Source organism: Paenibacillus sp. P22 (assembly GCF_000469945.2).
In the GTDB taxonomy this organism is placed as follows: Bacteria; Bacillota; Bacilli; order Paenibacillales; family Paenibacillaceae; genus Paenibacillus_O; species Paenibacillus_O humicus.
In genome coordinates this window covers 1-47,784 of the sequence record NZ_CBRA020000049.1, presented here as the reverse complement: position 1 = coordinate 47,784, position 47,784 = coordinate 1, and the positions used below count along the sequence as shown (strand labels likewise).

The 47,784-nt window shown below is 58.2% G+C and carries 46 protein-coding genes and 1 tRNA gene; 10 read left to right on the top strand and 37 right to left on the bottom strand.

Annotated elements, in window-relative coordinates:
- Positions 1-26: 26 nt before the first annotated feature.
- The 9 genes from BN871_RS08920 to BN871_RS08880 form a co-directional block, all read right to left on the bottom strand.
- Positions 27-1,115, bottom strand: a complete 1,089-nt coding sequence (locus BN871_RS08920) for a carbohydrate ABC transporter permease (protein ID WP_083436336.1) — start codon at positions 1,113-1,115, stop codon at positions 27-29.
- A 13-nt stretch (positions 1,116-1,128) separates the two neighbouring features.
- Positions 1,129-2,040 carry a carbohydrate ABC transporter permease gene (locus BN871_RS08915; protein ID WP_048745454.1) on the bottom strand — a complete coding sequence of 304 codons (912 nt, stop codon included), beginning with the start codon at positions 2,038-2,040 and terminating at the stop codon, positions 1,129-1,131.
- Positions 2,037-4,622: a DUF5696 domain-containing protein gene (locus tag BN871_RS08910; RefSeq protein ID WP_048745452.1), complete on the bottom strand. Its 2,586-nt coding sequence runs from the start codon at positions 4,620-4,622 to the stop codon at positions 2,037-2,039. Before BN871_RS08910 ends, BN871_RS08915 begins: the two co-directional genes overlap by 4 nt.
- Before the next feature lie 14 nt (positions 4,623-4,636).
- A complete protein-coding gene (locus BN871_RS08905) occupies positions 4,637-5,257 on the bottom strand; it encodes a Yip1 family protein (protein ID WP_048745451.1) in 621 nt (206 codons plus the stop codon).
- Positions 5,238-6,695, bottom strand: a complete 1,458-nt coding sequence (locus BN871_RS08900) for a gluconolactonase (protein ID WP_048745449.1) — start codon at positions 6,693-6,695, stop codon at positions 5,238-5,240. The genes BN871_RS08905 and BN871_RS08900 overlap by 20 nt, the downstream gene beginning before the upstream one ends.
- Before the next feature lie 13 nt (positions 6,696-6,708).
- On the bottom strand, positions 6,709-7,572 hold the full coding sequence (locus BN871_RS08895; protein ID WP_021880281.1) for a carbohydrate ABC transporter permease: 864 nt from the start codon (positions 7,570-7,572) through the stop codon (positions 6,709-6,711).
- Position 7,573: 1 nt separating this feature from the next.
- Positions 7,574-8,542 carry a carbohydrate ABC transporter permease gene (locus BN871_RS08890; RefSeq protein WP_048745447.1) on the bottom strand — a complete coding sequence of 323 codons (969 nt, stop codon included), beginning with the start codon at positions 8,540-8,542 and terminating at the stop codon, positions 7,574-7,576.
- 21 nt (positions 8,543-8,563) lie between these two features.
- Entirely contained in the window at positions 8,564-11,488 is a 2,925-nt protein-coding gene (locus BN871_RS08885; protein ID WP_048745445.1) for an extracellular solute-binding protein, read from the bottom strand.
- 96 nt (positions 11,489-11,584) lie between these two features.
- Positions 11,585-12,892 (bottom strand): ABC transporter substrate-binding protein, encoded by a 1,308-nt coding sequence (locus BN871_RS08880; protein WP_232312923.1) that lies wholly within the window; start codon positions 12,890-12,892, stop codon positions 11,585-11,587.
- A gap of 493 nt (positions 12,893-13,385) precedes the next feature.
- On the opposite strand from BN871_RS08880, the gene BN871_RS08875 reads away from it, so the two are divergent.
- The 4 genes from BN871_RS08875 (at position 13,386) to BN871_RS08860 (ending at position 16,388) form a co-directional block, all read left to right on the top strand.
- Positions 13,386-14,426, top strand: coding sequence for a LacI family DNA-binding transcriptional regulator (locus BN871_RS08875; protein WP_048745443.1), 1,041 nt, complete (start codon positions 13,386-13,388; stop codon positions 14,424-14,426).
- A 406-nt stretch (positions 14,427-14,832) separates the two neighbouring features.
- The gene (locus tag BN871_RS08870) at positions 14,833-15,456 is read left to right on the top strand and encodes a TetR/AcrR family transcriptional regulator (protein ID WP_048745442.1); all 624 of its coding nucleotides are present in this window, start codon (positions 14,833-14,835) and stop codon (positions 15,454-15,456) included.
- Complete coding sequence (locus BN871_RS08865; RefSeq protein WP_048745464.1) at positions 15,456-15,794, top strand: DUF1801 domain-containing protein; 339 nt, start codon at positions 15,456-15,458, stop codon at positions 15,792-15,794. The genes BN871_RS08870 and BN871_RS08865 overlap by 1 nt, the downstream gene beginning before the upstream one ends.
- Positions 15,795-15,869: 75 nt before the next feature.
- Positions 15,870-16,388: an SRPBCC domain-containing protein gene (locus BN871_RS08860; protein WP_048745441.1), complete on the top strand. Its 519-nt coding sequence runs from the start codon at positions 15,870-15,872 to the stop codon at positions 16,386-16,388.
- Here the strand turns inward: BN871_RS08860 and BN871_RS08855 are convergent.
- Positions 16,374-17,084 carry a hypothetical protein gene (locus tag BN871_RS08855; RefSeq protein WP_021877746.1) on the bottom strand — a complete coding sequence of 237 codons (711 nt, stop codon included), beginning with the start codon at positions 17,082-17,084 and terminating at the stop codon, positions 16,374-16,376. The genes BN871_RS08860 and BN871_RS08855 overlap by 15 nt on opposite strands.
- Before the next feature lie 538 nt (positions 17,085-17,622).
- Positions 17,623-17,695 (bottom strand) — tRNA-Ala (locus BN871_RS08850).
- A gap of 234 nt (positions 17,696-17,929) precedes the next feature.
- Between BN871_RS08850 and BN871_RS08845 the strand changes: the two genes are divergently transcribed.
- Both BN871_RS08845 and BN871_RS08840 read left to right on the top strand, forming a co-directional pair.
- Entirely contained in the window at positions 17,930-18,337 is a 408-nt protein-coding gene (locus tag BN871_RS08845) for a MarR family winged helix-turn-helix transcriptional regulator (RefSeq protein WP_048745440.1), read from the top strand.
- A 24-nt stretch (positions 18,338-18,361) separates the two neighbouring features.
- Positions 18,362-19,114: an SDR family NAD(P)-dependent oxidoreductase gene (locus BN871_RS08840; RefSeq protein WP_021877748.1), complete on the top strand. Its 753-nt coding sequence runs from the start codon at positions 18,362-18,364 to the stop codon at positions 19,112-19,114.
- Positions 19,115-19,250: 136 nt separating this feature from the next.
- On the opposite strand, the gene nrdR is transcribed toward BN871_RS08840, so the two are convergent.
- Positions 19,251-19,718: a transcriptional regulator NrdR gene (gene nrdR, locus BN871_RS08835; RefSeq protein WP_048745439.1), complete on the bottom strand. Its 468-nt coding sequence runs from the start codon at positions 19,716-19,718 to the stop codon at positions 19,251-19,253.
- Positions 19,719-19,882: 164 nt separating this feature from the next.
- Between nrdR and BN871_RS08830 the strand changes: the two genes are divergently transcribed.
- Positions 19,883-20,104 carry an alpha/beta-type small acid-soluble spore protein gene (locus BN871_RS08830; protein ID WP_021877750.1) on the top strand — a complete coding sequence of 74 codons (222 nt, stop codon included), beginning with the start codon at positions 19,883-19,885 and terminating at the stop codon, positions 20,102-20,104.
- A 68-nt stretch (positions 20,105-20,172) separates the two neighbouring features.
- Here BN871_RS08830 and BN871_RS08825 read toward each other — a convergent pair whose 3' ends face one another.
- The 8 genes from BN871_RS08825 to BN871_RS08790 all read right to left on the bottom strand — a co-directional run bounded on the left by BN871_RS08825 (position 20,173) and on the right by BN871_RS08790 (position 29,432).
- Positions 20,173-20,772 carry a lytic transglycosylase domain-containing protein gene (locus BN871_RS08825; RefSeq protein ID WP_048745438.1) on the bottom strand — a complete coding sequence of 200 codons (600 nt, stop codon included), beginning with the start codon at positions 20,770-20,772 and terminating at the stop codon, positions 20,173-20,175.
- Positions 20,769-21,365 (bottom strand): dephospho-CoA kinase, encoded by a 597-nt coding sequence (gene coaE / locus BN871_RS08820; RefSeq protein WP_048745437.1) that lies wholly within the window; start codon positions 21,363-21,365, stop codon positions 20,769-20,771. Before coaE ends, BN871_RS08825 begins: the two co-directional genes overlap by 4 nt.
- An 82-nt stretch (positions 21,366-21,447) precedes the next feature.
- Positions 21,448-22,161 carry an MntP/YtaF family protein gene (locus BN871_RS08815; protein WP_021877752.1) on the bottom strand — a complete coding sequence of 238 codons (714 nt, stop codon included), beginning with the start codon at positions 22,159-22,161 and terminating at the stop codon, positions 21,448-21,450.
- A gap of 119 nt (positions 22,162-22,280) precedes the next feature.
- The gene (gene mutM, locus BN871_RS08810) at positions 22,281-23,135 is read right to left on the bottom strand and encodes a DNA-formamidopyrimidine glycosylase (protein WP_048745436.1); all 855 of its coding nucleotides are present in this window, start codon (positions 23,133-23,135) and stop codon (positions 22,281-22,283) included.
- 78 nt (positions 23,136-23,213) lie between these two features.
- The gene (gene polA / locus BN871_RS08805) at positions 23,214-25,874 is read right to left on the bottom strand and encodes a DNA polymerase I (protein ID WP_048745435.1); all 2,661 of its coding nucleotides are present in this window, start codon (positions 25,872-25,874) and stop codon (positions 23,214-23,216) included.
- 266 nt (positions 25,875-26,140) lie between these two features.
- On the bottom strand, positions 26,141-27,556 hold the full coding sequence (locus BN871_RS08800) for an ABC transporter substrate-binding protein (protein ID WP_048745434.1): 1,416 nt from the start codon (positions 27,554-27,556) through the stop codon (positions 26,141-26,143).
- An 80-nt stretch (positions 27,557-27,636) separates the two neighbouring features.
- Positions 27,637-28,476 (bottom strand): carbohydrate ABC transporter permease, encoded by an 840-nt coding sequence (locus tag BN871_RS08795; protein ID WP_048745433.1) that lies wholly within the window; start codon positions 28,474-28,476, stop codon positions 27,637-27,639.
- Positions 28,473-29,432 (bottom strand): carbohydrate ABC transporter permease, encoded by a 960-nt coding sequence (locus BN871_RS08790; RefSeq protein WP_083436335.1) that lies wholly within the window; start codon positions 29,430-29,432, stop codon positions 28,473-28,475. Before BN871_RS08790 ends, BN871_RS08795 begins: the two co-directional genes overlap by 4 nt.
- 274 nt (positions 29,433-29,706) lie before the next feature.
- Here BN871_RS08790 and BN871_RS08785 point away from each other — a divergent pair, with 274 nt between their 5' ends.
- On the top strand, positions 29,707-30,465 hold the full coding sequence (locus BN871_RS08785; protein ID WP_048745460.1) for a glycerophosphodiester phosphodiesterase family protein: 759 nt from the start codon (positions 29,707-29,709) through the stop codon (positions 30,463-30,465).
- A 148-nt stretch (positions 30,466-30,613) separates the two neighbouring features.
- Here the strand turns inward: BN871_RS08785 and phoU are convergent, their stop codons facing one another.
- The 6 genes from phoU to BN871_RS08755 all read right to left on the bottom strand — a co-directional run bounded on the left by phoU (position 30,614) and on the right by BN871_RS08755 (position 35,849).
- Positions 30,614-31,273: a phosphate signaling complex protein PhoU gene (gene phoU / locus BN871_RS08780; protein WP_021877758.1), complete on the bottom strand. Its 660-nt coding sequence runs from the start codon at positions 31,271-31,273 to the stop codon at positions 30,614-30,616.
- Positions 31,274-31,303: 30 nt separating this feature from the next.
- The gene (pstB, locus tag BN871_RS08775; protein ID WP_048745432.1) at positions 31,304-32,059 is read right to left on the bottom strand and encodes a phosphate ABC transporter ATP-binding protein PstB; all 756 of its coding nucleotides are present in this window, start codon (positions 32,057-32,059) and stop codon (positions 31,304-31,306) included.
- A gap of 31 nt (positions 32,060-32,090) precedes the next feature.
- The gene (pstB, locus tag BN871_RS08770; protein WP_083436334.1) at positions 32,091-32,897 is read right to left on the bottom strand and encodes a phosphate ABC transporter ATP-binding protein PstB; all 807 of its coding nucleotides are present in this window, start codon (positions 32,895-32,897) and stop codon (positions 32,091-32,093) included.
- A gap of 24 nt (positions 32,898-32,921) precedes the next feature.
- On the bottom strand, positions 32,922-33,809 hold the full coding sequence (pstA, locus tag BN871_RS08765; protein WP_048745457.1) for a phosphate ABC transporter permease PstA: 888 nt from the start codon (positions 33,807-33,809) through the stop codon (positions 32,922-32,924).
- A gap of 2 nt (positions 33,810-33,811) precedes the next feature.
- Entirely contained in the window at positions 33,812-34,819 is a 1,008-nt protein-coding gene (gene pstC / locus BN871_RS08760; protein WP_083436337.1) for a phosphate ABC transporter permease subunit PstC, read from the bottom strand.
- 115 nt (positions 34,820-34,934) lie between these two features.
- A complete protein-coding gene (locus BN871_RS08755) occupies positions 34,935-35,849 on the bottom strand; it encodes a phosphate ABC transporter substrate-binding protein PstS family protein (RefSeq protein ID WP_021877762.1) in 915 nt (304 codons plus the stop codon).
- Between the two features lie 186 nt (positions 35,850-36,035).
- Between BN871_RS08755 and BN871_RS08750 the strand changes: the two genes are divergently transcribed.
- Positions 36,036-36,911, top strand: a complete 876-nt coding sequence (locus BN871_RS08750; RefSeq protein ID WP_048745431.1) for a LysR family transcriptional regulator — start codon at positions 36,036-36,038, stop codon at positions 36,909-36,911.
- A 40-nt stretch (positions 36,912-36,951) separates the two neighbouring features.
- Here BN871_RS08750 and BN871_RS08745 read toward each other — a convergent pair whose 3' ends face one another.
- The 5 genes from BN871_RS08745 to BN871_RS08725 all read right to left on the bottom strand — a co-directional run bounded on the left by BN871_RS08745 (position 36,952) and on the right by BN871_RS08725 (position 40,777).
- Positions 36,952-37,638 carry a TerC family protein gene (locus BN871_RS08745; RefSeq protein WP_048745429.1) on the bottom strand — a complete coding sequence of 229 codons (687 nt, stop codon included), beginning with the start codon at positions 37,636-37,638 and terminating at the stop codon, positions 36,952-36,954.
- A gap of 194 nt (positions 37,639-37,832) precedes the next feature.
- Positions 37,833-38,192 carry a DUF3243 domain-containing protein gene (locus BN871_RS08740; RefSeq protein ID WP_048745427.1) on the bottom strand — a complete coding sequence of 120 codons (360 nt, stop codon included), beginning with the start codon at positions 38,190-38,192 and terminating at the stop codon, positions 37,833-37,835.
- A 150-nt stretch (positions 38,193-38,342) separates the two neighbouring features.
- The gene (locus BN871_RS08735; protein ID WP_048745425.1) at positions 38,343-39,008 is read right to left on the bottom strand and encodes a nitroreductase family protein; all 666 of its coding nucleotides are present in this window, start codon (positions 39,006-39,008) and stop codon (positions 38,343-38,345) included.
- A 175-nt stretch (positions 39,009-39,183) separates the two neighbouring features.
- A complete protein-coding gene (locus BN871_RS08730) occupies positions 39,184-39,843 on the bottom strand; it encodes a hypothetical protein (RefSeq protein ID WP_021877768.1) in 660 nt (219 codons plus the stop codon).
- Between the two features lie 94 nt (positions 39,844-39,937).
- Positions 39,938-40,777 (bottom strand): transglutaminase domain-containing protein, encoded by an 840-nt coding sequence (locus tag BN871_RS08725; RefSeq protein WP_048745423.1) that lies wholly within the window; start codon positions 40,775-40,777, stop codon positions 39,938-39,940.
- Between the two features lie 340 nt (positions 40,778-41,117).
- Here BN871_RS08725 and BN871_RS08720 point away from each other — a divergent pair, with 340 nt between their 5' ends.
- Entirely contained in the window at positions 41,118-41,372 is a 255-nt protein-coding gene (locus tag BN871_RS08720) for a GlsB/YeaQ/YmgE family stress response membrane protein (RefSeq protein WP_048745422.1), read from the top strand.
- A 303-nt stretch (positions 41,373-41,675) separates the two neighbouring features.
- Here BN871_RS08720 and BN871_RS08715 read toward each other — a convergent pair whose 3' ends face one another.
- The 6 genes from BN871_RS08715 to BN871_RS08690 all read right to left on the bottom strand — a co-directional run bounded on the left by BN871_RS08715 (position 41,676) and on the right by BN871_RS08690 (position 47,641).
- Positions 41,676-42,155, bottom strand: coding sequence for a hypothetical protein (locus BN871_RS08715; protein ID WP_157053882.1), 480 nt, complete (start codon positions 42,153-42,155; stop codon positions 41,676-41,678).
- Between the two features lie 430 nt (positions 42,156-42,585).
- A complete protein-coding gene (locus BN871_RS08710; RefSeq protein ID WP_021877772.1) occupies positions 42,586-42,849 on the bottom strand; it encodes an HPr family phosphocarrier protein in 264 nt (87 codons plus the stop codon).
- A 2-nt stretch (positions 42,850-42,851) separates the two neighbouring features.
- The gene (gene ptsP, locus BN871_RS08705; RefSeq protein WP_021877773.1) at positions 42,852-44,576 is read right to left on the bottom strand and encodes a phosphoenolpyruvate--protein phosphotransferase; all 1,725 of its coding nucleotides are present in this window, start codon (positions 44,574-44,576) and stop codon (positions 42,852-42,854) included.
- Between the two features lie 46 nt (positions 44,577-44,622).
- Positions 44,623-45,762 (bottom strand): mannitol-1-phosphate 5-dehydrogenase, encoded by a 1,140-nt coding sequence (locus BN871_RS08700; RefSeq protein WP_048745420.1) that lies wholly within the window; start codon positions 45,760-45,762, stop codon positions 44,623-44,625.
- The gene (locus BN871_RS08695; protein ID WP_048745419.1) at positions 45,759-46,196 is read right to left on the bottom strand and encodes a PTS sugar transporter subunit IIA; all 438 of its coding nucleotides are present in this window, start codon (positions 46,194-46,196) and stop codon (positions 45,759-45,761) included. The genes BN871_RS08700 and BN871_RS08695 overlap by 4 nt, the downstream gene beginning before the upstream one ends.
- A gap of 5 nt (positions 46,197-46,201) precedes the next feature.
- Positions 46,202-47,641: a BglG family transcription antiterminator gene (locus BN871_RS08690; protein ID WP_048745417.1), complete on the bottom strand. Its 1,440-nt coding sequence runs from the start codon at positions 47,639-47,641 to the stop codon at positions 46,202-46,204.
- Positions 47,642-47,784 lie beyond the last annotated feature (143 nt).

Here is a 47,784-nt window from a genome sequence, read left to right as displayed (position 1 = left end):
TCGGGCGTTGCGTTTTGTTGACCATGCTAGCGTCCAATTCCAGGCCGCTTCCACCGGCTTCGTCTCCTYSYMGGTCWRMKRATCGATCCAATGATGCCTGAGCGCTCGATGCTTTCCACAAAGTAGCGCTGCACGGCCAGATACAGCAGGATGAGCGGCGCGATAGCCAGCAGAATGCCCGTGTCGACGATCATGGCGACATGGTTCGGATCCGATTTGATGCCGGAGTTGGACGCATAGCCCATCAGCTGAGGTATGAGCTGATTGGCCTGTGCCGGCAGCGAAGCCACCTTCAGCGGCATCAGCGCGCTTTCGCTCATGAAGAGGGACGTATAGAGCGTGTCGTTGTACTGCCAGACAAACGAGAACAAGATGACCGTAATGAGCGGGGAGATCGCATTTGGCAGCATGATGCCCGTAAACGTGCGGATTCCGCCCGCGCCGTCGATCAGGGCCGCTTCCTCGATTTCCTTGGGCATGCCTTTGAAAAATTGACGGAAAATGTAGATGAACAGTCCCGCCTTCAGTCCCATAGCCGTCGCCGCCGTAATGATGGATGGCCAGTACGTATTAAGCAGATTGACGCCGGGGCGGCCGCTCATGCGCTCATAGAGGCCGAACAGGTCGAAGCTCCGGAAATGCAGGTACATCGGCACCATCAATGTGCTTGTCGGCACCAGAATGGTCAGGATGACGAGCGCGAACAGCAGATTGCTGCCCGGAAACGAGAAGCGGGCGAAGCCGTAGCCGGCCAGCGCGCAGGCTGCCGTCGTCAGCGCTGTCGTCACAGCGACGAACAGCAGCGTGTTGGCCAGCAGCGGGCCGTAGTCCATGATCTGCATCGCCATCCGGATATTGTCCAGCGTGTAATGCTTCGGAACGACAAAGATCGTCGGATCGTACAGATCGATTTTGTCCTTGAAGGCGACGGAAATCTTGAGCAGGATCGGATAAAGAATGATGAACGAAATGCCGACGACAAGCGCGTACCTGAAAACCGCGTATAAGATGTCGGCTGCCTTGCCGCCTGCTTTCTTGAGCCGGATAGAGCGCTCCTCGCCTGACCGCAGCTTGCCGATGCCGGAAGGAATCGAACGGGACGGATCGACTGCCATGCCCCTGCACCCCCTATGAGTTCATTAATTGTAGTGAATGCGGCGCGACAGCACCCCAGCCGATGACGATCAGCAGGATGCCCACGACGAGCGTGTACAGCCAGGCCATTGCCGAGCTGAGGCCGAAGTTCTGCGTCTTGAATGCAGTCTCGTAGATGATTTTGGTCACGGGGCTGCCGGCAAAGGAATCAATGATCGTATAGATCACGTTCGTCAGAATCAGCGGGCTGACCATCGGGAACGTAATCTTCCAGAAGGACTCGTAGGCGGTGGCTCCTTCGATCCTGGCTACCTCATACATGGAGCCCGGCACCGACTGCAGCGCGGCGAGGAAGATCAGAATCTGCACGCCGGAGCTGCTGATGATATCATAGATCCGCAAAATCGCTTCCACGATATAATCGGTGAATGCGGCCGGAATGCCGACATCCGAAAGCATGCGCACCATGGACAAAATATTGTAGGATACCCCCGCTCCGCTCGAGGCCTCGATGGCGTTCGCGTCTCCCATCAGGTTGATGAGTCCGGCGGACTCCGCCGCGGCTACCGCGCTTGATGCCAGGATGACAGGCAAGAAGAAGACCGACCGGGCAAGAGCCCGTCCGCGGAACTTCTGGTTCAGCAGCGTCGCCGTGAACAGGCTGAAGAACAGGATCATCGGCACGTTGAGAGCCATCTGGGCGATGGAATCCACCAGCACCCGGTTGAAGCTCGCGTGGACGAACAGCGACTCCTTGAAGTTGGCCCAGCCGACCGGTTCAAGTCCATAGCCGCCCGGCGCGATGCTCAGCTTGCTGAAGCTGAAGCGCAAGGACTGGATCAACGGCGCCGCGAACAGAAGCAGGAAGCCGATCAGCCAAGGCGAGATGAAGGCAAGACCAAGCAGCGTCCGGCGCGTGCGGAAAGACATTCCGACCGTCTTCATGTCGCCGTCCCTCCCGTCGCGTAGCTTTCCGGCTCTATCGACACGCCGTTCACCTCGGCGGATTGCTTCGTGTAATTGACGGCAACCCAAGCCCCGTTCTCATAGCTGACCAGAACGAGCCCTTCCTGGATGATTTCATGACTGCTCATTCTCACTCCTCGGAGAGGACCGAGAACTTTGTCCGCCTCTCTGTACAGTTCCGCCGCATCAGCCAGCCAAGCCTCGTATCCGGTTGAGTAAAGCTGCTCGAAGTCGGTCGACTTGAGCTCCGAGGAGGGCAGCCAGCTCCATTCGAAGCGCGGAGCCGCTCCGAGCTCGAGGCTTTTCAGGAGCTGCAGCCGCAGATCGGAGTCGCCGGAGCGGTTCATCGGCTCGCCCGCGTAATCGGCGTAGCCGTGAAGCACCATTTGATAGAAGGGGATGGCTTCATCCGTCAGCGTAAAGCCGCTGGAGCCGGACGGAACGCCGATCAGCCGGCTGCTGAATGGAAGCGCGTATGCATTCGGAGACTGGATCAGCAGCTGATGATAAGCCATTTTCAGCTTGCCGAGCTGCTCCTTGGCGATGGCTTTGGCCGTCTCGCGGAACACGGGCCGGCTGTCCCTGTAGTCGGCTGCCAGCTCGCCGCCAAGATCGCGCAGCGACAGCGATCCGAGCCCTAGCTTGCCGTAATCGGAGCTGAACTCGCCGACATAATAAGGAAGCTTGGCCGGGGACAGCAGGTAATAGGCCGGCTTCATGCTGTCCATGCGGCTCAGCGCCGGATTGTACGGATTCAGCTTCGCCTGCTCCTTGGTGACGAATCTGGCCGCATCGGAGGTCGGGGTGAAGCCCCGGTCATTGTTGTAAATCGTCTGGAAAGCGACATCAGGGAACAGCATGCCTCCGCCGTCATCGAGCTGTGCCGCCAGCGACTTCAACCCGGCAGCGCTGCCCGCCTCGGAGTCGATCTTGACCGAAGAAGGCGAATGATGGCTGATGCCGCCGCCGAACCAGCCGAGGTAGCGCATCTGCACGGCCTGGACGCCGTTGTCCCGCAGCAAGCTGCCGATCTTGCCGGCTTGCTTGAAGGTCGTGAGCGCCACCGTCTCGCGGTAAGGGACGCCGGCCAGCGACGCCCGCTTGTCTACCGTTCCGATCACGTCCAGGAAAAATGGAAGAGGCCCGTCGGCATCCAGCCGCCTCAGCGCGCCCCGCTCCTCCAGCTGCCGCCGGTATAGACGGGCCATGCCGGAATAGCTGGCTTCCGCTCCGCCGAGGAAGCTGTAGCGGATCTCGACGTCTCCCCGGTACCGCTCCTCGGTGAGCAGCTGTATCTCCTGCATCTTCTGGCCGGTGTACATCTCCAGCTCATCCTCGCCGCGAATCGCGAAGCTGCCGTACACATGGTTGTAGCTGCTCTGCTTGCCGCCGATGTCGGCGGCGATGCTTGCAATCGCATCGCCCTTCTCGATGACGGCGAACCAGCCCCCGTCTCCGCTCTTCATGCCGAAAACAGGCAGCTTGGCATCCTCGCTCACCTGCCCGCGGGTCCGGCTGTTGTCGTTGCGGTCGGAGCCGTATACCCGCTGGACATACTGCTCCTGGGTTATTTTTCCATTGTTCAGGTTGATCAGGCTGCCCGAGCCGTCGGGAACGAGCATGTATCCTTCCGCCTTGCCGTCCGCCGCCCCGAAGTAGGACAGCAGATCGAGGCTGCGGAGCCGGAAAGGTCCGCTTTCCTGCAGCTGGCCGAGCGGCACGGTGACGAGCAGGCTGCCGCGGTCGAGCCGGTATTCCACCGGAATCGTGAAGCTCGGCTTGTCGCTGCCCCCCGCCTCCCCGATTCCGTTCTCGGCATTATCCGCCGCGAGATCGTCGGCGGTATACCCCGCCTTCTCGAAGGCATCGACCATTTTGTCGAGGACGAGCTTCTTGGAAATCTGGCCGTCAAGCCGCTCCAGCACGTCCGGGTTCGACTTGGAAGCATAATAGCGCGCCGATACGTACTTGGCGAGCGCAGGCTCCAGCCTGGAGACGACCTTCTCCTCCAGCCGCTTCTTGGAGATGAGCCTGGGGAGAGCGTTGATGCCGAGAGAAGTGTCTCCGATCGTATACTCGATGCGGATGCCGCCTTCGATTGAAGCCGCCTTGAACTGGCCGCCGCTGATGCTGCGGGCAAAGTTGGTATAGATTTGGTTCGTGCCGACCGAATCGCGGAACTGGACGCTCAGCTGCGAGGCGAGCGATTCCTTCTCGTAGCCGGAGGCCAGGCCGTCCTGCTCGCGCTGCGGCGGGTTGCTGTACCAGAGCCGGCCGCTGCCGTCCCGGACGGCGATTTCTGTCGTCTTCTCGTTGTAGTACAAGGACATGCCGCCGTCCTTGGCGACCAGACCCATTCCTTCCACAGTATCCGCATCCCCGTCCAGATACGCCAGCGTGCCCGCCTCGGCCGTCGCAGAGGCGGCTGCACGGGACGGCTCCGCATAAGCGGACAAGTCCGCAGCCGGGACTCCCCGGCTGCCGAGCAGCAGCGCCGCCAGGGCGATGGCTGCAACGCCTGTGCAGGCAAGCGCCGTGCAGGTTTTTTGCCGTTTGTTCACGGCTGCCGCCTCCTTTACGTGCGATAGATAAGCTCACGGTACATATTGACGAAAAAGTCGGCCAGCTGCTGCAGCATGCTGAGTACGAGCGCGCCGAGAAAGACGATGATTCCCATGACGACGACCGACAGGGCCATGGTCGCCACGGTTTTGACGACCGAGTACTGATGGACCGTCATATTTCCGATGAACAGCAGCAGCAGGAACCAGGCGACGGCAATGGAGTTGAAGAGGTAATAAAAGGACGTCTCTTCCTGAACCATGAACCGGCTTGCGGCAATCATGGGCAGGTAGATGAGGAAGATCGGAACGAGCGAGTAGCCGCTCGCCAGGATGATCTCCTTGAACTTGCCCTCCCCTTCCATCAGCGTCGTGACGGCCCAGTTGGCGACGCACCAGAGGAAGAAAGGAGCGACGACGGCAAGGATGTCCATCAGGCTGTTCATATACCTCGGATCGAAATTGTTGACCAGAAAACCAGCGTACTGCTTCTGCAGCACCATCGCCAGCGCCGTCAGCGCCAGCGCCGAGAAAGCGACGCCAAGCCGTCCCCTGTTGTCGGCTTTGAGATCCCAGAAGGCGTCGAACGGATGGAAGATCAGATGCAGCGGGAATTTAATGTAGGTTTGCTTCACGATCCCGTCCTCTCCTTCCTCTCCAGGTTGCCGCGAGCTTCAGCGCTGCCAGCAGCGCCGCGGCGGATGCGGCTGCCGTAAGCACGGTGCCGAAATGCTCCTTCATCATTTCCCTTCGGTAGCGCTTGTACGCCACCGAATAGCTCTTTTTGTCCGAGCCCAGCTTGAAATAGTCCAGAGCCGCCTTGTTGTTCTTTTCCATCAGATAAGCCTTGCCGATCCCGATGTAGGCGAGGTCGAAGTTCGAGTTGAGCTGCAGCACCTTGCGCCACAAGCCCAGCGCCTCGGCATCCTCCCCCCGGTAATGGAGCGCCGCGGCTTCGTTGATCGCCGCCCCGTAGAAAGTCGGCTTGTAGACGACCAGACTCGCTCTGCCCCGGTCGAGCACGAGGCGGTCGCCTCCCAGCTTCTCGACCGCCACCGGCGTCTTCAGCGTGCCGAGCTGATTGCCCTTGCCGCCGAACACGTACAGCAGATGGCCTTCGTCGTCATAGGTGAACACCCGGTTCTGGGTCGCATCCAGCGCGCTGTACATGCCGTCGCCGATGAATTTGATGTCGATCATTTTGGAAGGTCCGACGGAGGTCCGATAGATCAGGTCGCCTCTTACGTCGTTGTAGCCGAAGCGCTTCAGCACATCCTCGCCGGACGGATTCAGCCGCTTGATCGGAACCGTAGAGTTCGGATCGATATTGGTGGCATACAGGAAGCCCTTGTAATCGGCATCCGCATTGGAGAACTCGGTCGGCACGAACAGCACGCCCTGAGCCCGCTGGGCATCCGTGGAGAACAGCCGCCAGATGTACTCGCGGTAATCCCGCCTGACCTTGTTCGTACCGATATAGCCGATGAAGCGGCCCTGCTCGTCGAACTGCATCAAGCCCTCGAATACGCCTTGGGCGACCGTATAGATGCGGCCCGCGCGGTCGGCCGTCACTTTGAGCGGGAGAAACTGGAAGCCCGAGGCCAGAATATCCGACTGCGGGTTGTCGACGATCCGCTGCAGCCGCCCCTCTGCGTTCAGGACGACGATCCGCTTGCCTGCCGTATCCGCGACATAGACGAGTCCTTCCCCGTCGACGTATATTCCGGACGGCCCCTGGAAGCCGTCCTTTGTCCCGTTGTTGTCGAAGCTCTCCAGCACACGCCTGAGCCGGTACTCCCTATCCAGCACGACGATGCGCTTGTTGCCGCTGTCAAGGATGTATACCTCTCCGGCCGGAGAGACGGCGGCATCGGACGGCTCGGCGAAGCTGCCGATGCCCAAATCGCCGCCCGTGACGGCCTTGTCCGGCAAGTACGCATCCGGCGCTGGCACCGCATCGCCCCAATAGTTGTACAGATAGCTCTCATACGGGGCGCCTGCGGCGGCGGGCAGCGCTCCGCCCAGCAGCAGCGCGGCGCCAAGGAGCAGAAGCAAGCTTTTTTTGACGGCCATGTCTTCTCTCCCCCTAATCCTTCATGCCCGAGCTCGCCATCGTTTCGATGATGCGGCTCTGCGAGAATACGAACAGCGTGATCGGCACGCTCATCAGAATGAGAGCGACGGCGGCCCCGGCTCCGGCGCGGGCGATGCCGCCCTGGACGATCTGCCCGGCGGCGTAGTGCAGCGTCTTGAGCTGCTCGCTGTAGATATAGCCGTTGCCGTCGCTGCCCCACAGCATCTGGAAGAGCAGGATGATCAGCGTCAGCCAGGCCGGCTTGACGTTGGGCATGACGATCGTCCACCAGATGCGGTACTCGCTGGCGCCGTCGATCTTGGCCGCCTCCAGCAGCGCGTCGGGAATCTGCTCCATGAACTGCTTCATGAGATAGAGCCCCAGCGAATAGGCGAAAGCAGGAATGATTACGGCCCAGTAGGTGTCGATCCATCCGAGCCAGGACAGGATCATATAGTTCGGAATCGCCGTCACGGCTGGCGTGAACATGAGCGACAGGACGACGATCTGGAACAGGAAGCCCTTGCCCGGAAAGACATGCTTCGCCAGCGGATAGGCTGCCGCCGAAGCGAGCAGCACATGGCCGACGATGCCGAGGCCGGTAATGAAGATCGTATTGAACGCATACCGGGTGAACGGCACCCAGGTGTTGCCGAGCAGATTCATCAGATCGGTGAAGTTGCTGAACGTCGGATTTTTGACGAACAGCGTAGGCGGAAACGTAAAGATTTCATCCAGCGGCTTGAACGCGTTGTTGACGGCATAGATGAGAGGCAGCACCATGAACGCTCCGAACAGCAGCAGCAGGAGGAAGAGAGAAACGCTGCCGGAGAGCGATCGATTGACACGCTTGCGCGGCGCAAGGATGGCAGCCATGTCATTCCCCTACCCTTCTCAGCAGTTTTTGGACGAGCAGATTGGTGCCGACCATCAGGAGGAAAAGCACGGTCGCGATCGCCGAAGCGTATCCCATCTCGAACCGGTTCGTGCCGAAGTCGATCAGATGCGTGACGACGGTCTCTGCGGCGTAGTTGACGCTTGGGAAGCCGGCCAGGGCGATCGAGACGTCCGCCACCGCAAACGAGGCTGTCAGCTGGATGACCGCGCCGAACATCAGCTGCGGACGCATCGAGGGCAGCGTAATATACCAGAGCTCCTGCCAGCGGTTGCGGATGCCGTCGACGGCGCCGGCCTCGTACAGCGTGCGGTCTACCGTCTGCAGGCCCGCGATGAAGGCCAGGAAGCCGGTGCCGAGGCTGAGCCACAGCTGGACGAGAATGATGATCGGCATGACGTAGGCTTCCGTCTTGAGCCAGAGGATCGGCTCCAGAATGACGCCGAGCTTGATCAGCAGTCCGTTCGCAATGCCGTAGCGGTCTCCGGAGAAGATCATCAGCCAGATGAAATACACGTTGCCCGATATGGACGGAGCGTAGAAGACAAGGGTCATGAACGCCCTCAGCTTGGGCGGAAGCTCGTTGATGATCCAGGCGAAGACGAAGCAGGCGATATAGCTGATCGGTCCCGTTATAATCGCGAACAGGATCGTATTCTTGATGGCGATCAGGAAGACGTCGTCCTCCAGGAACAGACGAGCATAGTTCTGCCACCCGATGAATTTCGGAAATTCCAGCATGTTGAAATAGGTGAAGCTGAGCAGAATCGAGATGACGACAGGCACGACGGTGAACAGGAAGAACAGCGCCATATAGGGCGCCATGAGAAAATAGCTGTGCCGTGCGGCCTTGATCTGCTGCCACAGCAGGCTCAGCCGAGCCCCAAGCCGGGAGCGGGCCGGAGCTTGGGCGACGGCAGCCTGTTCGTTGCGAACCGATGATTGCGGCATGGTTAGTCCTCCCCCCAAGCTTTACGGCAGCCCGAATTCCTTGCGCTTGGTGCGAATTTCGTCCTGAATGTATTCCGTGTAATCCATCATGGACTCTCTGGCCTCCACGCCGCCGACGACAGTCTGATAGAAAGCGTTGAACAAATGCCTGCCGGTAAAGTAGCCTCCCGGCACCTCGGGAACGCCTCTGACCTCCGCGAACTGCTCCTTCAGGCTGGCGTAATCCTGTGCCGGCCAAGGAAGGGAATCCAGCGCGGCGATGTTGGCCGTCGGATAACGTGCGGCCGCCCCCATCAGCCCTTCCATCTCGCGGCCGAATTCGGCCTGGATGCCGGCGCTGGTCCACCACTTCATGAACTGCCAGGCGGCATCCTTGTCGCGCGCTTCCCGCAGCATCATGACGCCGCTTCCGGAAGCCGGCGTATCCCGGCGGATGGAGCCGTCCTGCTGCAGCGTTCCGGGAACCGGAACGAAGCCCCATTGCCCCCGGATCTCCGGAGCGAAGACGGAGAGCTGGTTGTACATCGTATAATCGGTGATCCCGATCGGCATCTGGCCCGTCCGGAACCGGTTGGCGAAGTCGTATTCGCGCTCAAGCTTGTAGTCCGTATAGAATTCCGTCCATTGCTTGAAGGTCTCGATGCCCACGCGCGAATCCAGATCCGACTGCCGCCCTCCGTCCCGATAGAAGGAGCCGCCGTTTTGCAGCAGCAAAGTGGAATATTGGGAGTTCGGAGGGATATTGACGCCCTGCATGTTCGCCTGGGCGACGACCGGCAGCCCGAATTCCATATGGTTCTTGCTCAGGATGGACAGCAGATCCTGGACGTCGTCCCACGTCTGAGGCACCTCCAGCCCAAGCTCCTGCAGGACGTCCTTGCGGTAGAAAAGCATGTTGAACGTCTGCGTCTCCGGCAAGGCGTATACGCCGGACTCATAGCGATAGGGCACGATGGCGCTGTCGCGAAACTCCTTGGCCGCAGCCTCGAAGTCCGGGAAGCCGGTCAGGTCGACCGCGGAGCGCCGCATGGCGAAGTTGACGGGAAGATCGTTGCCGATCTGCATCGCCACATCGGGACCTTCTCCGGACAGCGTCGCCGGCAGAAGCGTCCCCATGTTCACGAGCTTCAGATTGACGCTGATGCCGCTGCCCGGAGTGAAGCTCTCGTCGATCATCGCCTTCATCGTATTGGCCTGGTCGCGTCCGCTGCCGATCCACACCGTGACCGTGCGGTTCTGCTTGCCGTCGGAAACGTTGCCGATATTGTTGTAGTCCGTGAAGAAGGAGCTCATGAAGGTGCCCGCTTCATGCTTCAGCTTCGGCCAGAAGCCACTTCCCGTATCCGGAATCCTCCTGCCTGGGGAAGCGACGTACAGCGCATCGATCTCCAGCGGCTGCTCCCTGGCCTGCTGCACCCAGGTGCCGAGGCCGCCCGTGTTCGTCTTGTAGGCGTTCAAACGGCGCGGAATCGTCTCCGGGCTCGCGATCATCTCGTCGAGCTGGCGGGACATCGTGTTCAGCAGCGCTTCCTGGTCGCTCGACTGGCCGGACAGCTTGCGCAGCTCCGAGGCGATGCCTTTCAGGCGCTTGCTCTCCGCGCCGAATACGTCCAGCAGGTTCGGAATCTGGCGTTCGATCCGGTAGTCCCGGAACTCGTCCGGCTTCGTCCCTGTAATCATCAGAATCTGACGGTACATCGCATTCAAATTGTAGAGGCTGTCCTCGACGCTCTGGATCAGCGGCGCAAAATCCCCCAGCACCGCCTGCAGCCGGATGACATGCTTTCCTTGTTCAAGCCGGAACAGATAGGGATCCTCTCCACCCATCACATCCAGGCGGTACCCGCTCTTGTAGCGGAACGGCACGGTTTCCATCTCGGCAAAAGGAACTTTCCCGTCGATCGTGAGCTTGCGGGTCGCATAGATTCCTTTGACGAAATTCTGCTGGCTCTTGAAGGCGATCTGGTAAAGTCCCGTTTCCGGCACCTCAACTTCCCATTCGATCCATTCGCCGGGCAGCCGCCAGTTGTAGCCGCCGATCGTGTTCACCCGGATCTTGGAGGCGCTGTAAGGCTTGACCGCGGGACTCGATCTTTCCGTCATCGGGTAGAGCGTAGGGGAAGACTTGCCTGCGGCGGACTCTCCTTCCACTCGCAGCAGCACATCCGCCGGCTGGCCGGCTCCCTCTCCCTCTCTGTAGGCCGCCTTCGCCTCCTCGTAAGAGGGCGGTTTCGGCGCCTGATACAGCTTCAGGGAGCGGATCGCCATCGGCTCGCGTCCGGATGTGAGCGAGAGCTTATGGACTCCTTTGGAAAAGTAGAACCGGTAAGGCTCCTGCTCGTAGCCGCTCGGATCCTCGAAAGGCTGCTCCATCCAGCGCGGCTGCTCCTTCTGCCGGGGACGGAGATCGTTATCCTGATTGTCCCTCTCCACCTCATCCTTCTCGTTGGCCCATACCCGGTCGAACTGCAGGTATTGCGCTTCGGAGAAAGGAAGGCTGCCGTCGATCCTCAGCTCTCTTTCGATCGCCGAGCTTTTTCCTTCCGTCGGAAAATAGGTGAGCGCCAGCTGGTACAAGCCTTCCTCGGGAATGTCGACCGTCCATTGGACCGTGCCGCTTTCTCCCGTAAGCAGGGAAGCGCCGCTCATCCCTTCCAGGTTGTCCTTGATGGCAAAATCGCCGCCGATGGCGGAGGAATACGACGACGCTTCGATGACGATCTCACGCTCCGGCATGGGAGCGTTGGAATGCGGCTCTATGTAGGCTGCGTAGCTGTTCGCCTTGATCGCCGTCTGCCGGGCCCATCCGCTCGCCGCCGGCCCGGCAGCCTTGGCCTTGCTGTCTGAAGCGCCTATGACTCCTGCCGCCGGAGCCAGCAGCAGCGATACGCTCAGCAGAGCGGCTCCCGCCCTGGCCCATCCCTTATGTAGGCTCAATCCAGCCATGCCTCATATCCTCCCCCTAGCAGTTCGGTAGCCGACGACGAGCGGGCAGCGGACGGCTCCCAGGAGGGTCACCGCTTCGCTGCCCTTGCCGGTCCTTTACTTCAGCTTGTCGATGGAAGCCTGGGCTTGGGCTTTGTACTTCTCTGCCGTAGCCGCAACGGAAGCGTTGTTCTTGATGATATCCGACACGAACGCCCCGGTCGGATATTCCGGATACGCGTCATCCAGCGTGATTTTGCCGGTTCCGGCGATATGCTCGCGCATCATCTTGATATCCGCTTCGTCGGTATACAGGCTTTCGAGGTAATCCTGGCCCGGATACTCTTCGATCTGCGGAATGTCGAAGGTCTCTTCGTAAATTTGGTAGACGAGCTTGGGATCCTCGACGCCCTTCGGAATGAATTTGCCGGATTGGGCCGTATTCGCATACGTGATCTCCTTGCTTCCCTGTGGACCGTTCGGAATCGGCACAAGGCCAACCTCGAATTTGAGATCCGGAAGCTGCCATTCCGCCGCAGTGAACAGCGCGACATCCCCGTCCTTGAATGTATTGCTCTCTTCCCAGTTCGTTTTGTCGCCCGTCTTGACCTTGACGACGTTCTCCACGTTGTAGAGGCGCTTCACGAACTCGGCCGCTTCGATCGTTTTCGGATCGCTCAGCCCTTCCTTGCCGTCCCGGTCGTCCACGACGGAGCCGCCGTTGGCCGCGGTGAAATGCTTGAACGCATCGTTCGCCCAGCCCGAGAAGCCGAATACGTCGATCTTGCCGTCATTGTCCGTATCCTTCGTCGCTTTTTTCGCCAAGTCGAGGAAAGTGTCCCAGCTCCATTCGCCCTTCGCGTACAGCTCCTGCGGATCCGGCAGCGACAGCTTCTTGAAGATGTCGCGGTTGTAGTGAAGGCCCAAGCCGATGCTGGTCGGATTGTCGAAGGCATATTCGCCGCCGGCGATCGCCGGATATTTGGCAATGAGATTGGCTTCCTTGTTGATGTTGTTGTCGGGAGTCGTGAACTCGGAGATCGGCAGCAGCTGGCCTTTCTTGATGGCAGGAAGAGCCGACTTGTACTCCATCTGCATGATATCCGCGAACGGCTCTCCTGCGAGCACGGTAGTCGTGAACTTATCCATGTAGTTCTCGAACGGGACGTTGACGAATTCGAACTTGACGTTGTATTTCTTCTCCACCTCGGCGATCTTGTCCAGACGAGCCTTGTCGGAGGCGGTCGTGCCTGCCGGCTTCAGATCCCACCAGGCCGATACCTTGATGATGCGGCCTCCGAGATCGGGCACCTCGGCAGGAGCAGGGCTCGGCGAAGGGCTCGGCGAAGGGGATGCGCTTTCATTTGCCGGCGATGCCGTAGGGGCGGACGAGGTTTCAGGCTTCCGCCGTTGTTGGAGCTGCATCCTGCTGCCAGCAGCAATCCGCTGAGGGTGAGGACGGACAATGCTTTCCATTTGCTTGTCATCGATAAGACCTCCCGGGAATGATAAATGAGTTCAGCGCTCTCGACACATAACAATTTTTAGTTTTTAATTATTTTTGTTAGGTATCAAGTTATTTCAATTACAAAAAGAACGGTACCACATATCCAATGTAAGCGTCAACAAAAATAATTTTGGTCGTTTTGGAGGAGACAGGTTGTTTCTGAATTCATCGATTACCCCCCCGTATATAGGTCTTTATTCACTTTTTTCAGACCCGGAAATAAGTTTAGGTTAAAGTTGAAAATATGTTATTTATGACATAACATATTATGCAATATCTATTTCACAGCTATCATCAAGACTAACGGATCCTTTTCGGTATGCTTCCAGGGAAGATTAGTAGAGCTGAGCGGCTTGTTGTATACTGGAACGAGGTAGAGAAACAGGAAAATTGGAGCTTAAGGATGATCGTATGAAGACTAAAGTCACCATTCAGGAAATTGCCGATTTCACCGGTTTGTCCAAATTCGCCGTATCGCGAGCGCTGTCAGGCAAATCCGGCGTGAGCGAGCAGACGCGGGACTTGATCTTGAGAGCTGCCGGACGGCTCGGATACTTCAAGGACAATCCGGCAGCAGCGCCTGCGGAGTCCTTCTCCAAATCAGAGCTGCCTGTGATCGATGATGGCGCCTTTGGCGGAACCGTCGTCATTCTATTCCCCAACATTCGTTACCAGAATCCGGAGTCCATCTATTGGGGGCCTTTGTTCAACGGAGTCACCTCCCGCCTCAATGCCCGGGGGATCCATATTCTCACCTTGACGGAGCCGTCCGTCGACCAGCTGTTCACCCTGCTCAATCCGCAAGCGATCCGGGGCATCATCACTCTCGGCAGCATTTCAACCTCGATTCTGCTCGAGATCAAACGTCTCCGCATCCCTGTCGTCATGGTCGACCATCTGGATCCCGCCTTTCACTGCGACAGCATCTTTACGGACAACCTGGCCGGCATGCAGGAAATCATGCTGTACTTGCTCCGCAAGGGCTTCCGGAGCTTTCAGTTCGTCGGCGATATCACGGACGCGCACAGCTACTATGAGAGATGGCTAGGCTTTCGGTTTGCGCTGGATGAGCATCAGGTCCCGCATCAACAGATCTCCGAGCTGACCGGCAAGAGCATCGGGAACCAATTTCACGAGACGTTTGTCCGGCATGTGCAGCCGGATAAGCTTCCCGAGGTTTTTGTATGCGCGAACGATTTCTGGGCCAAGATCACCATCGAGGCGCTTGCGGGGATGGGAGTAGCCGTGCCGGAGCATTGTTTTGTGACGGGATTCGACAATACGTACAGCGAGGATCCGATTCTGGCCACCGTCCACGTCGATACGGAGCAGCTCGGCGTCCGCGCCGTCGATCAGATGCTGTGGCGCATCTCCAACCCCGAGAGCTGCCGCGAACGCAAGATGCTCCATGCCGACGTGATCGTCCGCGAGGATATCGCTTCGCGCCGTTAGGCAGCTCTTGGTTTGAACGAAAACCGGGGCTTTCCCAAAAAAGCTCCTATCCTGTAAAATCCGGCAGATATTATGCCGAAGCCGGAAAACGGGACGAAGCCGAGGATCATTCGGCTTCGTCCCGTTTTCGCTTTTTCCTCACCTGTATCCGGTTCAATCATGGGACGACGGAAAGCCGGCAGCCTTTATCATCCGCTCTCTCTCTAAAGGGGGAACAACCAAAGCCAGATGAAAGAATTTTTTTCCGGTCGTCCCATGAATGGTTGGAACCCCGCCGAATACGTTTTCCCCACAGTGCTGGGAGCTATGCGAGGCGCAGGCGTCTTGACGGTAGAATAAATTTGAAATACATTAATGTCAGTCACCACTGACAGACACTTCTTAATCTACAGAAAGGGAGTTGATCATGCGTCAAATTAAGCAGGGGAGCGCGGAGAAATTGCTAAGGGCTGCAATCGACTTAATATCAGAGAGAGGCTACCACGGCGTCACGACACAGGAAATAGCCTCATCTGCCGAATTAAGCGAAAAGACGCTTTTTCGACATTTCGGAAGCAAACAAAATTTGCTGGAAACCGCTCTTGAGCGTTTTCAGTATGCCGAAGAAATGCGAGTTCTCTTCGACGAGCAGATTGTGTGGGAGTTGGAAATCGACCTACTAGCCATCAGCAAAAAATACCATGCCATCATGAACCGAGACCGAAAGCTGATTATGATCGCCCTAAAAGATGAGGTCCATATCCCTGGCTTTAAAGAACGTCGACTGCAGCATCCCCGCCAACTATTGACGTTTCTGACAGATTACTTCATTGCAATGAGCGAAAAAGGAAAAATTGCTTGCCCGAACCCCATCATGCAAGCATTTACATTCATGATGGCTCAATATGGCGCGTTCATGAACGATTTGGAAGCTGGAACCAATTATTCTGGCATCAGTCTCGATGAGTTCATACAAGAGAACGTGAAAATCTTCGTTAGATCTTTAACTCTTCCTGCTACACCGTGTGAAAAGGAGCTGCAAACGAGATGATGAACGAGGAAGTTTCCGCATTTATCGAGAACCTTAGTCAACCATGGCAAACCGAGGTCAGCAACCAGCTGCGCCAGATGGTACATCAGGTTATTCCAGAAGCCGAGGAACGCATTCAGTACAAAAAGCCCCACTTTCTGAAACATGGACATTATGCAGCGGTTATTTCACCATCGAAAGATGCCATTGTATTCATGATCATGAATGCTACCGGCCTTACGTTTCCCAAAGGATTTGAAGGACCGGAAGAGAGAAAATGGATAAAAATCCGTAAAGAGGATACACCCGATTACTCCCTCCTGGCCAATCTGCTGGTTCAGGCTTCAAGCACTCTGTAGCATGGACTGATTGTCGGAACTTTCACATTTATCTTGCAGGGCATAGGTTCCCTGCAAAATACAAGGAGGATTCTCATGAACAACAATAAGAATCAATCGTTTGAGATTGCATTTACACGTGTATTTGATGCTTCTCGCGAAATCGTATTTCAAGCGTGGACAGAGCCGGAACATTTCGCGAAATGGTGGGGACCAAAGGGGTTTAGCCTCGAAGTCGTCAAAATGGACGCTCGATCAGGTGGCGAATTTTTAGGTTATCAGACGTCTCCTGACGGACACCACGTCATGTGGGGAAAATTTGCCTACCAAGATGTTGTTGAACCCGAAAAAGTGGCCTTTATCCAATCCTTTTCCGATGAACAAGGCAATACGATCCGAGCGCCTTTCAGCACGAGCTGGCCTCTTGAAGTGATGAATATCATCACGCTAGAAGATAACGAAGGGAAAACTGCCTTAACACTGAAAGGCGGCCCTGTGAACGCATCCGAAGACGAGCTAGAAGCCTACAAGGGTATGGCTCCAATGCTTCAACAAGGTCTTGAAGGCACTTTCGATCAACTTGCCGATTATCTCGACTCCCTATCCCTGAAGTAAATAGCGATATCCGCTGGCCAAACAAAATATAAGCGACCAACCGGCCGCCGCCGTATTGCCTCTCACCATGTAGGCAATCTGCGGCTCCAAATGCTTCGGCTGATTTTGCAGGAACAGCTTGAGCATTTTATCGTAGAGCTTGCCGACAGCGGGCGCATACAAGTCGGACAAATCCGGCATTGCCTTGTTCAGCCGATCCATCGTTTGCGGAGAGTCCATCCAGACCGCATTGAACTTGTACCCTTTCTCCGTCTTGCGGATGTAGCCCTTCTCCAGCAGAAACGAATATAACTCGCGGTTTTCTTCGTTGTCGGGCAGTTCGCCTTGCCGGAACGCATGGCACACCTCGACATCCCGGTAATCCAGATGACGCCAATCCTTGCGGTCGCTCCAGTGCGTATTGAATTGCCACAAGTATAAGGGGCTGTCTTCGACGTAGCGAAGCATCGGACCTAAGGTGACGTAACGATTCAGATCAAACCCCGGATCGGCATGGCGGCTCCGGTTCAACGCTGCATAGGCGACATACTGACCCCCGTCCTTTCGCATCGGCGCGACCGCATTGAAGTTTTCGCCCGCCGGCATGCACGGCCAGGATCGCTCCCCGACGTTCTTGGGCAGCAAGGTCCAGAGCAGAAAGTTATAGTCGCCGTCCGAAATATACACTCCGGCTTCGGCCGCTTCTTTCCGTTCCACCCGATCGAATCCATCATTCGCCTCCGCAATTGCCTCTGTAATTCCTAACAATCAAATAGTGTGCCTAGCGGAATAAAGGCTGGGATATTTCCAAAAAAAATTTGGACGTCCTACCGATTCACTCATACATGTAAAATTTCAAAAATCGCGGATAGGTCATCTGAATGGTTTAAGAGACGGTATGAACTTTTTGTTGAGTATAATGGAACAAGAATTAAACAAGCCGAAGTTTAAGGTTCTCACTTTCAGTATATAAAGATACTTTTTTCCGACTAACTGAACAATATCGCTGCAGTCTACTACATTGGACCTGTACAGCCACCTTCTCCCGAATAAGCAGAAAGAGATGGCGGAAAAATTGGTGCTATGCTTTTCGGCACCAGCTCATAAGTAAGTTGTTGTCCAAAACGGTACCAAAAAAGGAATGGGACCAAAATGGCAGCAAATCGACTTCTGGGCAAAAAGAAAAGGCCTCTGCCAAGGCCCTAAAAAGCAGAAAACCCTTGATATACAAGGGTTTTCGAGGTGTTTCTTAATATGGAGCCTAGGGGGATCGAACCCCTGACCTCATCGCTGCCAGCGATGCGCTCTCCCAGCTGAGCTAAGGCCCCGTATGATCGGTCTCGACTATGTATTTGTTCTTCACACTCTCAAACAAATCAGTACCGCGACAAGAAAGATCATACCATGGGCATATAATTAGTGTCAACTGTTAATTTTAAAAAGTTGACTCCGCCTTTTTATCGGGACTATACTGAAATGGTTAAAAGGTTTTAACCATTGAATGATCTTAACCAATATGCCTGAGGTGATGTCCGCTGAAACAGCAGGACCGACTGTCCCAATTGATCAGTCTCCATATGCAGACCATTGTCGACAGCTACGCCAAGCTGCAGGATGCCAACATGACGGCCCCTCAATACTCCATCCTGCAGACGCTCGCTCACGAGGGCAGCAGAACCTCCTCCGAGCTGGCGGCCAAGCTGGGCGTGACCCCGTCGGCCGTTACGAACCTGAGCGGGAAGCTCGTGGACAAAGGCTACATCGAGCGGGTCGTCAGCGAAGAGGATCGGCGGCATGTGCATCTTCGCATCACGGAATCCGGGCGCGCCGCCGAGCAAAGGCTGGTAGATCGATTTTTGCAGCTGACCGATGGCTTGTGGACGGAGTTTTCGGCGGAGGAGCTGGATCTTCTGATCCATTCCTACGAGAAAATGATTGCCCACCTGCAAAAGCGAATTCGAGAAACCTAAGAAACCCACTGGGAGGATACAAATATGGACAGACTCAAAGGCAAAGTAGCCATCATTACAGGCGCGGCAGGCGGCATGGGCAAAGCGGACGCCCTTCTGTTCGCCAAAGAAGGCGCCAAGGTCGTCATCACCGACCTCCAGGAAGAAAAAATCCAAGAAGTCGTGAAGGAAATCGAAGCGCTCGGCGGAGAAGCGATTGGCCTCAAGCATAATGTTGCCTCCGAAGAGGACTGGGTATCCGTCGTCGACGCGGCGATCGCCAAGTTCGGACAGATTAATATTCTCGTCAACAATGCCGGCATCTCCGACGCCGTTCCATTCCTGGATCAGACCGTCGAGCGCTGGGAGCGCACGATGACGGTCAATGTGACGAGCATCTTCCTCGGTCAAAAATACGTCATCCCGCATATGATCGAAGCTGGCGGCGGATCCATTGTGAACATCTCCTCCATCGCCGGCCTGACAGGCGGCAGCGGCGCCGGCCCTTACACCGCCAGCAAAGGCGCCGTGCGCATGCTGACGAAAGCGACAGCCGTCGATTACGCGAAGCACAACATTCGCGCCAACTCCATTCACCCGGGCTACATTGAAACGCCGATGACCGTCGATCTGATGAAGGACGAGCAGATGGTTCAATGGTTCCTGATGCAGACTCCGCTGCCGCGCCTCGGCAAGCCGGAGGACATCGCTCAAGGCGTCCTGTTTCTCGCTTCCGACGAATCCTCGTACATCACCGGCGTCGAGCTCCCGATCGACGGCGGCTACTACGCAAAATAAGAACCGCCATGAAAAAAGCACCCTTCGAGGGTGCTTTTTTGCTGCTGCCAAACGCGCAGACTTGAGCCGCAATTGCAGCGGACGGATGTGAATACTGAAGCTCTACAGGCTTCGGTCATTCCATTTTGCCGGCAAATCATGCATCCGCCGGATTTTTGGACAGCAGGCTGGACAGCTCCTTCATGAACATGTCGATGTCCTTGAACTGCCGGTACACCGAGGCGAAGCGCACATAGGCAACCTCGTCGACCGGATACAGCTGCTGCATGAGAATCTCGCCGATATCGCGGCTCTCGACTTCCGCCTGCGCGGTCGTGCGGATTTCCTTCTCGACCTCGGAGACGATCTCCTCCAGCCTCTCGGCAGGAACGGGGCGCTTCTCGCAGGCGCGGATGAGTCCGCGCAGGATTTTGTCCCGGCTGAACTCCTCCCGGCTTCCATCCTTCTTGATGACGATCAGTGGAGTCTCCTCGATCATCTCGAAGGTCGTGAACCTGCGGCTGCAGCGCTCGCATTCGCGCCTTCTGCGGATGGACTTGTCCCCGTTGGCGGGACGGGAATCCAGCACCTTCGTTCCGGAATGCTCGCAATATGGGCATTTCATGGGGATTCCCTCCCTTGATTCGGTGTGATGGCATTTATTTTTCGGCTGATATCCGCGCGGCTGCGGGATTTGTGAACTGTCGGACAAATTATTGCCGAGCTCGCCGTATGATCCGGCAAATTCCGCACATAATACTTTTACCAACAGCGAGGAGGTGAACAACAATGGCTAACAACAACAGCGGCAGCAACCAACTGGTCGTGCCAAACGCAAGCGCGGCACTGGATCAAATGAAATTCGAAGTTGCTCAAGAACTGGGTATCGCCATCCCGCAGGACGGCTACTACGGCAACTTCACGACGTATGACGCAGGTTCCCTTGGTGGTTACATCACGAAACGCCTGGTAACGATCGGCGAGCAATCCCTGGCAGGTCAATACAAATAATTTGGCCTGATATCGGAAAGCCCGGCAACGTCCCCCCGCAACGGGAGGCGTTCCGGGTTTTTTTGCATTCAGCTGAGCCGGCCTGAAGCGCCTGACGCGCTGGCCATGTCGGGATACAAATCCCTATACTTATTATAATAATAATCGACACGTTGTACATAGTGGCGGGTCTCTCCGTACGGAATGCTGCTCAGGTTTTTGAGCGTGCCGTCCCAAGTCCCGTTCTGCAGCCATTTGGTCACTTTGCCTGGGCCCGCGTTGTAGGCTGCGACCGCCGCGACCGAATTGCCCTTGAACTGCTGATGAAGGGAGTGTATGTACCAAGAGCCTGCCCGGATGCTGAGCTTCGTATCGGAAGTCACACCCTCCGCGGTCAAAGCCTCGAGCTTGGCCGTCTCGATGATCCACTGGGCCGTGTCGGGCATGAGCTGCATCACCCCAGCGGCTCCCTTCTTTGAAACCTTGCCGGTATGGAAATTCGATTCCACGCGGATGATGGCCGCGATGAGATACGGATCGACTTCATAATCGGAAGCTCCAGCCTGGATCTCGTCGACGAAAGAGATCGGATACATCATCCGGCCCATCCAGTCGGACTTGAGGAAAAGCAGGAGGACGAATCCCGCCAGCACGACGAGCAGCACCCTTTTCTTGGCCAGCCATCTCATGCCGGTGGAAGCTCCGTCATCCAGCGCACGATCTGGGCGCGGGTATCCTCCAGGCTGCCGCTGTTGTCGACGACCCAGTCTGCCCGCCGCTTTTTCTCGTCCAGACTCATTTGCAGGCCGATTCGCCGCTCCGCTTCCGCTTCGTCCATGCCGTTTCGCTCCATGAGACGCATGACCTGCAGCCCATGCGGCACATGGACGACCAGGACGCCGTCGTAAGCCTTGTCCTGTCCCGTTTCATACAAGAGCGGGATATCCGCCACAATGAGCCTTCCGGGCGATTCCGCCTCGGCGCGGTCCATTTCATCCTTCATATATCCGCGTATCGCCGGGTGCAGGATCGACTCGAGCTGCCTCAGCTTGTCCGGATCTCCGAATACGACCCGCCCCATGGCGGCCCGATCGAGCATGCCGTCCGGGAGCAGCAGGCTGCGGCCGAAAGCCGCAACGATGCCGTCCAATGCCGGCGTTCCGGGCAGAACAACCTTCCGGGCCGCCTCGTCGGCATCCGATACGAAGGCTCCCGCTTCGCGCAGAAAGCGGGATACGGTGCTTTTGCCGCTGGCGATCCCGCCTGTAAGTCCTATTCTCAAGAGATTCGAACCTCCTTTTTTGCAGCCAAAATACCTCTTGTAAAGCCCAATATCCCTCCGCCGCGGGAGGGATAGGGAGATGTTACCATAGTTTGCCGAATCCGATCAAAAGCAGCAGGACGCCGGGCAGAAAGCTCAGCGCCTTCATTCGGTTGACGCCGGAGAACCGGAAGCCGAAGCGCAGTCCTCCTACCAGGAAAAGGCCGCTCGCCAGCATGATGCAGCATGCCGTCACCCAAGGCACGAGGCCGACCATGGCGGCGCCGAGACCGGCGCCGAACGCATCCAGCGACAACGCGGACCCGAGCAGAAGAGCTTCGCCCGGGCTTATGCTCCCGGAGCTGTCTATATCGGCGGCTTGAGGCGTCTTCAGGATCTGAATGACGAGGCCAAGCTTTTTGATTTCGAACGTAAGCACCGCAGCCGGCGGCAAGGGAGCCTCGTTCGAGCCGCCCTCCGGCATCGCTGCCGGATTGGGATGGTCGCGGGCCGAGCCCGGATCCGGCTTGGCATCGTCCTCCTTGCCGCGCCGAAGCTGCTGCACAAGCGTATAAGATCCGATCAGCATCAGGATGGCGGCCCCGATCAGCTTCGCTCCTTCGGGGGATACGAATCCGGAGAGCCAAGCCCCGACCTTCATGGCGAGCAGGATGACGATGCCCGAACAGCCCGTAATGATCAGCACAGACAGCATCGGGATGCGGATACGCCTCAGCCCGTACGTGACTCCTACACCGAATCCGTCCACGCTGACGGCAAATGACAAGAGCAACAGCGGCAGTATGTGGGCGAACACGTTCCAGCCCTACCTCCCTGCATTTGACTTAGGATCATCATATGCAAGGAATGGGCGTCTGTTCCTGTCTCTTCATCCAACACCGGCCGACGCCGGCTTCGACGCTGCCCGGGCAGCCGTCAGCCGCTCTTGCGGACGCGCGACTTCGGCAGCGGCTGGCAAGCCGCGCAAGTATGCGTGCCGCGTCCGCCGACGACGCTCTTCTCGATCGGCCTGCCGCAGTTGCGGCAAGGCTCGTTCTTGCGGCCGTACACAAGCAGCTCATGCTGGAACTTGCCGGGATCTCCCTGTCCGTTGACATAGGACTTGATGGAGGAGCCTCCCGCATCGACGGCCCTCTGCAGCGTATCGCGGATCGCCGCGTGAAGCAGCTTCCACTGGGCCGGCTTCAGCCGGTCCGCCGTCAGCTCGGGGTGGATGCCGGCCTGGAACAGCGCCTCATCCACATAAATATTGCCAAGCCCCACGATATATTCTTGATTCAGCAGCAGCGGCTTGATGCGCGTCGTCCGCTTGGCGAGCCTGTCCACCAGCGACTCGTACGTAAACTCCTCGCTCAGCGGCTCCAGCCCAAGCTTCAGCAGCGGCGGCATCGTGAATTCCTCGCCCGGCTTGAACAGATGCATCGTTCCGAACTGGCGGACGTCCTTGTACCGCAGCTCGGTTCCGTCCGTGAAGCGGAAGCGCACATGCGTATGCTTCGCCACTTCGTCCTCGGCGTCATGCAGGCCGTACTTGCCCTCCATGCGCAGATGGGAAACGAGCACAAGCCCGTCCAGAACAAAACGGATGAACTTGCCCCGGCGTTCCACATTCAGAATTGTATGTCCCTCAAGGGCGGCCTCGAAGTCTTCGGGCTCCTTGGGGCGCTGTATGATGCGCGGCAGACTGACGACGACCTTCTCGATCGTCTTGCCTCCCGCGAGAATATTGAGCGTTCGGGTTACCGTTTCTACCTCCGGCAATTCCGGCATGATGTCATCACCTCTTCGGCTTCTATTATACCGGAACCATCCTGGCGGCGCATTGCGCAGATTCTGACTGCACGGAGGCTACTTCGCCTCGTACCAGTTGGCTCCGAAGCTGACTTCGGCCTTCAGCGGCACATTCAGCTCCAAGGCGCTCTCCATCACTTCCGGAACGAGCTTTTTCATCGTCTCCAGCTCCTCCGGCGGCACTTCGAACACCAATTCATCGTGCACCTGCAGAAGCATGCGGCTCTTCAGGCCGTCGGTCCGGAGCCGCTCCTGCATTTTCACCATCGCCAGCTTGATGATGTCGGCCGCCGTTCCCTGGATCGGCGTGTTCATCGCGGTCCGCTCGGCGAACGAGCGAAGGTTGAAGTTCGACGCCTTGATCTCCGGCAAATAGCGGCGGCGCTCCAGCAGCGTCTTCACATAACCGTCCTTGCGCGCCTCCAGGACGATATCGTCCATGTATTTGCGCACGCCCTTGAACGCCTCGAAGTACTGCTCGATGAACCGCGACGCTTCCTTGCGGGTGATGTTCAGGTTCTGGGACAAGCCGAAGTCGCTGATTCCGTACACGATGCCGAAGTTGACCGCCTTCGCCGAGCGCCGCATGTTGGAATCCACCTCGGACTCCTGCACGCCGAATACGTCCATGGCCGTCTTCGTATGGATGTCCATGTCATGCGTAAAGGCCTCGGTCAGCCCTTCGTCGCCTGATATATGGGCCAGCACTCGAAGCTCGATCTGCGAGTAGTCGGCCGCCAGAATGCTCCAGCCCGGCTCGGAAGGCACGAACGCCTTGCGGATCTTGCGTCCCTCCTCCAGGCGGATCGGGATATTCTGCAGATTCGGGAACTGGCTGCTCAGCCGGCCCGTAGCCGCGATCGTCTGCCGGTAGTACGTATGGATCCTGCCGCTGTCCTCGCGGATTTCCTTGAGCAGGCCCTCCACGTAGGTGGACTGCAGCTTGTGGAGCTGGCGGAAATGAAGGATGAGCGGAATGATTTCATGGTAGGGCTCCAGCTTCTCCAGCACATCGGCGTCCGTGGAATAGCCGGTCTTGGTCTTCTTCATGACGGGAAGTCCCAGACGGTCGAACAGAATCTCCCCAAGCTGCTTCGGAGAGTTGATGTTGAATTCCGTGCCCGCCAGGCGGTAAATCTCGGCCATGTCGGCGGTGATGCCCTTCTCGAGCTCCCGGCCCAGCTCGCGGATCGCGCCGGCATCCGCGCAGATGCCGAGCTTCTCCATGTCCGCCAGCACGCCGGACAGCGGCTGCTCCAGCTCGAAGTAGAGACGGTTCATGCCGCTCTGCTCCAGCTTCTCGCGCTGCAGCGGCGCAAGCGAGCGCACGGCTTCGGCCTTCGCTGCCAGGTGGGCGTACAGCGTCTCCTTGTCCGGCACCTTGAACTTGGCGCCTTTGCCGTAGACCGACTCGTCCGAAGGGACGGATGGAAGGCCGCTGCGGGCGGCGATGCCGGTGACGCTCTGGTCGGTATCCGTCGGGTCGAGCAGGTAGGCGGCCAGCACGATGTCGAAGCCGGCTCCCTGCAGATGGACGCCGATCCGGTTCAGGACGAGCTCCGCACGATGCAGATCGCAGCCGGTCTTGGGCCGGGACGGATCGGCCAGCCAGCTTTTGAACCCGTCCGCGTCCGCGCTCGAGAGCCATTCCGCATCCATGACGAACACCTGGTCCTCCACGGCATAAGCCGCTCCGAGAATATCGGCATGATGGGGGTTGTCCCCGTGCGATTCCAGGAAAAAGCCTCCGGATTCATCCAGCGCGGCTTCCAGCGCCGACCTGGCTTCCGTATCCCCGATCTCGACCGGAACGACGGCCAGTTCCCGGCTCGGAGCCGCATCCGCCGCTCCCCCTCCGGCCGACAGGTCGAGCCTCTCCATCAGCGAGCGGAATTCCAGCCGGCCGAACACATCGGCCAGTACGGAAGGCTCGAAGCCGCTATAAGAAAACTCCGCCGTTCCTTCCTCGAGAGGAACCTCCCGGAAGATCGTCGCCAGCTGCTTGCTCATGAGCGCGGCTTCCCGATTCTCTTCCACCCGCTCCTTGAGCTTGCCCTTCAGCTCGCCGGAATGCTCCAGCACGCCTTCGACGGTGCCGTATTCATGCAGAAGCTTGAGCGCGGTCTTCTCCCCGACTCCCGGAATGCCCGGAATGTTGTCGGACGTATCGCCCATCAAGCCCTTGAGGTCGATGATCTGGCTCGGTACGAGGCCGTAGCGCTCCTTGACGGCGGCGGGATCGTAGAGCTCCGTCTCGCTGACGCCCTTGCGCGTCACGGCGATCGTCACCTGCTCGGAGGCCAGCTGGAGCATGTCCTTGTCTCCGGACACGACGATTGTCTTGACCCCCTTCTCGTCCGCCAGACGGGTCATCGTCCCGATGATGTCATCCGCTTCGTATCCGCTCAGCTCGAACTGCTTGATGCCGAACGCGGCCACGACCTCCTTGATCAGCGGGAACTGCTCCGACAGCTCGGATGGCGTCTTCTGGCGGGTTCCCTTGTACTCCGCGAAGCTCTCGGTGCGGAACGTCACCTTGCCGGCGTCGAAGGCGACGAGCACATGCGTCGGCTTCTCCTCCTCAAGAACCTTGAGCAGCATCGTCGTGAAGCCGTATACGGCGTTCGTATGTAATCCCGCTGCGTTCGTCAGCGGCGGCATGGCGTAGAAAGCCCGGTTGGCAATACTGTTGCCGTCGATCAATATCCACTTGTCCATTGGGCACCTCGTCCTGTTCATGGTTGCTTCCATCATACCATAAACGGCACTCCGATTCCCGGACGGGACGCTCCCGATTCGATCGGCTCGAACTTTTCGGAATCGGATTTCTATTCCTCGCTCTATGAAGCCTGAACAGCATCCAGCCTCTATCCGTCTCGGTTCAAAACCGTCAAAAGCGAGCGCCAAACCCATCCAGGACGATAAAAAACAGCCCCGGGCTCGTCGATCCCGGGGCTGTTTGATTGTTCGGAAGCTTTCGCTCCTTATTTGGCTACCGTCTTGTTGTAGATGCCGATCTTCTCGGTAATCTGCTTCGCCGCATCGTCAAGCGCGGCCTTGACGTCCTTCTTGCCCGTGAACGCTTCCTCGATCGCGCCTTCCACCGTCTGGCGCGCTTCCGGGAAGACGCCCATGACGGCGCCTTGGCTGGCCGTGCCCGCCTTGGAGGCATGCAGCTGGTCTACAGCCGTCTGGAACTGCGGATACTTCGCCAGATTGTCCTTGACGATCTGCTCGTCGTACGCTTTCGTCGTAATCGGGAAGTAGCCGGTGTTGATGTGCCACTCTGCTTGTACAGCCGGCTCGGCCAAATACTTGATGAACTCCCAGGCAGCCTTCTGCTCCTCGGCCGGCTTGTTGTTCAGAACCCACAGGCTTGCGCCGCCGACGACAACGCCGCCTTCGGTGGATGCATCCGGCTTCGGCAGGAAGGCCGTGCCGACTTCGAATTTGCCTGCGGCGCCGTCGACGATGCCGCGCAGCGAAGCCGTCGAATCCAGCGTCATGCCGATCTGGCCGGCCAGGAACGCTTTTTTCGTGTCGTCCGTCTTGCGTCCGAGATTCAGCGCGGACTTGTTGTCCACCATGCCCTTCCACCAGGTCAGCGTCTTGACGGCCGCTTCCTGGTTTACGAGCGATTCGGTAGCGGCGCTGTCGCGGCCGTTGCCGTTGTTGACGAGGTCCTTGCCTTGGTTTGCCAGCAGCTGCTCTACGAACCAGCCGTAGATGGCGAAGGAAGCTCCCGTCACGCCGCCGCCGGTCAGCTTCTTGGCCGCGTCGGCTACCTCCTGGTAAGTTGCAGGCGGCTTGTTCGGATCAAGTCCCGCTTTTGTGAACAGATCCTTGTTATAGTAAAGAATCGGGTTGGACGTATTGAATGGCATCGAGTACTGCTTGCCGTCGAACGTGTAATAGCTCCGGATATTCGGCTCCAGGGAGGACACGTCGTAGTTTTCCTCGTCGATGAACTGCTGCACCGGCGTCACGGCGCCGGAATCGATCATGAATCTCGACCCGATCTCATACACCTGGATCAAGGACGGCCCGGACTTCGAATCCATCGAAGCCTTCAGCTTGTTCAGGCTCTCGTCATAGGTTCCTTGGAAGACGCCCTCCACCTTCACATCGGGATGCGAGGCGTTGAAATCGCTGACCAGCTTGTCCGCAGCCTTGCCGAGCTCGCCGCTCATGGAATGCCACCAGACAACCTTGACCGGCTCCTTGGCAGGCTCCGTGGAAGCTCCGCCCGCATTCGCGGCGGCGTCCGTATTGGAAGCCGCGGCGGTTGGCGCCGGATCGGCGCTAGTTCCGCCGTTGCTCGGATTCGATGCGCAGGCAGACAGAGGCAGCACGAGCATAGCCGCCACAGGCAGCGCCATTTTCCAATTGCGTTTGACCATGGTTGGATTTCTCTCCCTTTGAATCAATATTTGTATATATGGCAAGTCCCGAAGGACGAATACCCGTATGAGGACTGGAATCAGCCCTTGACCGCTCCGGCTGTAATTCCCCGCACGAGCGGCTTGAGGCCAAGCGCCAGCAGCACGAGGGACGGCACCAGGACAAGCGCCACTCCGCAGAGCACCAGATTCCAGCTCGTCAGCTCCTCGAACTGGAGCATCGCGATTCCGATCTGAACCGTCCGCATGGCATCGCTGCTCGTGATGAGCAGCGGCCACAGGTACTGGTTCCAGCCGTTCAGGAATACATATACGGCCAGCGATGCGGCAGCAGGCCCGGACAACGGCAGGACGACGGAGACGAAGTGGCGGAAATGCCCGCAGCCGTCGATGCGCGCCGCCTCGAACAGCTCGCGCGGCAGCTGCAGGAAAAACTGGCGGAGCAGGAACACGCCGAATGCCGAAGCCGCGAAGGGCACGATGAGCCCTTGGAAAGAATCAAGCCATCCCCAGCTTTTGACCGTCAAATAATTCGGGATGATCGTCACTTCCCACGGAATCATCATCGTGCTGATGAACAGCGCGAACCAGAATCGGCTTCCCGAGAACCGGATGTAGACGAATGCGTAGGCGGCCAGCGCCGCCGTCAGCACCTGAAGCACCATGATGGCGATCGCCAGAACAAAGCTGTTGACGATGAAGCCGAAGATCGGCACCGTTTCAATCGCGTTTTTGAGCCCGCCGGTGTACAAGCCGGACGGAAGCAGCTTGGGCGGATACTGACCCGCTTCGGCCGGAGTCATGAAGCTCTGGGCAAGCAGATACAGCAGCGGTCCCAGCACGAACAGCGCCAGCAGGATGAGCGAGCCGTAAAGGCTGAACAGCCGGACCGGATGGCGCGAATGGCCGTATCCCCTCACTGGTAATGCACCTTCTTTCCAAGTACGAGGAATTGAACCGCCGTCAGCAGGAGCATAAGGGCGAACAGGACGATCGCCAGAGCGCTCCCGGTGCCGAACTGGTAGTTGACGAAAGCTTCGCGATAGATGGAGTACACCAGCACATCCGTAGAGCCGGCAGGGCCGCCGCGGGTCAGGATGTTGACCTGGCCGAACGATTGGAAGGCGCTCATGATCGAGACGACCGCAAGAAAGAACAGCGTCGGCGACAGCAGCGGCAGCTTGATCGAGAAAAACGTTCTCCACATCGATGCGCCGTCGATCCGCGAGCTGTCCATGACATCGTTGTCGAGCCCTTGGATAGCGGCCAGCAGGAGGACGAACGGAAACCCGGAGTTCATCCATATCGTCATGAGCGAGACGGAACCGAGCGCTGCGGACGGATCGGTCAGCCACTGGATCGGCGCGATGCCGACCTGGCCCAGCAAGTAATTGAGCATGCCGAGAGTGGGATGATAGAGAATCATCCACAGGATGGATGCCGTGCCGACAGAGAGGGCGAGCGGAACCGAGAAGACGAAGCGGAAAAGCTTGCTGCCCCTGCCCGCGGCATGGACGAGGCTTGCGCACAGCAAGCCGAGAGCAAGCCCGGCCGGCACGGTGAGCAGCGTGAACTTGACGGTAATCCAGAGGCTGTTCCAGAATGCGGACGATTCCATCATCCGCGAATAATTGTCCCAGCCCGCATAAGCGGCGACCCTGCCGCGGGGATCGGTAAGCTGAAAGCTCAGATAGACCGAGCGGGCCATCGGATAAAAGAGAAACAAGGTGAATACGGCCAGGCTCGGCGCCAGAAACAAGTAACCGAGCAGCTGCTCCCGCATCCGCCTCAGTCTGGCTGCGGCGATCGGGGTACCAGCCTCGGAGACCGGGGACAAGACCGGTTCAGGCTTGTCCTTATAGAGGGATGAGTCCATGGGTGATTGCCACCGCCCTTTCAAGAGATTGCATGGCCGGAGTCGGCTTGGCAACTCCAACGATAACGCCCTTTTGTAACCCCTATGTCAGCAATTTATTAAGATTAGGAAAGGCCATAACGCTTGCCTGATGGCAGGCATCTCTTTCTAAAGATTTCTTTAGATTTCAAATCCATGGGAGACAGGCTTTCAGAGACGGCATATAATGATGGCGAACGGGATCGCCGAAAGCGGCTTCTGCCGGAACGGAGCCACACTGGGAGGGAACAAGAGGATGACAGGAGAAATCGAGCTGGACGGAAATGCAGGCAGCCCGATCGTGATCGGGCATAGAGGCGCAGCCGGGGAGGCGCCCGAGAACACGCTGGCGAGCTTCAGGCTTGCGGCCGAGCAGGGGAGCCATATGGTGGAGCTGGACATTCACTTGTCGGAGGACGGCAAGCTCATCGTCTGCCATGACGATACGCTCGACCGAACGACGGACCGCACCGGAGCGATCCGCTCGCTGCATTCGGACGCCATCCGCGGGGCGGACGCCGGGAGCTGGTTCTCGCCTTCGTTTGCCGGGGAAAGGGTGCCGTTTCTGGAGGAAGTCTACGACCTCCTTCCGCCGCACATCGAAATCAACGTTGAAGTCAAGGATGCCGGAGGCGCGCTGCTCGACGAAGTTCTGCTGGACTACCTCCGCGGCGGCAATCGCCTGGAACGCACCGTCGTGTCCTCCTTCGACCACAAGCTGCTGCTCAGGCTGAAACAGGCGGAGCCGGAGCTCCGCATCGGACTGCTGTATGCCGCCGATCTCATCCATCATGCCTCCTATGCGGCTCTGCTGGAGACGGAGGTATGGTCGCTCCATCCGCATCACGGCCTCATCGGAGCCAAGGATGCCGGGGATGCCATCGCCGCAGGGCTCCGCATCTATCCTTACACGGCCAATCATCCTGCCGAGTGGGACCGGCTAGTCTCCGTCGGAGTGACGGGCATCATCACCGATTATCCAGGCCGATTGAAGGAGCATCTGAGCAGCCGTTGAAGCCATGCGCAAAGCAAACAGCCTGCACGATTGTGCAGGCTGTTCTTTGTTTTTATTCGAGCGTCCCGCTCGTTGACATGCTGGATGGCTTCCTCGATGTCTCTATAAGTCACAAAGCCCCCCGCATGAAAGCGGGGGGCTCGGGACATCATACGTTCAAATCCGGGCGCTTGCCCGTAACGAGGTAAGTGACGCTCTCGCCGATGTTCGTTGCATGGTCGGCGATCCGTTCGATATAGCGGCCGACAAAGCTGAGCAGCATCGCTTGGTTGATCGTACGGGGATTCTCGACCATGATCGTGAACATCTCCCGGATGATCTGCGAATAGAGGGCATCGACGATGTCGTCGTCCTTCGCCATCTTGTAGGCCAGATCCACATTCTCCTGCACGTAGGACTGGATGGATTCGAAAATCATCGTCTGCACGGTCTCCGCCATGCGCGGCAGGTCGATCAGCGGCTTGATCAGCTCTTGGCCGTCCAGTCGCATGACGACCTTGGCGATGTCGACGGACAGATCGCCCATACGCTCCAGGTCTCCCGAGATCCGGAACGCCACGAGAATGCGGCGCAGGTCCTTGGCGACCGGCTGCTGCGTCGCGATCAGCTTGGAGCCGAGCTCGGTGATCTTCTCCTCCAGGCGGTTCAGCTCCGGATCCTCCTGGATGATCTGAGCCGCTTCCTTGGCATTGATATGGATGAGGGAATGCATGGATTTGGTCAGCGCCGATTCGACATGGTCTCCCATTTCGACCAGCATGGCCTTCAATTGATCCAGTCCTTCGTCAAGCTCCTTGCGTTTGATCACGTTCTCTCTCTCCCTCTCCCGGCTTCAGCCTTAACCGAATCGCCCTGTAATATAGTCTTCCGTCCGCGCATCCGTAGGATTGGAGAACAGCTTCTCCGTCTCTTCCGCTTCCACGAGCTCTCCATTGAGGAAGAATACCGTGCGGTCGGAAACCCTGGCCGCCTGATGCATGTTGTGCGTCACCATGACGATCGTATACTCTTTCTTGAGCTCGCGGACGAGCTCCTCGATCTTGAGCGTCGAGATCGGGTCCAGAGCGGACGTAGCCTCGTCCATGAGCAGCACCTCAGGCTCCACGGCCAGAGCGCGCGCGATGCACAGCCGCTGCTGCTGTCCGCCCGAGAGGCTCAGCGCGGACTTGCCGAGCAGATCCTTCACTTCCTCCCACAGCGAGGCGCCGCGCAGGCTGCGCTCGACGATATCGTTCAGGCGGGATTTGTCCCGGATGCCATGCAGGCGCGGACCATAGGCGACATTGTCGAAGATCGACTTGGGAAAAGGATTGGGCTGCTGGAACACCATGCCGACACGCTTGCGGAGCACTTCCACGTCGGTGTCCGCGCCGTAGATATCCTGTCCGTCCAGCTTGACGCTGCCGCCGATCTGAACGCCGGGCACGAGGTCGTTCATCCGGTTCAGCGTGCGGAGGAAGGTGGATTTGCCGCAGCCGGACGGTCCGATGAAGGCCGTCACGGTTTTTTCGGGAATGCCGAGATTGATCTCCTTCAGGGCGTGAAAGTCTCCATAATGCAAATTAAGACGGTCGATCTCCATTACCTGGTTCATAGTGTCCCCTGCTCCCATTCGTCTTGGAATCTTAGCCGAAGCGGCCCGAGATGTAATCGTCGGTCTGCTTGTTTTCCGGATTCGTGAAAATGATGTTCGTATCGTTGTGCTCGATCAGGTTGCCCATATAAAAGAATGCGGTCTTGTCCGACACACGGGCCGCTTGGGCCATGTTGTGCGTGACGATGACGATGCAGTATTCCTGCTTCAGCTCCGAGATCAGCTCTTCGATCTTGGACGTGGAGACGGGATCCAGTGCCGACGCCGGCTCATCCATCAGCAGCACTTCCGGCTCGACCGACAGCGTGCGGGCGATGCACAGACGCTGCTGCTGGCCGCCGGACAGCGACAGCGCGGACTGGTGGAGACGATCCTTCGTCTCCTCCCACAGAGCCGTACGCCGCAGGCAGGATTCCACGATCTCGTCCAGCTCGCGCTTCTTCTTCACGCCATGATAGCGCGGACCGAAGGCGATGTTCTCGTAGATGGACTTGTAGAACGGATTGGGCTTCTGCCACACCATTCCGATCCGCTGCCGCAAGGAGACGACATCGGTGCCGGGAGCGTTGATATCCGCTCCGTCGAACCAGATGCTCCCAGTCATGCGGGCGTCGGGAATGGTGTCGTTCATCCGGTTCAGGCTGCGCAGGAACGTCGACTTGCCGCAGCCGGAAGGCCCGATCAAGGCGTTGACGCTTCCCTTGGCGAAGCGCAGGCTGACCTTCTTCACCGCTTCCTTATCCCCGTAAAATACGCTCAGGTTATCCGCGCTAAGCGCATCCGTCCCGGCGTGTTCCTCTGCACGGGCCCCGGGGGCCGACTGTGTAGACAATGCCATGGAATATAGCCTCCTCAGATGAGATTAACGAGATGCGGTCAGCTTGCGGTATAGGAAGCGGCCCAGCCAGCGCGACCCGAGGTTGAACAGCAGCACGGTCAGAATGAGCACCGCCGAGGCGCCGGCGGCGATCTGCGCCGCATCGGGCGCGACGCCCTCGCTGTTGATTTTCCAGATGTGGACCGCCAGCGTCTCGGCAGGCCTCAGCGGATTGAGAGGCGATACCGGGCTGAGCGGATTCCAGTCCGTGAAGTCCAGGCGCGGCGAGCTCATGCCCGCCGTGAACAGCAGCGCCGCCGCTTCGCCGAAGACGCGGCCTGCAGCGAGGATGGTGCCGGTCAGAATTGTCGGCAGCGATACCGGCAGCAGCACCTTGGTGATCGTATGCCAGCGCGTCAGGCCGAGCGCAAGCCCGGCTTCCTTCTGCTCGCGCGGCACTCCGCGGATGCCTTGCTCGGTGATCCTTACCATGAGCGGCAGGTTGAACACCGTCAGAGCCAGCGCTCCTGCGAGCAGCGAGAACTTAAGGTCGAAATACTGCACGAAGACGAGCAGGCCGAACAGGCCGACGACGATGGAAGGGAAGGAAGAGAGCACTTCGACAACGAGGCGGATGAAGTCCGTGAACCGTCCCGGACGGGAATATTCCGCCATATAGATGCCGGCTCCGATGCCGAGGGGAACCGTTATGATCATGGTCAGGACAAGCAGGAACAAGGAGTTGAAGAGCTGCGGCCCGATGCCGCCTCCCGTCTTGAACGTCTCTGGAGGAGAGGTCAGGAAATGCCAGCTGATCTGTCCGAGGCCCCGGTACAGGATGAATCCGATCAGCGAAGCCAGGACGGCGATGATCAGGAAAGCGAAGAAATAGAAGACGGCGGTCGCGATGCGGTCTGCCGTTTTGTTGGACATTCTCATCTGCGTGCTCTCCTCTCCAGAAGGCGTACAATGCCGACAAAGACAAACGTCATGACGAGCAGGACGAGAGCCAGGCTCCAAAGAACGTTGTTCTGCACCGTGTCTTTGACCGTGTTGCCCATGCTAAGCGTAATGACGCTCGTCAGCGTGGAAGCCGATTCGAACAGGGATCTGGGAATATGCGGCGAGTTGCCGATGACCATCTGGACCGCAAGCGCCTCGCCGAACGCGCGGGCGATGCCGAGCACGACGCCGGTCAGCATCGATGGCAGCACAGCGGGCAATATGCTGCGGGAAATCGTCTGCCAGCGGGTGGCTCCGAGCGCATAGCTGCCTTCCTTGAGGCCGCGCGGCAGGTTGGACAACGAATCCGTGGCGATGGAGGTGATCGTCGGCAGGATCATGATCGACAGGACGATCGCGCCCGCCGCGATGCCGAGTCCCTGTCCGGGGAAGATCGAGCGCAGGAACGGCACGACGACGCTGAGGCCGACGAAGCCGTACACGACCGAAGGAATGCCGGCGAGCAGCTCGATGACCGGCTGCATGAAGCGTTTGCCGAACTTCGGCATCAGCTCCGTCATGAAGACGGCCGCGCAGAAGCTGAGCGGCGCCGCGATGCAGGCCGCAAGGATGGATGTCGCGAACGACCCCGTGATGAACGGAAGCGCGCCAAAAGAAGGCGGCTCGCCGTCCGGCGACCACTTGATGCCGGTCAGGAACTCCGATACGCTGACCCCGTTTGTGAAGAAGGTGGCAAGTCCTTTGGATGCGACGAAAAAGACCATGGAAAAAATCGTAACAATAAGTATGGCTACGCAAATAAGGGTATAGGCTTTGCCTTGCCATTCGCTCGCCGTACGGCTGCGTCTGGAACGCTTCGGCCGAGCTGGATTGCCGGCGGAAGGCCCCCCCTTCTTGGCTCCGGCGGAATCAGGCTTGCCTTGGGCTGGCGCTGCTGCAGGCTTTGCGTCTCCGGGGCCGCCCGGGGAAGGTTGTCTCATGGCGTTCATTTCTCATCTCTCCTTACGCCTTGGCATTTTCATGGCGCAAAGCCAAGGCGCGGAAGTGGTTTCCGCGCGCTTGGCCTGCTGCAGCGCGCCGTTGGCGCAACTGATCTTATTTCGTAATATTGCCTGCTTCGTCACGTTTTACTTGCATCTCGTGGATCGAGATGTAGCCCAGATCCGTGATGTCGGTTTTTTGAACGTCGTCGCTCAGCATGTAGTCGATGAAAGCTTTCACGATTTCGTTAGGCTCGCCTTTCGTGTACATGTGCTCGTAAGCCCATACCGGGTAGGAACCGGATTTCACGTTGTCGGCCGTAGCGTCTACGCCGTCAAGCTTGATCGTTTTGACGGAATCGTCCAGGTAGGAGAGAGCCAGGTAGCCGATGGCTCCGGGAGTTTCGCCGACAAGCTTCTTGACCGTGCCGGAGGAATCCTCTTGAATGTTGCCGGGAAGGTCTTCGGATGCCGTTCCAAGAGCGTATTTCTCGAACGTCTTGCGCGTTCCGGAGCTGGATGGACGGTTGACGATGACGATTTTCTCGTCTTTGCCGCCGGCGTCTTTCCAGTTCGTGATTTTGCCGGTGAAGATGTCGACCAGCTGCTGCTTCGTCAGGTTGTCGATGCCGACTTCCTTGTTCACGACCGTTGCCATGGCTACAACTGCGACTTGATGATCAACCAGCTCTTGAGCTTTCGCTGCATCGGCATCTTTGAATTTCTCGCCGGCGAAGATGTCGGAGTTGCCGATATCGGCTTGGCCTTCGGATACTTGCGTCAGGCCGGTGCCGCTGCCGCCGCCTTGGACTTGAACCGTGATGCTGGAATATTTGGAGTCGGCCATGAATTTCTTGGACACCTGCTCAACCAGCGGCTGCATAGCCGTCGAGCCTGCTGCCAGGATGGAACCGCTGAGCTCGGAGCCGCCTGCTGCATTGTTCGTGCCGTTGTCGTTTGCTTTGCTTCCGCAGGCTGCCAGCGTCAGCGCAAGCACCATCGTCATCAGGACCAACATCGTTTTCTTCATTTCGTTTTAAATCCCCTTCCGAGAACCAAGTTTGTTCTGCCTCACAAGACTTATTGTACAAGCGCCTTGTTAAAGGGATATCTTCGGTTTGTAAAGGCAATTGTAAAATTGAATAGACGCACTCTATGAATACCCTTAAAAATGATATACTTATTCTATACTCTATCCGGAATGAGGTCATTTATCATGACATTGATCAAATGGAGAATTATCGTGCTCATTGAACAACTGAAAAAGGTCACCTTGGTTGCTCAGGAACTGGGCCTGAAGCAGCCTACGGTGACCTTTCATATGAAATCGATGGAGGAAGAATGGGGGATGCCTCTGTTCGAAATGAAGACAGGCCGGATCCTTCTGACGGACGCAGGCCGCAGGCTTCACCGGTACGCGCTGAAGATGCTGGCGCTGCAAGAGGAAGCCGCTCGCGAGATGAGGCTCCGGGGAGGCAGCCACAAGCGCCTGTCCTTGCTCGCGGACGCTGCTTGCAGCAGCATCATGGCGTCATTCGCCGCATTCGCGCTGGAGCCGGCCGGGTACGGAATCGAATGGCTCCGTATTGAAGAAGGATCCGGCATGCATGCCGATATTCGTATTCGGGAGCGGCAGGAAACGGCTGATGCAGACTGGCTGCCCCTTCCCGATGCCGACCTGAGACTTGCGGTCTCCCGTGAATGGGCCCAGGCAGCAGGCATCCAAGCCGCACAGGCCGCCCTGGAATCCGGCAAGCCCTGGATCGCGCCGGCTGCCGGCACCCGGCTGCGAAGCCAAATCTTGACCTGGGCGGCCGCAAGGGGACTGGATCTGGAAGAAGGGCATGCGGTGCCCGATGCCGTCATGGCGGCTTCGCTTGCAGCAGCCGGGCTGGGCGTGGCTGTCGTGCCTATCTTTTCGGATCCCCGCTTCGCCCAAGCGGCAACATGCGTTCTGCCGGATCCGGGACGAATGCTGCTGCTGCCGCTGAACGGCATTCCGCCCTATCGGCTTGAACTCAAGCTCGGCGCCGGAGTTCCATCCGAAGCACGGCTCGCGATCTCCTCCTGGCTGCAGAGCCCGCCGGAATAAGCAGCGCAAGCCGTATCCGGCTTGCAGCGCGATCGTCCGCTCAGCGGTCTCCCGCCTCCGGCTTCGGTTCCGCCGATGAATGGCGGCTGTTCAGGATGCGCCCGGCAATCAGCACGGCAATGGCGATGACGACCGGGATGACATGGTCCGCGTAGGCGAACAGCCCGGACAGCTTCTCCCCGACCGCCTTGTCGTCCAGAAGCATCTCCCCTGCCGTGTAGCCGAGCAGCGCGGCCCCAAGAATGACGATGATCGGATACTTGTCCATAATCATGACGAGCAGCTTGCTTGCCCATATAATGAGGGGAACCGTCATGGCGAGGCCGATGAAGATGAGCAGGTAGTTGCCTTGCGCTGCGCCTGCCATGGCCAGCACGTTGTCGAGGCTCATGACGAGATCCGCGAGAACGATCGTCCGTATCGCCGCGCCCAGTGAGCCGCCTGCCTTGATTTCCTCTTCCTTGTCTCCGGTCTGGAGCAGCTGCACGGCGATATAGACGAGCAGGATGGCTCCGGCAAGCTGCAGGTAAGGAATCGAAAGCAGCTTCACCGCCACGAACGTCAACATGACCCGCAATGCGATGGCTCCGATGCTGCCCCACAGGATCGCCTTTTTTTGCTGTTCGGGCGGCAGCTTGCGGCTTGCCATCGCTACGACGACCGCGTTGTCTCCGCTCAGGACGATATTGATCAAGATCAATTCCAACAATCCAACCCAAAATTCCAACGCAAGTCCTTCTTTCCGGAGCAGGCTCCAGCCTGCTGCCCGTCCATAATCTTGATGAGTAAACTTATTCTATGTAAACATATTATAAAACCCATATCAAATCCTGCCTATAATCGGCTTGTCTTGAAGGTCAAACGAAAAGGCATCTGATCCGGGCTGCGATGCAGCCTCGGACAGATGCCTTTCTCATCCTGCTAGGAGCGCTCGATAACAGGCTCGTTCGTCTCCTGGCTCAAGCGGACCAGCATATGAGCGAGCTTGTGGCGTTCATCGTCCTTGCCGACCTTCCACAGCTCCTGCAGCAGCTTCTCCTCGCTGTTGCGGGGCTCTTCGTGCTTGGCCAGATAATCGGCGACTTTCTCGGCGGCTACAGCGAGCTGCTCTTCATCGAGGCCGATTCTCCTCGCCAGATCGATCCGGTTGCCCAGATAGCTTTTGAATTCGCCGAAGCTGGCGAGAATCTGTTCTTTTTTGCCCTCGTCCATATTTCCGATCGTTTCCTTGACTTTGTCGTAGGCTTCCGCGCCGTTCTTGATTTCCTGCTCTTGTGCCATAGTCATTTCATCCTCTCGGGTAAAGGGTTTGTCCTGCCTGAGCCTTCATTACCCTGGGGATATTCGCCTTAAACGAAGAAATGGACCTGCCGCATGCCGGCGAAGGTCCATTCCAAGCCATGAATGAATAAACTTCAAGAACGAATAAAGTTATTGATGGAATCCGTTCCAGCTCGTCACATCGTCTACGGAGAGACGGACCGTAGGATGGCCCGGCTCGGCTGCCTTGCCGACAGCGATCAGCATGACGTTGGCATAACGCTCCGAGACACCGAACATTTCGCGGAACTGATCCGTGTTGTAGCCAGCCATCGGCACCGTGTCCAGTCCTCTGGCGCGAGCGGCCAGCATGAGCTGCTGGGACACCAGGCCGCCGTCGATCAGAGCGCCGTGCAGCACGCGGTCCCGGCTGAGCCCGCCGTAGAATTTGTTCATATTGCCGATCAGCTTGTCAGCTGTCTCCACGTTCATATATCCGGCCTCGACCGCCTTGGCATAGATGCGCGGCGCTTGCTTATAGGCCTCCAGATCGACAAGTACGGCGATGACGGCGGAGGAAGAAACGATCTGCTCCTGGTTGAAGGCTACGGGAAGAAGCTTTTGCTTCAATTCCGGATCCGTAATGACGATGAAGCGCCATGGCTGCATGTTGCTGCCCGATGGAGCCAAAACGGCTGCGGACAGCAGCTCCCGGATTTCCTCATCCGTCAGCTTATGGGAAGCGTCATACTTGCGGACGGAACGGCGTTCCTTGATGACCGTGTGAAAATCGATAACCGGCTGCTGGACCTTGCTTTGCTCAGGAATGATGGACATTCTCTGCACTCTCCTCATCGTCAACTGTATCTACATTGATGACAGTATAGTAACATCGTCACATATCCGTGTCAACGGATAGGAATAAATGGTTTTGTCTTGAAAAAAGAGGCAGGCGCGGATCGCTGATCCGCACCTGCCCGCCTTGCATCCGCACTTGCGTGCAGACGTTCGATTACGTATCCAGTCCATGTTCCTCGCGGATCTTGTACATGCCGGTGACAAGCGGATCCGCCGTATCCCGGTTGAGCAGATGGAGCGCCAGCAGGTAATGGAACGGCAGGGCGACAACGTTGTTCCCGTCGGTGATCGAAGGGAACCCGGCTTCGACAACCGGCCCATGCTCGGGATGGACATCGATATCGACATGAACCGGCTCCGGAGCGAACTCCTCGCGGACCGTCTTGGCGATATGCGGGACGATGACCTGATCGAACAGGAACTTCGCTTCGTCTTCGTTTTGAGGCGGAGGCGGTACGAGCCTGCTGCGTTCTCCCCTTAGTATATCCACGAAGAAAGAAGACAGCCATAAGGCCGGGTCTTCGTTTTTCTGGAAGTTCTGGACGAGCTCGTTCATGAAAAATCCGCATGTATACAAGTTGCCGTTAGGATCCGTCAGCCTGTACATGACGAGAGGTCCGTACATCGGGTGGCTGATGACCTGCCCGCCCACTTCGTATTCATCCTGGTAAAACGTTCTAAGCGCCGTCTCTCCATGCTGGTAGAGCGCCGATATCATGTTCATCAATTCGGTTTCGGTAAGTCCGGGCTGTCCTTCAGGAACTTCGGTTCCCGGAGCTGCCTGCTTGTCTTCGGTATCATGGTTTGTCGTCATGCACGCATCCTCCTATCATGCGTCCATCTTACCATTCCGCATAGGAAAGGGAAAGCCATAAAGCGATTTCAGCAGAGGAATAAACTTCCTTTTTTCATCCTCTTGCCGCCGGATACTCGGAACGGACCCAGCTGTGATCCTTGCTGATCGCGTCGTCCGACACAAGCAGGTAAGCCGTTCCCGGCTTGGCGGCGCCGCCCTCGTCAAGGGTCGTGTCCAGGTGGAGCCACGAATCTCCCAGCTTGACCAGATTCCATACATGCTTGGATCCCTTGGAGTCCCCGTATACGATCCGGCTGTCGAATCCAGCCGCTTCGAGCATCCGCTGCGTCATCAGAGCATAGCCCTGGCATACAGTGCTCCCGCCCTTCGCCAGGCCGTCGTAAGCGGAATGGCTGGAGAGCGAATAATCATAGGCGAACCGGCCGATCACCCAGTCGTGGATCGCTTTCACCAGCTGCCTGTCCGTCATGCCCGGCTTCACCAGCGAATCGACGGCTTCCTTCGCCGTTTTGCGGACGTATTCGCTCTGCTCGGCTGTTTCCCAATACTCCATCTTGAACGTGATGGAGGCCTGATTCCTGGTGCTCGTCCAGCTCCAGCTCATTTTTTTCAATACAAAGCGCATGTAGTCGTCCTTGCTTCCGACCTGCTTGAACAGCTTGTCCAGCTGCTTGGCCAAATCGGAGGTGTCGCCTGTATAGTTGACCGTGACGGAAGTCCCGTACGCCTGCTTCATGACGCCGTAGACGATGGACCCCGCTTCCTCGAAGGAATCGGCCGCATAGGCGCCTCCTGCGGCATAAACGGCGGCTGCAGCCGCAGGCTCCGACGCAGCGGAAGCCTGCACGGGAGCTGCGATCCATGCGGCTGCCGCAGCTGCGGCGGCGATCCCTCTGAACCATCCTTTGAATGCTGAGCGAATAATCTTCATTCCGATAACCTCCGTTTGAGCCCGCGGCCTCGCCTGTTATGTATCTATCGAACTATCAATATATCATGTTGTAGTTCGCAAGTAGCGGGTTTTTGTTTACTAGATTATTCGGATCGAACCATTTCATAATGTATATACGACTATAGAAATAGTTCTTTGGGCCCATCATCATTCTTTCGCTTCTTCTATATAGGTGGAATAGAGACCGGGATTCACGGCACGTCCGTCTGGGCAAATTCCGAAATGACTCTCGGGCAGCCTGATTCTAAATTCGCGGGAGAGGTTACTTATTGGCATGAGGGAAACACGACACTGAAAGAAGAAAAGGGAGGAAATCATCATGGCATGGTTATGGGCATTGATTGTAGGAGGCATCATCGGCTGGCTGGCGGGCATGTTAGTTGGCCGCGACGTTCCAGGCGGCATTATCGGAAACATCATCGCAGGTTTTGTCGGCGCTTGGCTCGGTTCCATGCTGATTGGCGAATGGGGTCCTGTCGTTGGAGGCTTCTACTTCATTCCGGCTTTGATCGGAGCTATCGTGCTTGTCGCGATCGTCAGCCTTATTCTCGGAAGCATGCGCAGAGCTTCTTAATTGGAAGCAGCGCTACGCTTAAGCAAAATAGCGCATGAAAAAACCGCCCGGCTCGGGCGGTTTTTTCATGCGCTTATTGGCAGAGCGAAGCAAATTTCAACAATCCGGATGGCAACAGCCTGGAGTTCATGTGCGCCTTGGAAGTACCCGAAACAATGAGGGATATAACGGACAAGCTCTCGCTGGAGCAATGGAACGAGCTGTCATGCTAGCTGATCGCTGATAGCGTCGATTCGCTCAGCTTCCTTCCGCCTATGCAGACGCTGGCTCATGGCCGGATTCTCTCTCAGGCTTGTTCCTTTTTCAGCTCCACTCGCCGGTGACAAGCCCGCGCGCCGCGGTCAGGAGAGCCCTTTTTTGAGCGGCTGCCTGAGTCTCGGTCAGTTCCCCTGCGGAGATCTGACGCTCCAGCTCCGCCTCCCATGGCTGGTAGACGCCCCGGATGACGGCGTCCTCCGCGCTGCCGGACAAGCTGGCCGCTTCGGCCGGCGTCTCTCCGTTCCTCAGCCGCTCCACAAGCTGGTCCACAGGCAGTCCCGCCGCTTGCGCGGCAGCCGCCGTCCACCCTATGCGGCTTGCGTCGATCCGGTCGGACTGCGTCTTCTCCAGCACGGCTGCCGATGCATTCGCGCGGGAAGGGACGGACATCGCGCTGCTCATCGACAGCATCAGCAGCAGAGCGCTGGCTGCGATGAGCCGGGCTTGCCTGGATTTGCGGTCGCTCCTTGAAGTCCTCGCCGCAGCGTTGACAGCCGGGAGATCAGCTCCTTGTCTTTGGTCCACGTTCATACCGCCTTTCGCCGGCGTCCGGATGCCCGGACACGCCGCTTATATACCTTCATTGTAACGGGCATAGGTTAAGCCCGGTTTAAGCGACTCTTAAGAAAGCATTAAATTTCGCCGGCATCGGCATCGCTTGAATGACAAGGCATTGAATTCAGTTTATTCTTTGAAATGCAGGAATATAACTCAAGAAAAGAATGACTATGGTCGCGGACCTGTTTGATTTGGATTTAGTGTACGTTTATTTCACCCCCTTCCCCCTTTCGGCAGGAATTCATTTTTTGAAAAGTCCGTTTATTATTCGATGATTCCATATGAAGCCGATGTCATCGAGCATCCTTCTAATGCAGCGAAATGAAAAAAAGCCGTATGGCGACAGCCGCTCTCAAGCGGCGTTGCCATACGGCCTGTATGCGTTTCGCAGGATAATCTATTCCTCGTAAATCTTCGTCAGCATCGCGCCAAGCTCCTGCAGCGCCTGCTCTTCCTGCTCCCCTTCGGTTTCCACCGTAATCTCGTCGCCTGCGGCGATGCCGAGCGTCAAAAGACCGAGAGAGCTTTTGCCGTTGGCTTTCTTGCTGCCCTTATGCAGCGTCACCTTGCAAGGAAAAGAGCTTGCCTTCTCGACGAACAGCTTGGACGGACGGGCATGGAAGCCCTGCGGATGAATGACGGTGAAAGTTCCGGTTGCCATGATTATGCTTCACTCCTTAGTTGTTGGTTGACAAAATCGAGCACTTCCTGCTGCGAGTCCATGCCGAGAGCTTCTTCGGCCAGCACGGCCCATTCCTGCTGCGACAGGCGCGACACCAGCTCGCGCGCCGGCAGCACCGAGGAGGCGCTCATGCTGAATTCATGCAAGCCCATGCCGAGCAGCAGCGGGATCGCTGCCGAATCGCCGGCCATCTCGCCGCACATGCCGGCCCATTTGCCATGCTTTTTCGCGGCTTGAATGACCATGTTCACCAGCCTCAGGATGGATGGATGATGCGGCTGGTACAGATAAGCGACCGATTCGTTCATGCGGTCTGCCGCCATCGTGTATTGGATGAGATCGTTCGTGCCGATGCTGAAAAAGTCCACTTCTTTCGCAAGCGCTTCGGCATTGAGCGCCGCTGCCGGAATCTCGATCATGATTCCGACCTCAAGCGAATTGGATACCGGCACGCCCTCGGACTCCAGCGAAGCCCGCTCCTCCGCCAGGATGCGCTTCGCTTCGCGAAGCTCGCTGACGACAGCGATCATCGGGAACATGATCGCCAGCTTTCCGTGGGCGCTCGCCCTCAGCAGCGCGCGAAGCTGGGCGCGGAACAGATCCTGCCGCTCCAGGCAGAGCCGGACGGCGCGAAGGCCGAGGAACGGATTCGCTTCCTTAGGCAGCGTCAAGTAAGGAAGCTCCTTGTCTCCGCCGATGTCGAGCGTGCGGATGACGACGCGCTTGCCGTTCATTTTCTCCAGCACATGCTTGTAGACGGTGAACTGCTCCTCCTCGGACGGGAACGTCGAACGGCCCATATAAAGGAACTCCGTCCGGAACAATCCGATGCCGTCCGAGCCGTTCGCCAGCACCTTCTCCAGATCCTCGACGCCGCCGATGTTGCTGGCCAGCTCCACCTCATGGCCGTCGGTCGTGACGGAAGGACGGTTCACGAACTGCTGCATGCGCAGCTTGTAGTCCTCGTATTCCCGCTTGCGGGCCTGATAGTCCTGAAGCTGGGAATCGGAAGGAGCCACGATCACCTTGCCTTCCACCGCATCCAGAATGACGATGGTTCCGGACTCGATTCCTGCGGCGGCAGTTCCTGCCCCTACGACGGCGGGAAGCTCCAGGGAACGGGCCATGATCGCAGAATGGGAAGTGCGGCTGCCGATCTCCGTCACGAAGCCGCGCACGTAATCGAGATCGAGCTGAGCCGTATCGGACGGCGTAAGATCGTTCGCAATCAGAATCGTCTCCTCGTCCAGCTCCGACAGCGCGCTGTGCTCGCGTCCCTCCAGCTTGCTGATGACCCGCCCGGCGACGTCCTTCACGTCCGCGGCGCGTTCCCTCAGCAGCTCGTTGTCCATCGATCGGAGCACCTCGACGATGGACGAGGACACTTCATGCAGCGCATAAGCGGCATCCACTCCATCGCTGTCGATCATGTCCATCGCAGCGTCAATCAGGTCGGGATCGTCGAGCAGGAACAGATGGGCTTCGAATATTTCCGCCTTCTGCGCTCCGAGCTTCTCCAGCGTACGCTCCCGAATGCGGTCGATATCGACCCGTGCCGCCTCGACGGCCTCCTTCAGCCGCTGCTTCTCCGCTCCGGCATCCCCGGCAGTCTTGCGCGGCGGAACCGACTCCGACTGCTGAAGGCGGTACGCCTTCGCAATCGCGATGCCGGGCGATGCGGCTACTCCAGTAATCAGTTGGCTCATGCTGAACTCCTTCTTTCTCTATCGCACTCGTTTGTCTCTGTCTGTTTTATACCCGGCTGTACTTCTCGATGACGCTCACGGCGAGCGGATGGCCGGATTCCACTCCGCTCACTTCGCTGAAGGCTGCGGCAGCCCCATCGGAGGCAATCATTTCCTGCAGCTTGGCTGCTTCGGGATCCTCCGCATAGTCGAACTTCAAGGCCAGCGCCATCACCTCGGCCAGGGAGTCCGCATGGCCGCCCTGCTCCAAAGCCCGCAGCGCCGGCCGGATCAGCCGGTCGTCCGGAGACAGCTTGCGGATCGGCGAGCGGCCGACGCGCACGACCTCGTCGGTGAGATACGGATTGCGGAAGCGGTCGAGAATCGTATCGATGTAGACCTTATGCTCGCCTTCGTCGAATCCGTAAGCCTTGACGAGCATAGCGCCCGTCTCCGCCAGCGCGCCCGAGACAAGCTTCACGATCTCCTCGTCCTGCATCGACTGCTGGATCGTCTCGTAGCCTTTGTTGTAGCCCGCATACGCCGCGCTGCAGTGGCCGGTGTTCACCGTGAACAGCTTGCGCTCGATGTAAGGAACGAGATCGTCCACATAATGAACGCCGCTGATTTCCTGCGATCCGGGCAGCATTTGCGAACGGTTGACGACCCATTCGTAGAAAGGCTCCACGGTTACGGCAAGAGGATCCTCATGATGCTGGATGGGCACGATCCGGTCGACCGCCGAGTCGGGGAATGCTGCCGCCGCCTCCGCACGCTTGGCATTGTCAGCACCGAGCAAAGCGTAGACATGCTCTTTGAGCAGCGTGCTGGCGCCGATCGCGTTCTCGCAGGCGATCACATGCAGAGGAGACGCGCCGCGCTCCATGCGCAGCTTCAATCCGTCCGCGATGCCGGGAGCGATATGCTTCAGGATCGGCACGCCGACCGCCGTCGTGACGAGGTCCGCCGAGGCGACCGCTTCAGCCACAGCTGCGGCGTCGCGCCCGTCGATCGCCGACACTCCGGTCACCTCGACGGCTTCTCCGCCTTCATCCGCGAGCGTCACCGTATAGGAGCCGCGCTCCCGCAGCGCCTTGACGAGCGTTTCGTTCACATCGGAAAAGACGACGTCATAGCCGGAACGCGACAGCAGCAGCCCGATAAAGCCTCGACCGATGTTCCCGGCGCCGAAATGGAGGGCCTTCATTCTTCCATCCCGCTTTCGAAAATCGAGATGATTTCCTCCGCCGATCCGGCTGTGCGGATCTTCTCCATGTTCTCCTCGTCGGAGCAGACCATCGCAACGCTCGTCAAAATGTCCATATGCTCGCCGTTCTGCGCGGCGATGCCGACGATCAGCACGGCAGGCTCGTCGCCGCCGAAGTCGACGCCGCCCGGAACCTGCAGCACGGCAAGGCCGGTCGATTGGATCATCGCTTTGGCTTCGTTCGTGCCATGGGGAATGGCCAGTCCGCTGCCCATATAGGTGGAGAGCGCGTTTTCGCGCTCGATCATTTTCTCGATATAGCCTTGGTCGGCATGCCCGGCGTCGACCAGCATCTGGCCCGCCATGCGGATCGCTTCGAATTTGTCGGCCACCTGTACGTTCAATTTGATTTTGTCTGCCGATAAAATGCTCATCTTCCTCACTCGCTTTCCAGTTTTGTTTTGAGATATCCGCGGAGATGGGAGGCGATCAGTTCCCTGATCCTGCTCTCCCGGCCCTCCGCGAGTGCCTGAATCATCCCGTCGTCCAGCAGCGTGACGCTGACCTCGCTGAGCACCTCGAGGCTTTCGCGCGACAGCTGGCGCGGCGCCAGCATGAGCAGGAAGCGGGCAAGCCTCGGCCCTTCCGCACCGTCCAGCCGCAGTGCCGATTCCATCTCGAACAATAACAGAGAAGGCTTAAGCACAGCGTCGGTGCGGGTGTGGAACAGGGCCAGCTCCGTGCCCGGTATGAGCTGTGTCCCGTTTTCCTCGCGGCGCAGCAGCAGATCGACGACTCGATGGACATCCTTCACCGTGCCTCCGAGCGCCGCATGCCCGCATGCGGCGCTCAGCCACTTCTCCAGGGTGGGCCGTCCGTCAACGGACAGCTTCAGCACCTTGAAGGCATTCAGCAGCTCGATGCACTGCTTGGTAGCCGCCCCAAGCTGCTCCAGTCCCGTAAGACCGGCCGCCTCCGACAGCTTGACCGCATCATCCGATAGGGAGCTCGCTTCCGGCGGTTCCCATTCCTTGAGCAGCTCCGCCGCAGCCGTATCGCCGGCAGGCGTCGGCCGGAGGCCTTCATCCTGCCAGCTCTTGCTCCGGATGAATTCGCGGAGGCGATCCGCCTCGGGCGGGGTGAGAAGCGGGCTCAGCTTCAAGTACTGGTCTTCTGGCAGGGGCAAGTCCACCGTGCTGATGATGAGGTCGTAATCCGACCGCGGTATGCGCGCCGCCTCATACCAGGATGCCTGGTCGACGATCTGCAGCTGCGGGAACTCCTTGCGCAGGCGGACCGCAATCATTTTGGAAGAACCGATTCCGCTCGTGCATACGACGATTGCCCGCATGACTTGGCTTACTTGCCGGAGACGCTCCCGGGACGCCCCGAAATGCATGACGAGAAATGCGATCTCTTCGTCGGGAACCGTGAATCCGGGCAGGGCGGAATCGGCTGCCTGCCGAACCTGGCGGTAAAGCTCCGGGTATTCCTTGCGTATGGCATCCAGCAGCGGATTGCGGATTCTCTGGCCTGCCCCCAGCCTCTCCAGAGCCGCCTTCAGATGGGCGAACAGCCCGTCGCGCAGCGAGCGGTCCGCCGAATAATCGGTCCCGTCCAGCTCGCTCATGCGGCGGATGAACGACCGCACCTTGCCGGCCAGCTCCAGGTCGTCCGCCGCCAGCGAGCCGGAAGAATGCGAGGACGCTCGGCGCAGCAGCTCCGCTGCATAAGCGGCTTCCGCCGCGGAATAGGCGATGCCGAGAGCTTCCCCCAGCATGCGGCACAGGATGGCGGCCGAACCGGACTCGCCTCCGGCGGCTTCGCCGGCTGCTTGCCCGGAGGCTGCGCTTTTGCGCGCATAGGCGAGCCGGTCCATATCCCTTCGCTGACAGTCATCCCCGCTTCTATTCTTACCGCCCCGATCGACAGCCGAACAAGCAGATCGGTATAGGSCWATAAGAGCGGGCCTTGGACACGAACGAAATTCCGGTATTTGTTTGATCAGATATTCCAGCGCTT

Bases quoted from the DNA above. Each gene is read 5' to 3' on its own strand.
- BN871_RS08915 (WP_048745454.1), bottom strand. From the start codon at position 2,040: ATGAAGACGGTCGGAATGTCTTTCCGCACGCGCCGGACGCTGCTTGGT.
- BN871_RS08900 (WP_048745449.1), bottom strand. From the start codon at position 6,695: ATGGCCGTCAAAAAAAGCTTGCTTCTGCTCCTTGGCGCCGCGCTGCTG.
- BN871_RS08895 (WP_021880281.1), bottom strand. From the start codon at position 7,572: ATGGCTGCCATCCTTGCGCCGCGCAAGCGTGTCAATCGATCGCTCTCC.
- BN871_RS08890 (WP_048745447.1), bottom strand. From the start codon at position 8,542: ATGCCGCAATCATCGGTTCGCAACGAACAGGCTGCCGTCGCCCAAGCT.
- BN871_RS08885 (WP_048745445.1), bottom strand. From the start codon at position 11,488: ATGGCTGGATTGAGCCTACATAAGGGATGGGCCAGGGCGGGAGCCGCT.
- BN871_RS08880 (WP_232312923.1), bottom strand. From the start codon at position 12,892: ATGCAGCTCCAACAACGGCGGAAGCCTGAAACCTCGTCCGCCCCTACG.
- BN871_RS08875 (WP_048745443.1), top strand. From the start codon at position 13,386: ATGAAGACTAAAGTCACCATTCAGGAAATTGCCGATTTCACCGGTTTG.
- BN871_RS08870 (WP_048745442.1), top strand. From the start codon at position 14,833: ATGCGTCAAATTAAGCAGGGGAGCGCGGAGAAATTGCTAAGGGCTGCA.
- BN871_RS08865 (WP_048745464.1), top strand. From the start codon at position 15,456: ATGAACGAGGAAGTTTCCGCATTTATCGAGAACCTTAGTCAACCATGG.
- BN871_RS08860 (WP_048745441.1), top strand. From the start codon at position 15,870: ATGAACAACAATAAGAATCAATCGTTTGAGATTGCATTTACACGTGTA.
- BN871_RS08840 (WP_021877748.1), top strand. From the start codon at position 18,362: ATGGACAGACTCAAAGGCAAAGTAGCCATCATTACAGGCGCGGCAGGC.
- nrdR (WP_048745439.1), bottom strand. From the start codon at position 19,718: ATGAAATGCCCATATTGCGAGCATTCCGGAACGAAGGTGCTGGATTCC.
- BN871_RS08830 (WP_021877750.1), top strand. From the start codon at position 19,883: ATGGCTAACAACAACAGCGGCAGCAACCAACTGGTCGTGCCAAACGCA.
- BN871_RS08825 (WP_048745438.1), bottom strand. From the start codon at position 20,772: ATGAGATGGCTGGCCAAGAAAAGGGTGCTGCTCGTCGTGCTGGCGGGA.
- mutM (WP_048745436.1), bottom strand. From the start codon at position 23,135: ATGCCGGAATTGCCGGAGGTAGAAACGGTAACCCGAACGCTCAATATT.
- polA (WP_048745435.1), bottom strand. From the start codon at position 25,874: ATGGACAAGTGGATATTGATCGACGGCAACAGTATTGCCAACCGGGCT.
- BN871_RS08800 (WP_048745434.1), bottom strand. From the start codon at position 27,556: ATGGTCAAACGCAATTGGAAAATGGCGCTGCCTGTGGCGGCTATGCTC.
- BN871_RS08790 (WP_083436335.1), bottom strand. From the start codon at position 29,432: ATGGACTCATCCCTCTATAAGGACAAGCCTGAACCGGTCTTGTCCCCG.
- BN871_RS08785 (WP_048745460.1), top strand. From the start codon at position 29,707: ATGACAGGAGAAATCGAGCTGGACGGAAATGCAGGCAGCCCGATCGTG.
- pstB (WP_048745432.1), bottom strand. From the start codon at position 32,059: ATGAACCAGGTAATGGAGATCGACCGTCTTAATTTGCATTATGGAGAC.
- pstB (WP_083436334.1), bottom strand. From the start codon at position 32,897: ATGGCATTGTCTACACAGTCGGCCCCCGGGGCCCGTGCAGAGGAACAC.
- pstA (WP_048745457.1), bottom strand. From the start codon at position 33,809: ATGTCCAACAAAACGGCAGACCGCATCGCGACCGCCGTCTTCTATTTC.
- pstC (WP_083436337.1), bottom strand. From the start codon at position 34,819: ATGAGACAACCTTCCCCGGGCGGCCCCGGAGACGCAAAGCCTGCAGCA.
- BN871_RS08755 (WP_021877762.1), bottom strand. From the start codon at position 35,849: ATGAAGAAAACGATGTTGGTCCTGATGACGATGGTGCTTGCGCTGACG.
- BN871_RS08750 (WP_048745431.1), top strand. From the start codon at position 36,036: ATGACATTGATCAAATGGAGAATTATCGTGCTCATTGAACAACTGAAA.
- BN871_RS08740 (WP_048745427.1), bottom strand. From the start codon at position 38,192: ATGGCACAAGAGCAGGAAATCAAGAACGGCGCGGAAGCCTACGACAAA.
- BN871_RS08735 (WP_048745425.1), bottom strand. From the start codon at position 39,008: ATGTCCATCATTCCTGAGCAAAGCAAGGTCCAGCAGCCGGTTATCGAT.
- BN871_RS08730 (WP_021877768.1), bottom strand. From the start codon at position 39,843: ATGACGACAAACCATGATACCGAAGACAAGCAGGCAGCTCCGGGAACC.
- BN871_RS08725 (WP_048745423.1), bottom strand. From the start codon at position 40,777: ATGAAGATTATTCGCTCAGCATTCAAAGGATGGTTCAGAGGGATCGCC.
- BN871_RS08720 (WP_048745422.1), top strand. From the start codon at position 41,118: ATGGCATGGTTATGGGCATTGATTGTAGGAGGCATCATCGGCTGGCTG.
- BN871_RS08710 (WP_021877772.1), bottom strand. From the start codon at position 42,849: ATGGCAACCGGAACTTTCACCGTCATTCATCCGCAGGGCTTCCATGCC.
- ptsP (WP_021877773.1), bottom strand. From the start codon at position 44,576: ATGAGCCAACTGATTACTGGAGTAGCCGCATCGCCCGGCATCGCGATT.
- BN871_RS08700 (WP_048745420.1), bottom strand. From the start codon at position 45,762: ATGAAGGCCCTCCATTTCGGCGCCGGGAACATCGGTCGAGGCTTTATC.
- BN871_RS08695 (WP_048745419.1), bottom strand. From the start codon at position 46,196: ATGAGCATTTTATCGGCAGACAAAATCAAATTGAACGTACAGGTGGCC.
- BN871_RS08690 (WP_048745417.1), bottom strand. From the start codon at position 47,641: ATGGACCGGCTCGCCTATGCGCGCAAAAGCGCAGCCTCCGGGCAAGCA.